Below are 41,653 nucleotides of genomic sequence, written 5' to 3'. Positions count from 1 at the left end.
GTGCCTAGAAATGGATTCGAACCATCGACCGTACGGGTATGAACCGTATGCTCTAGCCAACTGAGCTATCTAGGCATGGTGGAGATAAGCGGGATCGAACCGCTGACCTACGCAGTGCAAGTGCGTCGCTCTCCCAAACTGAGCTATATCCCCGAAATGATGGAGCGGGAAACGAGGTTCGAACTCGCGACATTCAGCTTGGAAGGCTGACGCTCTACCAACTGAGCTATTCCCGCGCTACTCATCACAAAAATTATGATATCATAATAGTGAAATATTGTCAAGAAAAAAATAAAATAGTTTATTTTTTAATTGAAACTCTCTTTTTTTCTCCAATTTTAATCATAATTAAAGAAAAAATAATCATAATAAAACTAACTAAGTGAGGAGCTCTTATTCCAAATATCATAAGATCTTCAGCTCTAAAAAAGCTTACAAATATTCTAATGATACTATAAATAATAACATAGTTCCACCAGAGATAACCAGGAGCCTTATTTGTTTTCTTTCTAAGATAGAAGAAAATAAATAAGAATCCAATAAAATTTAAAATTAATTCATAAAGCATAGCTGGATGAACTGGAATATTAGGAAATTCAGAACCAGCAGGAGAACTATTGGGAAAAACAACCCCCCAAGGTACTAGAGCTTTATATTTTAACTTTTCAAATACACTTGATACATTGTATGAATTATACCAAGTATAAAAATTTGGCTTTATTGAAAATATTACACTCCAAGGAGTAAAAGTAGGGACTCCATGTATCTCACCATTCATAAAATTTCCGAATCTTCCAAGAGCTTGTCCTAATAATAGAGGAGCAGCAGCGAGATCACCTAGAGTCAATGGATTGAGTTTTTTAATATACCCGTAGATAAATGTACCGATAATTCCTCCAATAATACCGCCATGAATAGCCATACCTCCATGCCAAGTAGCTAATATTTCAGAAGGATATTTAGAGTAGTAGTCCCAGTTGAAGAAAACATAGTAGAGACGACCACCGAGTAAACCGGATATCATAGCAATGAAAGCATAATTTTCTACAATTTTACTATCTATATTTTTCTCTTTTGCTAAATATTTAGCTATTTCAATTCCTAAAAAGAATGAGATAGCATACATAAGTCCATAGAACCTGATTTCAAAACCAGCTATGGAAAATAATACTGGATGCATAAGATTCCTCCTAATCAATAACATATGAATTTATTCAATTCACTTAAGATTATAGCATAAATATTTTTAATTAGTAGTAGTATTTAAAAATAAAAAAAATAATTGAAAAAATTTGATAATTCTATTATAATATTATAGAGTATATAATAATGTGAGTAGGTTATGAAGATTATAAACTAAATTGCTTAATAACATACTTAATGTAGGAATTATAAAAAGGGAATGTCAAAAAATATATATAGAATAAATTAGGAGGACAAAATGTATTTTTGTACAAAAATTACAGAAAATGTAACTTGGATTGGTGTAAACGATAGAAAGACTGAGAGATTTGAAAACTATATGCCATTACCATATGGTGTAACTTATAACTCATATTTTATTGATGATGAGAAGACTTGTGTAATTGATTCAGTAGAGATTGGGTGTGCTTCTACATTCTTAGATAAGATAGTAGAGTGTTTAGAGGGAAGAAAGTTAGACTATATAGTTGTTAATCACGTTGAGCCAGATCATTCAAGTGGATTAAAAGAGGTTATCAGAATATTTCCAGAGGTAAAAATAGTAGGAAATGTTAAAACTTTAGGAATGCTACAAGCATTTTCTCCAGATTTTCCAGCAGATAATTTCGTAACTATTAAGGAAGGAGATATTTTAGATTTAGGAACTCAGAAACTTACTTTCGCTATGATGCCAATGGTTCACTGGCCAGAATCAATGGTAACTTATAATATAACAGATAAAATACTTTTCTCAAATGATGCTTTTGGAAGTTTTGGAGCATTAGATGGTGGTATTTTTGACGATCAAGTAAACTTTGAGTTTTATCAAAGTGAAATGAGAAGATACTATTCTAACATAGTTGGAAAATATGGACCTCAAGTAGTAAATGCTATTAAAAAACTAGGAGGATTAGAGATTAAATTTATCTGTCCTTCACACGGATTAATTTGGAGAAAAGATATTGCAAAAGTTGTATCTCTATATGAGACTTGGGCAAAATTAGAGCCAGAAACAGAGGGTGTAGTAATAGTATATGGAAGTATGTATGGAAATACTGCAAAAATGGCTGAGGTAATTGGAAGAAAATTAAACTGTTGTGGAATAAAAGAGATCAAAATATATGATGCTTCTAAAACAGATTTAAGTTTCATAGTAAGTGAAATTTGGAAATATAAAGGATTAATTATAGGTTCTTGTGCACATAATAACTCTGTATATCCAAAAGTACAACCATTATTACATAAATTAGAAAACTATGGATTAAAAAATAGATATCTAGGAATTTTTGGAACTATGATGTGGAGTGGTGGAGGAGTAAGAGGAATACAAGCCTTTGCTGACTCTTTAAAAGGAATAGAAGTAGTTGGAGAACCAGTTGAAGTAAAAGGAACTCCAAAAGCTGAGGATATTGAGAAACTAGAAGCTATTGCTGAAGAGATGGCAGCAAAATTAATAGCTGAAAGAATGTAGTAATAGCTCCTATAGCTTAGCTGGATAGAGCATCTGACTTCGGATCAGAGGGTCGAGGGTTCGAATCCTTCTGGGAGCGCCAGAAAGAGTATAAAGAGGATAGTGATGTCCTCTTTTCTTTATTAAATTGATATTATTAAATGGTATACTATTTAATGTAGTAGAGTATCTATATTTTAGGAGGAAAAATGTTAAATAACGATATATTAAGAAGAGTGAGATATGCTTTAAATATTAAAGATAAAACAATGTTAGATATCTTTAAATATGGAGAGAATCCAATTACTCATGAAGATCTTATAAATCTTTTAAAAAGAGAGGGAGAAGAGGATTTCTTAAAATGTAATAATAAAGCTTTAGAGAGTTTTTTAGATGGGCTTATTATTTTAAAAAGAGGTAAACAGGAGCCAAAAGATGGGAAAGAGTATACACCTGTTAAGATGACTAAGAATAATATAAATAATATAATTCTAAAAAAATTAAAAATAGCTCTTTCATTAAAAAGTGAAGATATGTTACACATATTTAAATTAGCAGGTTTAGAACTATCATCTTCTGAATTAAGTGCTGTATTTAGAAAAGAGGATCATAAAAATTATAGAGAGTGTGGAGATAAGTACATCAGAAACTTTTTAAAAGGTTTAACAATTTATTACAGAGGGTAGAGAAATGGTGAAAACTTTGGTATTTAATATATTGTTAGTAATAACGTTTGAAGTTTTTATGTTTTTAAATGGGCAGAGAAAGTATAGAGGTTATGTAACACTAAAACACTATGTTTTAACATTAAAGATGCCAATTTATCAAAAAGTTTTAATGATGAAAATTTTAATTGTATCATTTATAACCATTGTATTTAAAAGTTTGTTATAAAATAAGATGACTCATTGTGAGATGGGTCATTTTTTTACATTTTAATGAAAAAACCTTGTCCAAAATGTTAAAATAGTAAAAAAATAACTTGAAATTTTATAGTTTATTGGTTAAAATAATATATAGTATAGAATAAAAGAGTAAAGGTGTATTTTACAAAGTTAAGTAAGTTTTAATATTTTATTAAATTAAGGAGGACAGATGTCAGATAAAGGATTTATTCTTCAAAGTTCATATGGTTCGGTTTTCTCAGTGGTAGAAGATTTAGAGGGAAAAGCAAGTGAACAAAACAATGAAAAATTAGTAACAGTAGCAGGAAGGGTAAATAATCCAGGAGCTATAGAGATTCCTGAAAATTCAACTTTAAGAGATGTTATTGGATTAGTTGGTGGAATAAAAAATAAAAAAGAGTTTAAAGCTGCCCAATTTGGACTTCCTTTTGGAGGATTTTTAACAGCAAAGAGTTTAGATAAAGTAATAGACTTTAGCTTGTTCCCAGAAGGAGTGGATAAAAATATAATTATACTTTCTGAAGAGGATTGTATTATAACTTTTGCAAAATTCTACATAGAATTTTTAATAGGAAAGATTAAAAATAGTGAGTATGAGCAATATCTTGCTGTTCAGGATGAGATTGAAAGAATCTGGAGAATTTTAGATAGAATCTCTAAAGGAAAAGCAACAATGAGAGACGTATACCTATTAAGATATCTTTCTGATAATATAAAAACAAAATTAAATCAAAAACACAATTTAATACTAGAAAGTATTGAGCAGTTTTATCATGAGATAGAAGAACATATAGAGGAGCATAAATGTCCAGCAGGAGAGTGTATCCACTTATTAAAATTTAGAATTACAGATAAATGTATTGGGTGTACAGCTTGTGCAAGAGTTTGTCCGGTAAAGTGTATAGATGGAAAATTAAAAGAGAAACATGAGATAGATAATGATAGATGTACTCACTGTGGACAGTGTGTTGCTGCATGTCCAGTAGGAGCTATATTTGAAGGAGATCATACTTTAAATCTATTAAGAGATTTAGCTACTCCTAATAAAAAAGTTGTAGTACAGATAGCACCAGCTGTAAGAGTAGCAATAGGAGAGGCTTTTGGATTTGAAGCTGGAACAAACGTAGAGAAAAAATTAGTAGGAGCTCTTAAAAAATTAGGAGTAGATTATGTATTTGATACTACTTGGGCTGCAGATATGACTATAATGGAGGAAGCTGCTGAGTTCCAAGAGAGATTAGAGAGATACTATAAAGGTGACGATACAGTAAAACTTCCAATACTTACTTCATGTTGTCCAGCTTGGGTAAAATTCATAGAGCAAAACTATCCTGATATGATGGATGTACCTTCAACAGCAAAATCACCTATGGAGATTTTCTCGACAATAGCTAAAGATATTTGGGCAAAAGAGCAAGGGTTTACAAGAGAAGAGATAGCTTCAGTAGCAATAATGCCTTGTCTTGCTAAAAAATATGAAGCAGCTAGACCAGAGTTCTCTAGAGGAGATAACTATGATACTGACTATGTAATATCTACTAGAGAGTTAATTAAAATATTTAAAGAGTCAGGAATAGATTTAAATGAAGTTGAGGATATGGAATTTGATAATCCATTAGGACAGTATTCAGGAGCAGGTATCATATTTGGTAGAACAGGTGGAGTTATAGAGGCTGCTACTAGAACAACTGTAGAGATGATAACTGGAACTCACTTAGATAATATAGAATTTACTGAACTAAGAGGTTGGGAAGGATTCAGAGTAGCTGAATTGACAATAGGTCATATTGAACTTAGAATAGGAGTTGCTCACGGTCTTGAAGAAGCTGCAAAAATGCTTGATAAGATAAGAGCAGGAGAGGAGTTCTTCCACGCTATAGAGATAATGGCATGTAAAGGTGGATGTATCGGTGGAGGTGGACAGCCAAAAGCCTTAAAGAAACAGATCACTTTAGAGAAGAGAGCAGAAGGATTAAATAATATAGATAGAGAATTAGAGATCAGAAGATCACATGAAAATCCATATGTAAAAGCTATGTATGAAAAATATTTAGATTATCCATTAAGTCATAAAGCTCATGAATTGCTACATACAAAGTATTTCCCAAAAATTAAATAAATAAAGGGTAGAAAAAAAATCTGAAATGTGTTATCCTACAATTATAGAGCAAAACTCATTAAAATATTCTTGAGGTGATATTTATGAAAAAAGTAGGAATAGTAATACTATTATGTAGTGTGTTAACTGTGTTAGGAGGTTGTACAAGGACTGAGAAACACGTAGCAACGGGAGCTGCAGTTGGTGCTGTTGCAGGACACATAATAGGTGGAGACACAGGAACAATAATAGGAGCAGGAGTTGGAGCTGCTTCAGGAGCAATAATTTCAGATAGAACTAAATAGATATAAAAATGGATACTACAACTCTTTTATAGGGTTGTAGTATTTTTTTTAGAAATAAAAACATTAAAAAAATATATGGTATTTTAATGAAAGATTAATTAAAAATATTGACATAACTTTAAAAATAGTTTATCATATAAAAAGTAATTATTTTAGGAGGAGTTGTGAATAATATATTTTATTTTTTAGGAGAATTAATTAATCTTTCAAGCTCATATATTTTAATAGCTATGTTAATAGTAATAGGAGTATATTTTACTATTAAAACAGGTTTTGTTCAGCTTAGAATGTTAAAAGAGATGTTTAGGTTACTTGGAGAGGGAGCTATAAAGGGTAAGGATGGTCATAGAGGAATATCATCTTTTCAGGCATTTTGCATATCTACAGCTTCAAGAGTAGGAACAGGGAATTTAGCAGGAGTAGCAATAGCAATAACTATTGGAGGACCAGGTTCAGTATTTTGGATGTGGATAATGGCAATTATAGGTGCAAGTTCAAGCTTTGTAGAGAGTACACTTGCTCAAATATATAAAGAGAAAGATGGAGATCATTTTAGAGGTGGACCAGCTTATTATATAGAAAAAGCCTTAGGCTTAAAGTGGCTGGGAGTACTTTTTTCAATTATAATAACTATTGTATTTGGATTGATATTTAATTCAGTACAGGCAAATACTATAACACTGGCTTTTGAAAAAGCATTCTTCATAGATAAAAAAACTTTAGGAATAATTTTATCTGTATTAACTGGGATTATAATATTTGGTGGAGTAAGAAGAATAGCTAAAGTTGTAGAGTATGTTGTACCAATAATGGCAGTGGCTTATGTGACTATAGCTGTATTTGTTATTGTAAAAAATATTGGGATGGTACCAGAGATATTTTTACAGATAGTTAAAGGTGCATTTGGAGTAAATCAAGCAGTTGCTGGGGGAATAGGAACTATTGTAATGCAAGGAGTAAAGAGAGGACTATTCTCAAATGAAGCGGGAATGGGAAGTGCTCCTAATGCAGCAGCAGCAGCTAATGTATCTCATCCAGCAAAACAAGGATTAATACAGACTCTGGGAGTATTTACTGATACTTTATTAATATGTTCAGCTACAGCTTTTATAATCCTTATCTCTGGAGAAAATACTAAAGGAGTATCTGATGGTATACAGTTGACTCAAGAGGCTTTAGTTTCACAGATAGGAAGCTGGGGAAGTATTTTTATAGCTATCTGTATACTAATGTTTGCTTTTTCTTCAATAATAGGAAATTACTACTATGGAGAAGCTAATATAGAGTTTTTAAATGGAAAAAAATTATGGCTAATTTTATATAGAGTTTCAGTTGTAGGAATGGTTATGTTTGGAAGTATAGCTAAGATACAGGTCGTTTGGAATTTAGCAGATTTTTTTATGGGAATAATGGCAATTATAAATTTAATTGCAATAAGTTTAATAGGAAATATAGCGATTAAGGCATTAAAGGATTATAGAGAACAAAAAGCTAGAGGGCTAGATCCTAAATTTAAGAAAAGTTCTATTCCAGAGTTGAAAAATATAGATTGTTGGGAAGAGTAATTTAAAGAAAAAACATTTTGAAATTAAAAAAAAATAATGTATAATATAAGGGAATATCTAACTATATAAAAAATTCAAGAAAGATTCGAAGTTTAGTTGAGAGAGGAAAGAGTATGATTGAAAAAGCTAATAGCAACATCAAAGTTAATGATTCTCTTGTTTTGAAAAAAAGAGATGAAATAATGGAATTAGCCGGTAAGAATTTTGAAAAAATATATCCAATTTTAGAAAAAATAAATGAGGATTTTATAGTAATTGGTGATATAAAAACAATGACTTTTAAATTTCCTAAAATTCTCCCAAAGAAAATTGGATTACCTTCAGAAATAGTTGAAAATCCTTACACATACTGGAAAAAAATTGTTCATGAAAAAGATTTATCTAAATTTAAAGAGGCAACTTTAGGTTTAATAAAGGGCGAGTATGACTATAATGATATTGAGTATCGTGTAAAAGATATTAGAGGGAAAAATATTTGGTTGAAACACAAGGGAAGTATTATAAGAGATGAAAATGGAGATCCTTGGTTACTTATAAGTGCAATATCAATTTTAGGAAAACAAACTAATATAGATAATATTACCAAACTAATGAAATTTACTGAATTTTTTCAGCACTTTTGTGAAAAATTAAAAAATACTCGAATAAATAATCTTGGAATGATGATTATAGGAGTTGATAACTTTAAAGAAATTAACCAGTTACATAGCCGTCAATATGGAGATCGAGTATTAAAGATGTTAGCAAATATAATTCAATACTCTCTTCCAGAAGATATATGTCTTTATAGATTAGATGGAGATAATTTTGGAATAATTTTAGAAGACTCTTCAAAAGAGAGAGCAGAGGAGATCTACTTAAATATAAAATCAGAGTTAAAAAAAGTTCAGATATTAAAAGATGAGAAAATAAATGTAACAATATCTGCTGGTTGTGCTATTTTTTCTAGGGATAAAATAACCTATCAGGAGATATATAAATTTACAATTTATTCATTGATGTATAGTAAAAAAACAGGGAAAAATAAGATTGTATTTTTTTCTAATGAGGTTATGGAGAATAAAATTCGACATTTTGAGATACTATATTATCTTAAACAGAGTATAGAGAATAATTTTAAAGATTTTGAGATCTATTACCAACCACAAGTTTCAGCTCAAACTGAAGAACTAATAGGATTTGAAGCTTTACTCAGATGGAGATGTGAAAAATTTGGTTCTGTATCACCAAATGAATTCATTCCTTTCCTAGAAGAGACAGGAATGATAAATATAGTTGGGAAGTGGGTTTTAGAGGAAACGATAAAATTCTTTAAAGATTGGTTAAAAATATATCCAAAATTAAAGATAAGTATAAATGTTTCATGTATACAATTAATGAATAAAAAATGTATTCCAGAGTTTAAAAAGATAATTGAGGAGAACAGTTTTCCAGTGAAAAATTTAATTCTGGAGATAACAGAGAGTAGTACAATAAAAAATGTTAAGACATTGAAAGAGATCTGCAAAAAAATTCAAGATTTAGGAATTGATATAGCCTTGGATGATTTTGGAATGGGTTACTCTTCTTTTGGAATATTAAAGGAAGTTCATGTAGATATGATAAAGATAGATCGTTCTTTTGTTAAAGATCTTTTAGAAAATCCTTTTGATGTTACATTTATAAAGTTTATAGTTGAAATATCAAAACAATACAATATAAAAGTATGTTTAGAAGGTGTTGAAAGAAAAGAGGAATTAGAAGTAGTTAAGAGTCTGGATGTAGATTATATTCAAGGATATTATTTTGGAAAACCAGAGTCTAAAGATGAGACTATAAGAAAGCATTATAAAAATTTAGCAAAGTAATGGAAACGTTATGACGCAAAGCTATAGGGCCTTTTAAAGTGGCAGCCAGTTGCACAATCACAAATTTATTTGTGGTTGTTTTTTTTGAATAAGGGAGGTTATATGAAAAAAAATACAATACTATTACTATTTTTATTGATTTCTATATTGACAATAGGAAGTAATAAAACAGCAATAGTGGAAGTAACTGTTGACATTTTAAGACCAATAACAATAACGAAGATTTCAGATGTTGATTTTGGCAGTATAAGTATAGGGAGTTCAAATGTTACTGTAAAGCAAGAAGGAAAAATTGCTATTACTGGTTATGGAAATATAAAGGTAGAATGGAAAGCTTTAGAAGGATCAGAATTCAAATCGATTAAGGAGAATTTAGAAGTACCAATTTATAATAGTGCTAGGAAGGCAATCACAACAAAATTAATGGTAAAAGATTTAAACTCTTTAAATGGAAATAATATAAAGATAACAAAATTAACTGGAGAAGAGTTTTCAATTGGTGGAGTAATAGAAAATGTACCAGTAGAAACAGAACCGGGAAAATATTCTGGTGGAATTGTAATAAGAGCTACATATGTAGATTAGAGGAAGATATTGGTTAGGAGGAGAGATGAGAAGGTTTATATTTTATTTTATATTGATATTACTTAATAGCTTATTATATTCTAAGGAGATTTTAAAAGTTAAAGTTCCATTTAATAGAGTGGATATGTATCTATATAGAGATATGGATAAGGGTAAATATGAGGGAGTCTATGTAGATATATTAGAGAAATTAGAGGAGAAAAAAAATTATAAATTTGAATATATATTTAATGAGAAAGATCCAGATGTAATTTTGAGGGCTGTGGAACCAGAAGAATTAGCTGGATATAAATTTATACAGATGCCAATTACCTATAGAATAGCTGTATTAGTAAAAAATAGTGGTAAATTGACAAAAATGAGTGACTTAAAAGGGTTAAAAATAGGATATGTAGAAAATTCAAGAGGAATTGATGAAATAGAAAAAAGATTTGATAAGATAAAATTTGATAAAATAGTAATGAAGAATAGAACAGATGCATTGGAAAGTTTAAAAAATGAGGATATAGATGCACTTATTTTGAGTAACTGGATTGAGAATAACTCTGTTGAAACTTCGGTGAGAGTTATAGAAAATATTCTTTATAGAGAGCAGATTGCAATTAAAGAGGAATATAACAGTTTATATAATAGCTTAAATGAGGAATTAAAAGATTATGATAATGAGAAATTGAAAAAAACTTTAGATAAAAATAGAATAAATTTTTATAGATATATTTTAAAGGATATTCCTAGTTATGAATATGTAAAAGAGAAATATAAAAATATAAAAGTAAAAATTCCTAGTGATGAATATCTACTACCAATTTATTATAAAAATAATGGAAGTATAAAGGGGATATTACCAGATATAGTAAAAGATATAGAAAAAATCCTAAATATTCCAATCACTATAACTAGATCAGATGATTGGGATATCAATGGAGTGATAATAGAGAAAAATGACTTGAAAAAAGATTATATGTTTACTAAGCCTTATTATCAAAATACAGTAGGGATAGCCAATAGAAAATTAGATTCTTTTACTGTAAAATTATCAGATTTAAGCCATGAAAAAATAGTAATGGTAAAAAATGTAGATATTGAAATTCCATTGCCAGAAACGATAGAAAAATCAAAAATAATATATGTTGAAACGTTAGAAGAGGGAATAAATAAATTATTAAATTATGAGGGAGATTATCTTATATTTTTTACAAGTATGCTAGAGGGAGCCATAACAAATAACTTTCTTGAGAATAAGATAAAAATAGCTGGAGTTTTAAATGAAGATTTCAGTATAAGTATGGGAATAAAGAAAAAAGATGTGGAATTAGGAAATGTTTTTCAAACTCTTGTAGAGAGTTTTAGCTTAGATAGAACAATGATTGATTCAAGAGCAAATAAAAATATTTTATTTGAGAAAAACTATAAACTGATTGCTCAAATAGTAATCCCATTAATTATTTTTATAATTATTTTAACAATATTAATTTTAAAAGCTGAAGCAAACAGAAAGAAAGCGGAAAAATTAAGTGAAATGTTAGTAGAAAGTTTTGAAGCTATCCACCAATTAGATCAAGAGGAAGCTGGAGATCATGGAAAAAGACTAGCAATGTATTCAGAGTTTCTAGCTAAAAAATACAATTGTAATAAAGCTTTTATAGCAGAGATAAAAAAACAAACACCATTTCATGATATTGGAAAGATAGCTATTTCTAAAGATATATTGACAAAGCCGGGAAAATTAACTGAAGAAGAGTTTAATGAAGTAAAGAAGCATACAGATATAGGAGCAAAGATAGCAAAAAAATTGCAATTGGGTGATATGGCTGAAAATATAGTAAGATTTCATCATGAAAAATGGAATGGTAAAGGTTATCCATTGGGATTAAAGACAAAAGATATACCACTAGAAAGTAGAATAGTAGCAATAGCTGATATGTATGACAATTTAAGACAGACAAAAATTTATAGAAAAGGATATAGTCACTTAGAAGCTGTTGAAATTATCAAAAATGAAAGAGGAGAAAGTTTCGAACCTGAAATTGTTGATATATTTGAAAAAAATCATAATTATTTTGAAAAGATATATCAAAGCTACAATAAATCAGTTTACTTAGTAAACGATATTTTCAATTTGAAAGAGGATTAGGAAAAGAGGTAGAGAGTTTGAAGAAATATATAATTTTATTCATATTTAAATTTATAATAAGTTTTGCAAATAAGTTACCTTTAGACCTAGAGGATAATTTTTTTGATGATATATATCAAGAAAACATTCAAGAAAAAGCTTTGAAGAATATTAAGATTAGCCAAGGAAGAAAAATTTCAAATTTAAATCCAATTTTAATCAATGATGACTATTCAAAAAGATTTGTTAATTTGGTATATAATAGATTATTTATAAAAGATAATAATGGAGAGATAAAACCTAGTTTGGTAAAAGAGTTTAAATGGTTAGATGAAAAAAATCTTTATATTGAATTAAAAAGTGATATTTATTTTCATAATGGAGATGAATTAGAAGCAAAAGATATAAAATTTTCATTGGAACAGTTAAAAAATAATAATTTAAAATACTTATTTTCAGAGATAATGGAGATAAAAATTTTAGATGATAAGAAATTAGTTATAAAGTTATCAGAAGAAGATAATACTTTTTTAGAAAAATTAACTTATGATGTTACATCTATTGTAAAAATAAAAGGGCAAAAAATATATGGGACAGGTAAATACTATGTAAAATCTCTGAAAAATAACTCAATAGTATTGAGGGAAAATAAAGATTATTTTGAAGAGGTAGCCTTAGTAGAGGAATTGCAATTTTATAGTGAGATAAAGGATCAAAAAAGATTGATTTCACTCTTTAATGAAAGAGTAGATGCAGTACTAGATATAGATGAAGAGACATTGGAGTATGGAGAGAAATTTAAGATAATTGATGAGAATAGCGTTATAATTGAAGATAAAACAGTTAGAATATCTGTCTTATCTTTTGGACAGAAATATAGATATTCTAGAGCTGAAAAAGAAGATTTAAGAAGAGTGTTAGGGAAGGAAAAAACTCCATTTTTTCCTAAAGAACTGATAAATATTGATGAGAGAGAGAAGAATACAAAAGCTAATTCTTCTAAAAATATAAGTTTAAAAAAGAGTATAGATTTGATGATTCTTAATACAGATAAAAATATTAAAGAAGCAGAAGAGATAAAGAGTTATTTTAAAAGAGCTAATATTGAATTAAATATATTGCCACATAATTTTGAATCATATAGTCAGAAAATGAAAAATAAAGATTATGACTTAGCTCTTTACGATATTTCCATAGTAGGAAATGATATTCTATTTAATATTGCTAAAATATTTTTAAAAGATTTAGAAGAGTATGAGGTATATAACTCATTAAAACCATTTTTTAAGCTTTTAAAACAGGAGAAAACAGCAAAAGGAAGAGAGATCATACTAAAAAAAATGTTAGGTTTAATACAAAAAGAGTTACCATATATACCTATAAAAAATCATAAAGATTATATGATTATTTCAGAAAAAGTTGAAAGATATTATAAAGAATGGGAGAAGAAACAGATATGAAAAAGCTAATTGTGATATTTTTAATGCAGATAAGTATTTTTATAAATGCTTTTAGTATGAGTGCTAGAAGTGACTATGCTTATTTTAGTGAAGATGTTATTGCCAATATTACAACACGAATAGATTTTACATTAGTTGGAGTAAGAATATCTGGGAAAAATATAGATAAGGACAGTTATTTTCAATTGGAAGGAAATAGTGGATTAAATAGCAATTTCTTATTGGGAGAAAACTTAATGATAACATCTTCAGAGAATAATATAAGAGGAAATAAAGCATATTTTAGAGATAAAAAAGGCGAGTTTACTTCAGAGATAAAATTGGATATAAAGGGAACTCTTTTATTAAATTGGAGAGGACAAGACAGAAGAAGCAATTTGGTAGTAGGAAGAGTTTATGATAGATTTGGAAATTGGGAAAAAGTTTCTCTTGAATTACAGCAGATCAACATAATAAAACCTTTAGAGATTAAGGTTGAAGATCATATGTATTTAGGAAGAGCAATAGCAGGTGAAAGATTAGATACAGAGAGTACAAATGGAGCTCATCCAGCAAGACTATCTTTTATAGGGGAAGTGGGTCATAATATAAAGATTGTTATTCCAGAAGATGTAAAGATCGTAAATGAGCTAGGTGATAGTTTAGATGTAAAATTAAGATTTAGAGATAATAGAGGTACTAAGATAGTAAAGAAAATCATAAAGATGGAAAATAATCAAGGAATAATAAGAGATTTTTATATAGATGGAAGTACTGAAACAAACTCAAATAATTTTGGAAAATATAAAGGGAAATTTACAGTGAGAGTAGAGTATGAAAGTTAAAAAAATATTTTTTATATTAATCTTTTTTTGCTTTATAAAAACTTATTCAAAAATTGAAGTAGAAAATTTAAATGATTCATATATTCAAATTAATATAAAAAATTTAACAGATAATTTTTTTATGGTAAAATATGATGAGACAACAGAAGATGTATATGTAGGTTTAAATAGTTTATTTTATTTTATGGAGCTATATGGTATTGAGATAGATTTGAAGAATAGGAGAATAGAAGGAAATATAGATGATAAAAAATTTAATATAGCTTTTTCAACTGAAGAGAGTTTTGAAATGGAAGGAGAGCTATATGTAAATATTAAAACACTAAAAGAGAGATTACCATTTAAAAAGATAGAGTTTGATTTCTCATCTCTTAAACTTAATTTGGAACCTGAATTTACTCTTCCATATGAGAAGAGAGAAAAAGGAAAATTAGAGAGATTAAGATTGGACAGTCGTAAGAAGAAGAGTAATAAAAAAGTAGATTTTGAGATGCCTAGAAAGTTGATAACCCCAGGATTATTTAAAATAGGATATTCAAAATATGATATAGAAGATTCAAATTATAGAATAAATTATGAATACTCATCTCAACTGCTGTATGGAGAGTTATATTTAGACGGTGAGTTTAAGCCAGAGCGGAAAATTAATTATGGAAATTTAACCTATTCAAATATCAGTGAAAACAATGATTTAGTTTTAGGAAATTTCTCTTTAAAAGCACCTAACTTTATAGATGTAAATTCAAAAATGTTAGGAGTAAATTTTGATAGTAGTGATGTATATTTAACAAATGATTCAGGTGTAACAATTATAAGAGGAGAAGCTAAGAATGTAGAGAGTGTTGAGCTATACAGAAACTCTTTTTTAATTGATTATATTAGACCATTTTCAGAATATTATGAGTTTAGAGTTGATGATGGGGTATTTAATTCAAATTATACATTAAAAATATACTATAAAGATGGTAGAATAGATGAGAAAAAAGTATATTCTCTTTCTGATATAAATCTTTTGAAAAAAGGTAAGAGTAGATTTGTATATCAAGGTGGAAAAAATGATGAAGAAAATCATTTTCAAACTATAGGAAAAGCCTATTACGGTATTAGTGATAATCTAACTTTAGGTTTAGGTGGAATGAGCCTTAAATCAAATAATGAAACTGAATATAAACTATTAGAAAATGATTTTTTATTAAGAGTAGGGAATAAAAATATTCCAATGTTGATCAATTACAAAAATTACTATGACCAAACTCATAAGAAAAACAACTACGAACTAGAGATTGAGCAAAAATTATTTTCATATAATATAAAATTAGTAGAGAATAGATATGCCAAGATAAAAGATGAAGATGTAGATGTAAAGCAGTATAACTCAGTTTCTCTAGGGAAAAGTTTTGATAGAAATTTTTTAGAGTTTGGAGTGGAGAGAATTTTAAAATATGATAATATTAGTGGAGAGAATAAAGAGAAAATTATTTATGGTATGTGGGATAGTTCTATATTTTCACCTATATATAATTCATTAAAAATAGAAAAGAGTATAAAAGGAAAGAATGAGGAGATAACTTATAAACCTTCACTTAGCTACTCTAATTATGATGATATAACAGTTATCTTAGAAAGTTCATTTTCAAAAAATAACTTAAAAAGAAGATATGAACAGGAACATCTTCTAAGGATTAACTTGAAGAAGAAGGAATTGATAAAAGATACTTTGTATGCTGATTTAGGTGTTAATATAGGTTATTCAAATGAGAAGGAAAAGTTTAGATATGGATTTATGTTCAATATTGAATTAGATGATTTTATATATTTAAGATCACCATTAAATACTACAATAGATGAAGCTGGTAAAGAAAAAACACAAGTTGGCTTAGAAGTAAGTAAAATAATTGATTTGAGTAATCCAAAAAGAAAGATAAAAAGAGATGTTTCACTTAACAGCTCGTGGATTCATGGAAAAGTTTTTTTAGATAGAAATGGAAATGGAATTTTTGATGAGGGAGAGTTACCATTAGAAAATGTAAAAGTAATGGTTAATAACAGATATTTTTATTCAGACAAAAATGGAAACTATGTGGCAGAAGGATTTTATAATAATGAGGAAGTTACATTGACTGTAGATAGAAAGAGTATAGATCCAATGATGAAGAATACAAAAGAGTCATTAAGAATAAAAACAAGAAGATCTTCAGGGGCAAAAATTGATATACCTGTTGAGGTAATTTCAATGGTTATGGGAAATATATTGTATACAGATGAATTTACAGAAAAAGAGTTTGTAAGAACCTTATCACTGGTAACTATAGTTTTAGAGAAAAATGGAGAGATAGTTAAAATAATAGATCCTGAATTTGATGGAATGTATTTTTTTGAAGATGTTACTCCAGGGGAGTATACAATAAAATTTGATTATATTGGAGATAGAAATATTGGATTTAGTAGAGAAGCGATTCCTATAAAAATTACATTAAAGAATCCAGAAGAGGGGGAATATTTTGAAGGATATGATACAAAATTAATAAAATTAGAAAATATGGATGAGGAGAAATCAGAGGATATATCAGAGTATTTTTAGGTGAAAGAGAGTTAAATTGAGATGAGAAAATTTAATAAGACAACTATAATCTTATATATGATAGTGGGAAGTCTTACTTTTTCAAGAGATAGTAATAGAGTTGAGACAGCAAATAAAAAGGTATTGAAGAATAATATTATTTATATTGAAAATGAAGAGACTCCCTTTACAGGAAAAATAATTGATAAAAATATACAGGAAGAGTATAAAGATGGAATTAGAAATGGCTTGTTTAAGGGAGTGTTTTTAGATGATGGTGAAGTATACCTATATGAAGGAAGATATTTAGAGGGAATTAAACATGGTGTTTGGAAAATAATGTATGCAGATGGAGAAATTAGAGGGAACTTAGAGTATTCATATGATAAACCTTGTGGACAATGGAAATATTTTTATAAAAATAAAATTTTAGAAGGATATGAAAATTTTGAAGATGGAGTTTTATCAGGAAGGATTGAGTATTTTGACAAGAGTGGAAATGTAAATATTGACACCTCATATTATAAAGGATTATTAAATGGAAAGTTTGTAAAGTATCATTCAAAAGATAGGGTAGATGTAATAGCTAATTTTCACTATGGAAAATTAAATGGCACCATAAAGTTTTTTTCAAAAGAGGGACCCTTATTACTAGAAGGAAAATATTTTCAGAATAAGAGAGTAGATTTTTGGAAATTATTTTATAATAGTGGAGATATAAAAACTACGATAAACTATAAAGATGGGAAGAAAGATGGAGAGATGATCATCTATGATAAGGCTGGGATGGAGATGGAAAGGGTTATCTACAAAGATGGAAAAGAGCTGGGGAATGAAAAAGATAGCAGTGAGCTACATCAAAATAAGAGGGATAAACTGATAAATAAATTTAAAACATTTAGTAGAGAATTATATTATGAGAAATATAACGAGATCTTATCCAAATTGTAATAATAAAAAGGAGAGTGTTTGATGAAAAAAATATGTATATTATTAATAATTTTATACAATACAGTTTTGGGACTAAATTTTTCAGTAGCTCCAACTAGTTTTCAATTAGATTTAGAAAAAAATCAAACAAATGAAGTTTATCTTATAAATAATACATCTGAACCTCTTAGAATAGAAGTTTTCACAGAAGCACCTGAAAGTTATGAAAATAATAATTTTAATGATAGGATTACAATATTTCCAAAAGTTTTTTCGATAAAGCCAGGAGCGAAGCAGACAGTAAGATTTAAGATAAAAATTGATAAAGATATGGATATAGGAGAATATAAAAGTTTATTAGTCTTTAGAGAGAAAAAAAGTGAGATAAAAGCTGAAAATGGAAAGAGCATAGGGTTTTCAACAAATCTCTCTTTTATAACTGAATTAGCAATAGGTATTACCGGGAATATAGGAGAGGAAACAATAGATGTTAAAGTAATTGAAAAAGAGGTAAGTTATAAAAAGGGAGTTATTACAATAAACACAGATGTAATATCGAATGGAAACAGCAGTGAAAAGTTAATATATTCTTTGGAAAATGAAAGTGGAGAGGAGATCTTATCAGGAAGATATGGAAACTCTCTGAGAAGAGGAAAAAAAGAGATAACATTATCTGTTAAGTTGAAAAATAAAGATTATAAAAAACTAAAACTGTATATAAAAGATAAAGATGGGAAAAATATTTATTTAGAAAAAAACTTGACATATAGTACACAACTTTGATATACTATACTAGTAATATAAATATTGGCAAAGTAGTAGAAATGCTATGACGCAAAGCTATAGGGCCTTTAAAATGGTAGCCAGTTGCAACTAAGATTAAATTATAAAGTTTAATCTCAGTTGCATTTTTTTTTGAAAAATATTAGGGAGGAATAAAAAATGAAAAAATTATTATTAGTGGGATTTTTATTAGTACAGGGATTAGCTTTTTCACAAAATACAGGAGCAGTAGAGGGAAAAGTTAATGTAACAGCAAAGGTAATTAAACCTTTAGAGATGAATGTAATCAATCATGTAGATTTTGGATTAATAACTCCAGGACAAGAGAATAAATATTCAGAAACTTTAGGATTATTTGAAATAAAGGGAACACCTGGAGAAAATATTAAAGTTTTTATAAAAACAGATGTTTCAGGAGGGTATACTCAATTAGGAACAACAGAAGCAGTACACCATGTAACTATGACTACTGGTGAAGGAAGTGCTAAAAATGAGAAAATGGAAGCAAGATTAGGAGTAGTAGCAGAGGGTGGAGAAAATTTAGCTGAGAATCTTGTTTTAAATGAAGGGAAAAAATTATTCTCTATTGGTGGATGGACTTCAGCAGCAGTAGATCAAAAAGAGGGAAGCTATAGAGGAGAAATGACAATAAAAGCTTTATATGATTAATTAAAAAAGTCTGTAAATTCAGACTTTTTAATATATTAAGAGGAGAAATTAATGAAGAAATTTTTATATATAATTTTATTTATTATCAATATAGCAATAGCCTACTCTTTAAATTTTTCAGTAGTTCCAACTAGATATGAAGTGGAATTGACAAAAGTAAGTACCAATGAGATATATATAACTAATAATACAACTGAACCAATGAGATTAGAAGCTTATATAGAAGGAGATAAGAGGTTTGGTGAAAACTATAATCTAAATGATGATATAGTTATATTCCCTAAAAAAATCTTTATAAAAGCAGGGGGAAGACAGACTGTACGTTTTAGAGTAAAACCAAATTCTAAGTATATAGATGGTGAATACAAAAGTTATGTTGTATTTAAAGAGGTACCTTATGAAATAAAAAATGAGGATAAAAGCAGTAGATTGACAAATGTTAACCTAATAACAGAGATAGGAGTTCCAATATATGGAACTAAGGGAGAGAGTCTTATCAAAAATAAGATAGATAAAATAGATATTAAGAGAGGACAGAAAAGTATTTTAGTAAAAATAAATTTGGAAAATATAGGTAATACCTCTTCAAAATTTTCCTATGAAATAGTTTCAAGGAGATCAATAGATGGATTAAAAGGAAAGTTAGGAATGTCTGCAAGAGAGGGAAAATCTCTTATAGAAACAGAAGTACCAATCCCTAAAGAACTATATAATCAAAAAATTAAATTTTTAATAAAAGATCAAAATGATAAAGTTTATTATAGTAATACAATTTAATCTAACGGACAAGGTGATAGTCAAAGGATAAAACTTTTAATTATCACTTTGTCCGTAAAATTTTATTGTATATAAAATTAAAAATCACTTGAATATATATGAGATGTTTGGTATAATTTAACATAATTAAAAGAATTTAGGGGCAAAAAGATGAAGGGGATTATAAGAAAAAATAGAAATTTTATCATTGTTATTTTATTAGCATTATTGGGGAATGTTTTATCTTTTTACTCATTTAGAGGAAAAATAAAAGAGGAAGAGATAAAGTATTTCAAACTAAATTTAAAAAATTATGCAAAACACAAGGTATTAGACACTAAATTAATAATTGATGATATGATTAATGATTTAGAAAATATAGGTAAATTAGTAAGCGAGTACGGGGAGTTTGATACTCCAGAGATAATAAAGATGCTTCAATTTTCTAAAGAGTTAACTTATTATGATTTTATAGGTGTAACAGATGAAAATGGAAATGCTTGTGATAATTTGGGAAATAAGGTTAATATAGCAGATAGAAGTTATTTTAAGAAATCAATTAAGGGAGAGGTCGGACTTTCAGGAGTTATTTCATCTAAAGTTGAAAATGGAAAATATGTTCAAATTATCTCCTATCCAATCTATTCTAAAAAAATAAAAAATAAGATAATTGGAGTGGTATATGGAGTTTTTCATTTTAAGACTATTGAAAAAATATCTAATATTAAATTAGAAAATGATGAAAATAATAAAACTTATATCTTAGATACTTCTGGAACATATATAAACAAATTTCAAAATAATGATACTGACATAAATTTTTGGCAATACTTAAAAGAAGCTAAAGTTAATGATAAAAAAATAGAGCGTATAAAAAATAAATTTTTAAGTAAAAAAGAGGGAGAATTTAGATATAAAAAAGATGGTATAACTTACTATGGGTACTATACACCATTGAGAGAGATGAAGGGATATCTTGTCTCTGAAAGTGGAGACTCTTTGATGAAAGAGAGAGTTACTTTAATAAATGAGTTAGCTTTGACAGATGAGATAGTGACAATAATCTGTTTTATAGTTATGTTGATCTGTGTTTATCTATATAATAGAAGAACTACCGAGGATATAAAAGAAGCACAAAAAAAAGCAGATGAAAATATAGATATTTTATGTACAGCAGCTGAGCACTCTAATCATATGGTATTTACATATGATAATTTCTATAAAGAGATTACATTAAAAACTAATTTTTTAACTCCTCTCTTTGATAAAAAAGTTATAAAAGCAGTACCTCAAAGCTTTATAGATAAAGGAATTGTAGCTAAAGAGAGTCAAGATAGTTTAAATGATCTATTTTTAAATAACTATAGAAGAAAAAATAGTGAAGCTGATATAAAAGTTGTTGTTGATGGAATAGAGAGTTGGTACAACATTCTTTTATTAAATACATATGATAATTACAACAGAATACTAACTACTATTGGAATAGTAGCTAATATTACTGAAGCTAAAAAGAAAGAGAAAGAGATTAAGAGAAAATTAGAAGTTTATGATAAATTAGTAGAAAACTCACTACTCTATGCAAAAGTAGATTTAAAAGATAACCAAGTGATAGAAATCAATGGTGAAGAGACTCAATTGAATTTAGATAGATTTTTACAAGATAATATTTTAAAAAATGTAAAGGATGAGCACCTTTTATTTGTTTTAGATAAGATTTCAGTAAAAAATCTGAATAAAGTATTTCTTGATCAAAAAGAGCTGTATGAGATAGAGTTTTTATATAAGACTAATGATATATATAAATGGGTATCTTGTATAATTTATAAGATAAATATTCAAGATAGTTTAAAAGTTTTATTTGTTATTAATGACATAGATAGTAAAAAACATCAAGAGATTGAACTAAAAAATAGAGCAGAAAAAGATGGATTAACAGGAATATACAATGCTACAACATTAAAAAATAAGATAAATAAAATACTTATTAGTAATAGAGAAAATGAGATAAAACAGGTATTTGTTTTATTAGATTTAGATAACTATAAGAGATTAAATGATACCCTAGGACACTGGTGTGGAGATCAGGTTTTAATAGAAGTTGCTACAATGTTGAGGAGTAAGTTCAGAGCTAGTGATATTATAGGAAGACTTGGTGGAGATGAGTTTGTACTTCTTTTGACAAATATAACTTCATATTTTGATGCAGAGAGATTGATAGAGGATTTAAGAAGTTCTTTAGAAAAAACTTATACCAATGAAACAAAAGAGGTTAAAATAACAGCTTCGATAGGAGTAGCTGTAGCACCAGATGATGGATTTACATTTGAAGAGTTATATAAGAAAGCTGATAAAGCTCTATATCAAGCTAAAAAAATGGGTAAAAATAGTTATTTTAGATATAGAGATGGGAATTAAAATAGGAGATTTTTATGCAGGAGCTAGAGGGATATCAAGAGAGACTGAAAAAACTAGAAAATAATTGTAGTTTATGTCATGCCAAACTTTGTAATATCTGTCCAAATAATAAGGCGAAAAAAGTATTGAGAGAGAAGCTTGGTTTAAAAAAGAAAAATTTTTTAAAAAAAATGTTAGAAATGATAAAGGGATGTTGAAATTTACAACATCCCTCTTCTGTTATTAAAAATATGGAATCATATTTATTAAAAAGCTTGAATGTGTTATAATAATGAAAGACCATTGTAGTGGGGGAAAAAATATGAAGAAGATTAGAGTGACTGTTCCAGAGGATATATGGCGTCTTATGAAGAATGATACTGAGGAGTTTGGTATAAATAATAACAAGTTGTGTAACTATATTCTGGAGAGATTTAAATATAGTAAGAAAATGGAAGTAGAAAAACTTTTAGAATCTCAAGGGCGTCCATTGAAAAAGATAATACAATTTGATTTAAATGTTTCAAATAGAGAGATATACTATGATGTTTTAAGGGCTAATGAAGTGGATGTAGAAGCTGAATACTTCAGAGAGCTGTTTGAATTATATACCTCAAAATTTAAGTATCAGAGAGAGATATTTATATTTGAAGATAGAGTAAAGAGCATTTTAGAAGCTATCAAAGAGAAAAAAAAGCTAAAAATTAAATATATGAAAAGTGTTGTTAGTGTAGAGCCTTATTTTATAAAACGGGAGGAGAGAGGGGATGAAAACTTTCTGTTCTGTTATAATGAAGAGAAGAAGGAGTATGCTAACTATAAATTGAAAGAGCTTGAGATCATATCTATACTTGATGAAAAAATTAAAGGTAAAGATAAAAAATATATAGAGAATATGAGAAAGAACTTTGACCCATTTTTAGGAAATGGGAATATAGTAAAAGTTAGACTGAGTGAAGAGGGGGAGAGTCTTTTAAAAAGCTTGACTAACTATAGACCAAAACTTGTAAAAAAAGATGGAGATATCTATTGGTTTGAGGTAGCTAATGAGAATGCAAAGCTTTACTTTAGACAGTTTTCTAAGGAAGCTGAGATATTAGAACCAAAGCAGTTACGTGAAGAGATAAGAAAAGAGTATTTAGAAATTTTAGCACTATATAATGAAAAATAAAAAAAATTTTAAGAAAAATTGCATCATTATATATAAATTATATTTGACACTAGAGGAAAAAATTTTTTAAGCCCCTCAGATTAAAAATATGAGAGATAATAGATCCTGCTACTATATAGTGGTAGGATTTTTAATTTTACCACTATATATTGTATATATTTTTAATTTTTATAAAAAGGTTGTATAATAACTTAGGTAAAAAATTAGTGAGGTTGATATAGATGAAAGAAGTTATAAAAAGAGACGGAACTGTTGTAGATTTTGATAAAAATAGAATTGTAAGAGCTATGACAATGGCTTTTAAACAGAGTTCTGGAACAGTTAATGAGGAACTTGTAGAGAAGATTGCAACACAGATTCAGAATTTGGATAATAAGAGAATGCATGTTGAGGATATACAAGATATAGTTGTAAAAAAATTAATGGCTTCTAGTGAGAAGGATATAGCTATAGCTTACCAAAGTTATAGAGCTATAAAGACAGAGATAAGAAATAAAGAAAAAGGAATATATAAAAATATTTCTGAATTAGTAGATGCCTCAAATGAAGATATTTTAAGTGAGAATGCAAATAAAGATGCAAAAACAATCTCTGTACAGAGAGATCTTTTAGCAGGGATATCATCAAAGGATTACTATTTAAATAAAGTTTTACCTAAACATTTAAAGAAAGCACATGAAACAGGTGAGATCCATATTCATGATTTGGATTATCTTTTGTTTAAAGAGACAAACTGTGAGCTTGTTCATATAGAGAGAATGTTAAAAGGTGGATGTAATATTGGAAATGCTAAGATGTTAGAGCCAAACTCTGTAGATGTAGCAGTAGGACACATAGTTCAAATTATAGCTTCTGTATCATCAAATACTTATGGAGGGTGTTCAATCCCATATTTAGATAGAGCCCTAGTTCCATATATTAAGAAAAGCTTTAAAAAGCATTTTACAAAAGGTTTAAAATATGTGGAGAGAGTTAGTGAAGAGATTTCTAAAGAGGTTTTAGAAAAGGGAAATATAGAGTATTCTAATATGGAGCTAAAGGAGAAATATCCACTAGCTTATGAGTATAGCTGTGATTTGACTAGAGAGTCTGTAAAGCAAGCTATGCAAGGATTAGAGTATGAGATCAACTCTCTATCAACTGTAAATGGTCAGACACCTTTTACAACAATAGGAATAGGAACAGAGACTTCTTGGGAGGGTAAACTTGTTCAAGAGTTTGTATTTAGAACTAGAATGGATGGGTTTGGAGCTAAAAAAGAGACAGCTATATTCCCAAAAATAGTTTTTGCAATGTGTGAAGGATTAAACTTAGATGAGGGAGATCCTAACTGGGATATTGCAAAACTTGGATTTGAATGTATGACAAAATCTGTATATCCAGATATTTTATTCATTACAAAGGAGCAATTAGAAAAGGGAACAGTAGTTTATCCTATGGGGTGTAGAGCCTTCTTATCACCTTGGTTTAATGAAAAAGGAGAGGAGATATATTCAGGAAGATTTAATATAGGAGCAACTACAATAAACCTACCTAGAATAGCTATAAAAAATAAGGGAGATGAAGCTGGATTCTATAAAGAGCTAGATAGAGTTATGGAGATGTGTAAAGAAAACTCAGTATTCAGAGCTCACTATTTAGAGAAAACTCAAGCAGAGATGGCACCTATTCTATGGTTATCAGGAGCTTTAGCAGAAAAACAACCTAAGGAAACAATCCAAGATCTTATTTGGGGAGGATATGCTACAGTTTCAATAGGTTATATAGGACTTAGTGAAGTTTCTCAATTACTTTATGGAGAGGATTTTGCATATAGTGATGAGATTTATGAAAAAACATTTAATATTTTAAAATATATTTCAGAAAAAGTGGATCAGTTCAAAAAAGAGACTAATTTAGGATTTGCTCTATATGGAACACCTTCTGAATCTCTTTGTGATAGATTTGCAAGAATAGATAAAGAGGAGTTTGGAGATATAGAGGGAATAACAGATAAGGGTTACTATGACAACTCTTTCCACGTATCTTCTCATATAAATATCAATCCATTTGAAAAATTGAGATTGGAAGCTCTAGGGCATAAATACTCAAGAGGTGGGCATATAAGTTATATAGAGACAGACTCTTTAAAAAATAACCTTGAAGCAATACATGGAATTTTAAAATATGCTAAAGAGGTGGGAATTCACTATATGGGAATCAACCAGCCTGTAGATAAATGCCATGTTTGTGGATTTAAAGGAGAGTTCTTAGCAACTGAAAGAGGATTTGAGTGTCCACAATGTGGGAATCATGAAAATGATAAGATGAGTGTAATTAGAAGAGTGTGTGGATATTTGAGTCAGCCAAACGCAAGACCTTTCAACAAAGGAAAACAGAAAGAGATAATAAGTAGAGTAAAACATAACTAGGAGATGGAAAATGAATTATTCTGGAATAAAATACTCAGATATGATAAATGGAAAAGGGATAAGAGTTAGTCTATTTGTGAGTGGCTGTACTCACAGATGCAAGGGATGCTTTAACAAAGATACTTGGGAACCAGACTATGGAAAACCATTTACTCAAAAAGAAGAGGATGAGATATTTTTATATTTTGAAAAATATGGAAAAACAGCAAGGGGATTATCACTTTTAGGTGGAGATCCAACTTATCATATGAATGTAGAGCCATTGACAGAGCTTTTGCAAAAATTTAAAAAGAGATTTCCAGATAAAGATGTCTGGATGTGGAGTGGTTTTACTTGGGAACAGTTACAAGAGGATCCTAAAAGATTAGCACTAATATCACTTTGTGATGTCCTTGTGGATGGAAGATTTATCCTTGAGCAAAAGGACTTAAATCAGAAGTGGAAGGGAAGTAGAAATCAGAGAGTAATAGATGTCCAGAAAAGCATTTTAGAGAAAAGAATAGTTGAGTATACATAAAAAATATTAGAATTTAGATAAAAAAAGGAAAAAAGTTATTGAAAATCATTGACGATTAGAAGTAACTTTTTTCCTTTTCTATTATATTTAATTTTTTTAAGAGTAGCTATATTCAAGTGCAGAGAATTTTAAACTAAGTTGTTTATAGTTATCTCTAAGATATTTCATCTCTTCAATTAAATTGTGTGATGCATTAGAAATTGAAATTAATTGTTTTAATTCTTTAGAATTTTTTTCACACTCTTTTGCTACATTACTGAAAACAATATATAAAAAAGATAGTGTAGTAGCTTGTATTCCTAAAAAATCTATATTTACATTTTTTCCATTCTTTATTCTTTCTACAATTATCTTATATAATTGTAATGCTTTCTTAGGAGAAACTAAGACAGAAGTATTTAAAATTTTACTTAATATGAGCTTCATTGAAGACCCCCTTATAAAAATTATATAAAACTTTCCCAAGTATTAGAATAGCTATTTATCAGGGTACACAGCTTTTCCAACCAACTTTCCTTTGTTGTTGTAGTATTTCCAAGTTCCCTTTGGAACACCGTTAGAAAAGGCACCTTGAATTTGTAAGACTCCATTTTTATGAAAAAGTAAGTATGCCCCATTATCTTTTCCATTTAAATAGGTTGTTTCAAAAACTTTAGTTCCATTCTCTTGATAAAGTACGAATCTACCAAAAAGTTTTCCATTTTTCCAATTCTCAATAGATTTTAGATTTCCATTGGGGTAAAATGTTAGCCATTTTCCATTGGCTTTTCCATTTAAGTAGTAGTTCCTATCTTTCTTTGAAATAACTCTTCCAGTAAAGGGAGTTTTACTATTTTTGTAGTATAATACCCCTTGTTTTTCTACTAATTGAGCTTCAAATGCTGTTTTTGTAGAAGAGAAACTGAGAACACTCAAACTAAAGAGTAATAAAATTAAAAAATTCTTTTTCACTGTATCACCTAAAATAAATGTTGATATTTTAATTTTAATCAAAAAAATATTCAACTAAAAAGATAACTATGTTATAATAAAATTATCCCATACTATTTTGACTTAAAAAAGTTGAAAATAGTTTAAAAAATAAAAAAAATTTTTAAGGAGGAGAGATGGAAAATTATTCACTAGAGATGTTACTTATTATTACTCTTATGGTAGTTTACAAGATCCTAATAATACAATAGACCCTAATATTAAAGATTTTTTACTTCATCTGAATTTTCAGAGATAACTTTTATATTGTTTTTTAATAATAAATCAGTTGTGGTACCATTTCCAGATATCAAATTTTTTGTAAAACTACCATCATAGATTTGTCCACAACCACAAGAGGGACTTTTTTCTTTTAGAATAGCTAGTGAACATTTATATAGTTTAGCTATTTTAAGAGCTTCTTCAGCTCCTTTTTCATATTCAAAAGTGACATCAACTCCATCTTTATTGATAACTTTATCATATTTTCTTTCAGAAGGAGTTCTCGGTGTTGCAAGACCTCCAAGCTGTTCAGGACAGACAGGTATCAAGGTGTGAGATTTTAAAAGCTCCACTATTTTTGCTACCTCTTTGGACTTCCCATCATATCTACAAGCTACTCCAAGTAAACAAGCACTGACAAGTATATTCATATTTACATCTCCTCAGAAAGTGAAAGAGTTTTCATTTTAAATGACTCAGGCACTCTTTTTATTTTATGACTTGAATAATCAAAACAAACTAAAAGAGTAGATCCACTTATAACAATGTCCCTATTTTCATTAAAAATATCATAAAAAATATTGAAACTTGTCTTAGAAAATTCAATATTCTTGATTGTTATAGAGATATTTTCATCTAAAAATAGCTGTTTGTTGTATTCTACAAAACTATTTTTTTGAATAACACCAGCTCCCTCTCCCAAATCCAACTCACTTAGACCTAAAGACTCGAAAAAAGCTATTCTAGCCATTTGGAAAAATAAAAGAGCTCTCTCATTTCCTACATGTCCACCATAATTGATATCCTCTTTCTGTATTTTATAATTAAAATTAAACATTAAAAACCTCCTAAAGATAATAGATTTTTTTCTCTAATTAAATTATAATATAATAAAAAGAAAAATAAAAGTAATATTTAAGAGGTAAACAATGATAAGATATGGAATAGATAGCGATTATAAAAGAGCGAGAGAGATCTGGGAGGAGTGTTTTAAAGATTCCCAAGAAGAGGTGGATTTTTATTTTACTAAACTATATGACAAAAATAAGTTTTTAGTTTTAGAGGAGACTGGAAGTATAAGAGCTTCTCTACATGAAAATCCATATAAGCTAAATATAAATGGGAAAATTTTTCCATCTAACTATATAGTAGGAGTGGCAGTCTCTCCTCAATATAGAGGTAGGGGATATATGAGAAAATTAATGGAGGAAAGTTTAAAAAAAAGTTATGAAAAGGGTTTGCCACTGGTTTTTTTATCTCCAATTAATCCAGAAATCTATAGAGGTTATGGTTTTGAATATATTACAAAGTTAAATAAACTCTCTTTAGAAACTAAAGAGATATGTTTTGATAAGATAGATAGAGAGTTTGAGATTGTAAAATTGGAAATAGAGAGTTCCCTTTATAGTGATTTGATAAGTGTATATGATTTTGTTATGAAAAATAGATCCTTATATGTAGAGAGAGATGAGAACTACTATAAAAATTGGGTAGCTGAGATAATAAGTGACGGTGGAGATATCTACATGCTTTACTCAAAGGGAATAGTAAGAGGATATGTAGCTCTATATAGGGGAGATATATTAACAGTAAGAGAGCTATTTGCAAAGGGAAAGAGAGAGTATGAGAACCTACTTAGCTTTATAAAAACTTTTAGAGAGTATTATCCTAAATTGGAGATAAAAACTCCTGAGGGAGAGAGAATTGAATATTATTTTAAAAATCAGAAAAGAGTCTATAAGAGTGAAAACCAATTTATAATGGGAAGAGTTTTAGATCCTAAAAAAATACTGGAGAATTTAAATATTAAAGGGATAACTTTTAAAATATCTATTGTAGATGATATTATATCTGATAATAATAGGGTTTTTTCTCTAAATGAGAGTGGACAGGTGAGTATAGTAGATACAGATTGGGATATAAGAGTAAAAATAGGAGATTTTTCACTATTGAGTTTAGGAGTGTTAAGCTTAGAAGAGTTAATATTCTTAGAGAGAATTGAGATAAAAAATACTCAAGTTGTAACTCAATTGATAGAAAAAAATATTTTTAAATTAAAGTTAAATTATATACAAGATTATCAATAAAAATTTTCCAAAAAATATAAAAGCTGTCAGATTTTTATATGCACTGACAGCTTTTATATTGTTGTTAATTAAGTAAATTAAAATACTTTAAAAGAAAGGATACTTGAATTATACATTAACCTAGTAAAAAAGTCAAGAATTATTTTTTACTTTTTTAGTAAAGAAATGTTTTCAAGGGATAATTTAGGTACAAAGTGCTGATTATTCTCATCTCTGTAGTAAGTTGTCTCATTATTAATTGCATCTACAATATGAATTTTATCTGTAGGTTTTCCTAAGGCAAGTAAGATATGTGAAGAGTATCTTTCAGGAAGTTGAACTAATTTATCTACCTCTGGTCTATTGTAAGCTCCAATAATACAACCACCATATCCTAACTCATTGGCCACAAGAAGAATGTTGTGTGAAGCAATTCCCATATCAAAGTATAGATTTTTTTCAGTTATACTTGTTAGGGGTGTTTCACTACACATTAAAATATATGCAGTTGGAGCTTCTTCAAGTGTTGGATTCCAAGATATAGCCCCAGCAAACTTCACAAAGGAAAATATCTGTTTACAAAGCTCTTCATCATTGATAAGGGCATATCTTATCTTTTGGCTATTTTTAGTGGAAGAAGCGTATCTTGTACTTTCAATCATTTTTTCAAGAGCTTCCATTGAGATTTTTTCTCTACAAAAACTTCTGTGAGAACGGATCTGTTTTAAAGTTTCAATTATCATATTAATTACCTCCATTCAAAATTAGTTCTCTATACTCTTTAGCAGATATCTTAGTTTTGGGAAGATTTTTTGTGCTGAGTTTATCATTTAAACCTCTACTGAAAAAACCAGAATTTATAGAGTTGATATGTGTGATAGCAATGGCTAAAGCATCAGCAGCATCATCTGGTTTTGGAATCTCACCAAGTGAGAGGATTTTTTGAACCATTAGCTGTACCTGTTTTTTTTCAGCCTTTCCATATCCTGTAATTCCTGTTTTTACTTGAAGAGGTGTATAGTGACTAATCTTAAGATTATTTTGATTTCCACAGAGAATAATAACACCTCTAGCTTGAGCAACAGAGATAACAGTTTTATTATTTTTAAAATAGAATAACTCCTCTATTGCCATATCAGTTGGTTGATATCTTTTTATTATCTCTGTAAGCTCAGAGTAGATCTTACAAAGACGCTCCTCCATAGGAAGATCCTTATCAGTATACACACACCCATAATCAATAACTTTAAACTTACTGTTTTCAAAATCGAGAATAGAAAAACCTACAATCGCAGTACCTGGATCTATTCCTAAAACTCTCATAATACTATTCTCCTATTTTTTAAAATTAAAATCAGTCTGTCTAAGTGCTTCATAAAGAATTATAGCAGCAGAGTTTGATAGATTTAGAGAACGTCCCATATCAATCATAGGGATAGTGATACAACTCTCTTTATTAGCATTTAAAATATCCTCTGGTATACCTCTAGATTCTGGTCCAAACATAATAAAGTCATTCTCTTTAAATTCGATATCACTATATCTTTGAGTTGTTTTAGTAGTAGCATAAAATATTCTAGCTCCAGCATTTGCTTCTACAAACTCCTCATAAGATTCCCAAATAACTAGATCAACTAGATGCCAATAATCTAACCCTGCTCTTCTTAATTGTTTCTCATCAAGTGAGAATCCTAAAGGCTTAATAAGATGAAGCTTAGTGTTAGTTAATACTGATGTTCTTCCAATATTTCCTGTATTGTATGGGATCTCTGGATTTAATAAAACTATATTCAAAATAATTCCTCCTATTGTATTAATTTTATAGTTTGAGAAAAGTACATAATAAAAATTAAGTACAGTTATTAAACTTTTATATTAATTATAGCATAAATTTTAAAATTTAGTAGTAATATTTTGACAAGATTTGTAAGGTAAAGTATAATATTAATGTAGACAAGAAAGGAATAGAATTGGAGGATAGAATGAAGATACAGACTTTTTACTTGGGAAGCTTAATGACAAACTGTTACTTGGTATGGAATGATAATAAAGAAGCATATCTATTTGATTGTGGTGGAGAAAATTTAGGTAGAGTAGAATCTTTTATAAAAAGTAATGGATTAACTTTGAAGTATATGATATTCACTCATGGACATGGGGATCATATAGCTGGATTGAATAGAATAAAGGAGATCTATCCAGATGTAGAGGTATATATTGGAAAAGAGGAAGAGAGATTTTTAGTTGATAATGAATTGAGTTTGATGAAGTATATAAATGGAACAAACTTTGAATACAATGGAGATTATACAACTATGAAAGATGGGGATATGATAGGAGAGTTTAGAGTTATTGATACTCCAGGTCATACAATAGGATCAAAATGTTTCTATAATGAAGAGAATAAAATATTGATCTCAGGAGATACAATGTTTAGAAGAAGTTTTGGAAGATATGATTTACCAACAAGTGATGGGGATATGCTTTTTAAAAGTTTGAAGAGACTTTGTACAGAATTACCTGAAGATACTAAGGTTTACAGTGCACACAGTGAACCAACAACAATAGGAGAAGAAAAAGTATTTTTAACAATGCAAGGAATGATATAGGAGGAGAGAGATGGTAGAAAAGATATATGATGTGATAATAATAGGAGGAGGACCTGCTGGTTTAACAGCTGGATTATATACAGGGAGATCAAAACTTTCAACTTTAATAATTGAGAGAAAAAATTTAGGAAGTCTATATATGGCTCATAAAGTTGATAACTATCCAGGATTTCCAGAGGGGATAACAGGAACAGAGTTAAACTTACTAATGAGACAACATGCTGAGAAATTTGGAGCAGAGTTTGTAGAGGGTACACTTTTAGGATTTGATCCATATGAAGAGGTAAAGATAGTAAAAACAGATGCTGGAAATTTTAAAGGAAAAAATATAATTGTTGCAACAGGAACAGGAAAAAACTTTGGGAAAAAAATCAAAGGAGAGAAGGAGTTTTTAGGTAAGGGAGTATCTTACTGTGCTACTTGTGATGGAGCTTTTACAAAGTTTATGACAGTTTCATTGGTAGGACAGGGAGAGGAATTAGCTGAAGAGGCACTATTTTTAACTAAATTCTCAAAGAAAATAAGAGTTATGGTAGTTGAAGATGAGTTCAAGTGTAGTAAAGAGAGTTATGAGGCATTGAAATCTTCTGAAAAGGTAGAGATAATAACAGGAGTAAAACTTCTTGAAATAAGAGGAAAAGAGTATGTAGAGGAGTTATTAGTTTCAGAAAAGGGAGAGGAAAAAACTTATAAATCTGATTTTGCTTTCTTATACTTAGGAACAAAAAATAATACAGAGATGTATGGAGAGTTTGCTAAATTGGATAAAGAGGGATATATAATAACAGACTCTGAATTAAAAACTAATATAGAGGGTATGTATGTAGCTGGAGACATAAAGAGTGGAGCAGTAAGACAGATAACTTGTGCTGTAGCTGACGGAACAGCAGCAGCTTTACAAGTAATAAAAAGAGTATTGAAAAAATAAAGGAAATAGCAGAAATTTTACGAACATATAATTAAAGGGGACACTTTGATATTATTACTCAAAGGAGCTGATTTATATGAGAAAAATTTTTGTATTAGATACTAATATTCTTATTCATGATCCTAAATGTATCTATAACTTTAGAGGGAATGATGTAATTTTACCTATCTATGTAGTAGAAGAGATCGATAAGTTAAAGAGAAATCAAAATACAGCAATTCAAGCTAGAATGGCCTCTAGAGTATTAGACGAGATAAGATCTAAGGGAAGTCTTTCAAAAGGTGTAAATCTACCTGAAGATATATTTTTTAAAGTGGAAATCAAAAATAATAGAGAGTTGTTACCAGAGAATTTGAGTAAAGATGTTATGGATAACAATATAATCTCTGTAACCTTAGGAATAAAGCAGGATAATCCAGATAGAAGAGTTATAATAGTTAGTAAAGATATAAATATGAGAATTAAGGCTGACTCATTGGGATTGGAAGTAGAGGATTATAATACAGATAGAGTGGAATATAACGAACTCTATGATGGATATTTTGAAGTAGAAGTGGATAAAAAACTTTATGATAAATTTGATAAAGATGGTAAGATAAGCTTTGTTGATCTAAATAGAGAGGATATATTAGCTACACCAAATTGTTTCTTCAAATTAAAATATAAAGATAATATCTTATGTGGAAGATATGTAGAAGGTAAGATAAAAAAATTTATATTGGGTGACGGACAAGCTTGGGGGCTAAGAGCTAGAAATGATGAACAGAGATTTGCTATGGAGCTCTTGATGGATGACAGTGTGAAAGTTGTTACATTGGTAGGAGGAGCTGGAACAGGAAAAACTCTGATGGCTATAGCTGCTGGATTGGAACTAGTGGTAGAGAAGAAAAGATATAGAAAGATACTAATAGCTAGACCGATTATCCCTATGGGAAAAGATTTGGGATATCTACCAGGTAGTGAAAAGGAAAAATTAAAACCTTGGATGCAACCGATATTTGACAATATAGATTTTTTAAGCGAAGCTAAAGAAGATAAGGCTGGAGAAAAGGTAGTAGAGGGCTTAGAATCAATGGGAATGATGAAGATAGAACCCCTTACTTATATAAGAGGTAGAAGTATTCCGAAAGGTTTGATAATAATAGATGAGGCTCAAAACTTGACTCCATTGGAGATTAAGACTATTGTAACAAGAGCTGGACAGGATACTAAGATCATTTTTACTGGAGACCCACAGCAGATAGATAATCCATATCTAGATGCAAATACTAATGGACTTACTTATATGGCAGACAAATTGAAATTTGAAAGCATTGTAGGACATATCACTTTGAAGAAAGGTGAAAGATCTGAGATAGCTGAGATAGCTGCTAAATTATTATAATAAAGAAGAAGGAAGGAATAGGAGTAAAACTCTTGATTTCTTCCTTTTTTTCTTCTGGAATACAATTAAAATATTCAAAAAATTTGAAATATATGGTATAAATTATATATTAATATTATATAGATTATTGTAAAATTAGAAGGGAAAATTAAATGAAAATTTCAATATTAGGAAGTGGAAGTGGAGGAAATTCAACATTTATAGAGAGTGGAAAGACAAAGATTCTAATTGATGCTGGATTTAGTTGTAAAAAGATAGAGGAGAGATTAAACTCAATAAATAGAGATATAAAAGAGATAAATGGAATTTTAATAACTCATGAACACATAGATCATATACAGGGAGCAGGGATAATTTCAAGGAAATACAATGTTCCTATCTACATAACTGAGGAGAGTTATAGAGCTGGAGAGAACAAATTAGGAAAGATAGCTACAGAAAATTTAAGATTGATAAAAGATAAATTTGTTTTAAGTGAGGATATTTTAATAAAACCATTTGATGTTATGCATGATGCACAAAGGACAGTAGGTTATAGAATAGAATCACAAAATGGTAAGATTGCTGCAATTTCAACGGATATTGGTTATGTAAATAATATAGTTAGAGAGAATTTTAAAGATGCAAATATTATGGTAATAGAGAGTAACTATGACTATAATATGTTGATGAATTGCTGTTATCCTTGGGATTTAAAAGCAAGAGTGAAGAGTAGAAATGGACATCTTTCAAATAATGATGCAGCAAAATTCATAAAAGAGATGTATGATGAGAAATTGAAGAAGGTATATCTTGCACATATAAGTAAGGATAGTAACAATCCATTACTTGTACAGAAAACCTTAGAAGAAGAGATGAATATGAGAAAAGCAGAGTTATCTTATGAGTTAGCAAAACAGGATTTAGCCACTGAGCTATTTGAATTTTAGGAGGTAAGGCGTGGAAGAGATTGATAACTTTTGGGAAGAGTTAAAATTTGAAATAGGTTCATTGGGGAAAACATATGGAGATAATAGCGAGAGAAAGACTCTGATTGGAAGTGGAAATAGAGAAGCTAATCTACTTTTTATAGGTGATGATCCAGATCTATATCAAAATGAAGATTTAAAAGTAGCTCCAAGTTCAAGTGGAGAGTTTTTAATAAAACTTTGTGATATAGAAGGGATTACTCCAGAAGATTATTACATAACTACACTTGCAAAAAAAGATTGTAAGTTCTTAGAGTTTATGCCAGAGGAGAGAGAGCAATTAAAAGAGTTACTATTGATGCAGATAGCTTTAATCAAGCCGAAGATAATAGTTAGTCTTGGTTCAGAAGTAGCAGAGCTGTTATTGGAAAGAGATATAAAATTGGGAGAAGAGAGAGGAAAGATCTATCCTTGGACAGGTGGAATAAAAGTATTTATAACTTATGATGTGAACTTTGTTAAAAGATCAAGAAATGAAGCAGGAAAAAAATCTAAAGCAGCTTTGGAGTTTTGGAATGATTTAAAACAGTTGAAACAAGAGTTAGGGAAAATAGATGGATAAGGATTTTTTTAGGAGTGAGGTAAAACTTAGGCGAGATCTTTTAGACAAGGAATTGAGAGAGCATGAAAGTAGAGAGATCTGTAAAAAGGTAAAAGAGCTACAGGTTTATAAGGATTCAAAAAAAATTCTTTCATTTATGAATTTTGGAAGTGAAATAGAGATAGAAATTTTAAATAGGGAGATTATTCGTGATAATAAAAGACTATTTTTACCAAGAGTAGAAAAAAATGGGATATTATCAGTAGTTGAGTATGGAAAAGGGTTTACAATTGGAAAATATGGAATAAGAGAACCGTTGGGAGAAGAGTATTTAGAGGATTTGGATTTAATAATTGTTCCTGGACTTGTTTTTGATAAGGAGGGGAATAGAATAGGATATGGTAAGGGGTATTATGATAGATTATTTCTGAAATACCCTGAGGTTATTAGAGTGGCTCCAATATTTGATTTTCAACTGTATGATAGAATTCCAACAGAGGAACATGATAAAAAAATTGATATTATAGTCAAAAAAAATAGAGTATTAAAAATTAAGAGGTATTGAAAAAACTTGGTTAATATGATAGAATCTTATAGAAACTAAGAAAAAATTAGGAGGTTTATTGTGGCAGGACATAGTAAATGGGCAAATATTCAACACAGAAAGGGAGCTCAAGATAAAAAGAGAGCTAAATTATTCACTAAATTTGGAAAAGAGTTAACAATAGCAGCTAAAGAGGCTGGTGGAGACCCTAACTTTAACCCAAGATTAAGACTTGCAATAGAGAAGGCAAAAGCTGGAAATATGCCTAAAGATATATTAGAAAGAGCTATAAAAAAGGGAACAGGAGAGTTAGAAGGAGTAGACTTCATAGAGATGAGATATGAAGGATATGGACCCGTTGGAACTGCTTTTATAGTTGATGTTGTAACTGATAATAAAAATAGATCAGCTTCTGAAGTAAGAATGACTTTCACTAGAAAAGGTGGAAACTTAGGAACTGATGGAGCAGTTGCTTGGATGTTCAAAAAGCAAGGAGTAATTACAGTAAAATCTGAAGGAATAGATGCTGATGAATTTATGATGGCAGCATTAGAAGCTGGAGCTGAAGATGTAACTGAAGAGGATGGAGAGTTTGAAGTTTTAACTGACTATACAGAGTTCCAATCTGTTTTAGAGAAGATAAAAGAAGCTGGATATACTTATGAAGAGGCTGAAATAGCTATGAATCCAGAAAATAAAGTAGAGATTACTGATTTAGATACAGCTAAAAAAGTAATGGCTCTTTACGAAGCTTTAGACGATCTTGATGACGTTCAAGAGGTTTATGCAAACTTTGATATAGCTGATGATATTCTAGCTCAATTAGACTAATATAAAGAGCTTAAAATAGTAGATAATATATAATTGGAAATAGCTTTCTATGGGATATACTCATAGAGAGCTATTTTTACATTGTAAGTTTGATTGATTTTTAAGATTTTTTGTGTTACTCTTAATTTAAGGAGAAGAAAAATAATAAAATTCATGTAGGTAGGTGAAGAGATGATTAAGTTGTTTGATAATTCTAAAGAGATGATGGAAGATGTGATGTTTATTGATAGTAAGTCTTTTAAGGACATTGATTGTGGGATTGAGGTTCTTTGTGATAGAATAAAAAATAATCCTCAATATGAATTATTTGTAAAATATGAAAATGATTTACCAGTAGCATACTTAGGAATTTTATATGTTGCAAACTTACACTATGATGGAGCTTGGATTGACTTGATAGGAGTAATTGAAGAAGCTAGAAATAAAGGAATAGGAAGTGAATTAGTAGAATTTGCAGAGAAGAGGGTTAAAGAAAAAGGGAAAAATATAATAACTGGATTAATCAAAAAGGAAAATATTTCCTCTATTAGTATGATAAAACACTCTAGTTTTAAATATGACAAGACAGGTTTTTTACTATTTATCAAAGATTTGTAAGTAAATATAGGAAAATTATTATTAAGAAGCTTTAAATCAAGGCTTCTTTTAATTCCAGTGATAATAAGTCCTTTACTAAGAAATTATTGTAGGTATAAAAAAAATCTTCCATTAGAAAAAAATATTTATGGAAGAATTATAAAAAGTTTAAAATTAAAATAAGGAGATATGGCACTATCCCCTTATTTCTACTACATCAAGTAGTTTTTTGTATGTTGTTAATTGAATTATAACAATTATTTATTAAAAAGTCAAGGAAGGAACTATGAATTTAAAAAGAGATATAAGGAAATTATAATTTGATTTTTCTAATAAAAAATAATGTATCAGAGTTAGAATCAGATTCTGAAAATTGATATCCTTCTTTAGTAAAAGTTTTAATACTTTCTAAATCAGAAATATTATTAATTGTCATAAAATCTAATAACATTCCTCTAGCTTTTTTTGCTTCAGTGCTAATATTTTTTAATTTATCATCTACTTTTTGTCTAAATTCAATATTTATAACTTTGAATTTTTTCTTATCAATTATTTTAGAAAACTCTTTTGAAGCTAAATTAATAAAGATTTCATCAATATATGCATTAAGAAAATCATTTATTTTATCATTCCAAAATTTGTAAAGAGATTCCTCTAAAAAGTTAATAGTCATATCAAGTCTATATGGTTTTATTTCAGTATTTGGAGATAAAACTCCATATAGAGCAGAGAAAATTAATAGATTTTCATTTAAGTAGTTTAAATCTTTAGCAGAGTAACTATTTAAGTTTAGTTGTCTAAAAGTGACACCGTCATAAAGGGATAAAGCTTCATATGAGTCTAGAGAGTCAAAGTTTTGAATGTTATTGTAAGTTTCCTCAAGTAGTTGTCCCTTTATTTTAAATAATTTTTCAATTTCTGATTTAGAAAGTTTTTTTAAAGAATTAACTAATGAATGAGTTTTATCAGGAAAGTTAATAGTTCTATTTTTAGAAAAATTAATATTTTTTAGTTTCATTGTCTTACTAGGCGAAAATAAAATCTTCATAATTACCTCCATTTTTTACAATATTTTATATTATAAATGAGAAAAATTCAACAAAATTTAAATGATATAAAGAGTAATGTTGAAGAAAATACAAATATTGTTCTTGAATATTTAAAAGATTTTATAAATCTATAGTAATTATGATTTTATTTTTGAATTTACTAAGGGAGTGAATAAGTAATATAAAATGGTGACTCCAGCAAATCCATGATGATTGAATATTAATTCCAAGTTCCAAGATTGTTATCTGTTATTAATTTATAATAATTATTTAAAGCTACGAGAATTGGAGAGATATTTTTAAAATTATATTCTCCTTTTTCCATAATCAAATTATTTGCAACTAATGTATTTCTTATTTTACAAATAAAGATAATACTTCCATTGAGTTCTATAGTTTTTTTCACTTCTAATTCATAAATTAGTGGACTATTTTTTAAAATTGGAACATTTAAAACCTTTCCTTGTTCTAATAAATTTTTTTCATAATTTAATATTTTATTTTTATTCTTTTCTTTGATCCATTTCTTAATATAAGGTAATATTTCTTCTGTAACCATATTTACAGAAAGGATTTTATTTTCTAGTATTCTTTCCTTTGTTAGTTTTTCTCCATCTAAACAAAGGCTAATTGATAATTCTTCATCCCAACAAAAATTTAACCAAGAGAAGATACCTAAATTTGGAGTAAGATCATTTTTGGTAGTTCCAATAATAAAAAGTTGCATAGGATGCGGAATAAAAACTTTGCTTATATCAATGCTAGTTTTGTTCATTATTATTCTCCTCCTCTATATACTTTTAAATTTAAAAAGTATATTTTTTTGGTAAATTTCCTGACATATCAGCAATAATTGCTTGAATATTTTCTAAATAAAACATTTGGAAAGAAGGATTTTCTATTGTTTTATATTGTTCTTTTACTATTGGATTTTCAAAACAACTTTTTTTTATTTCAATTTCATTTTTAAAAGTAGCTTTTCCACTCAATCTAAGCCAAGAATAACTAGCATTTGAAATACAGATTTCTATGAAAGGATTTTTACTCATTTCTTCATAAACTTTTTTCTTGTTACTTGTACAAAACCATAGTTTTTTATCTTTTTCAAAACAAAACATAAATGGTCTGCACTTTGCCTTGCCATCAACACCAACTGTAGCTAAATATTGTACTGGATTTTCAGTTAAAAATTTAATAATTTCTTCCATTAAAATTACCTCCATTTTTTATTAAGACTTGACTTTGTCTTTGTTATATATCTATAATACTCCTATAGAACATAAAGTAAAGTAGATACTAAAAAGTTATAAAGTTTCTAAAAGAAACTATTGGGGGTAATTATGAAAAATATTAATCTAATTAAAAATCTTCCAAGATGTCCAGTTGAAATTACACTTTCTCTTATTGATGATAGATGGAAAGTTTTAATTTTAAGAGAATTAATGTATGGAACAAAACGTTTTAGCGAACTCAAAAAGTCGTTAAAGACTATTTCATCAAAAGTTTTAACTTCTAATCTGCGTTCTATGGAGAGTAGCTCCCTTTTAATACGCCAAATTTATCCTGAAGTTCCACCTAGAGTAGAATATACTTTAACAGAGCTAGGGTATAGCTTAAAGCCAGTATTATTATCAATGGTTAAATGGGGAGCAGAATATAAACGTTTAGTTGAAGGTAAACTACCAATTAGAATTTCAAATGGGAAAATAATATTAATTGAAAAAGCGACAATAAATGATATTTCTATGATTTTTCAGCTTCAACAGCAGTTATTTTCAACTAAAGTCATCTATTTACAAGAATTATATAAAACACAAGATGAATTATATAATAATTTTGGAAAAGGAGTATATTTTAAAGCAGTAAATGAAAAAGAAGAAATTATTGGTAGTTTATGTGCTTCTTTTTTTTCTAAAAATCGCTTAGAAATTTTTTTACTATTTGTTAATCCAAACTTTAGAAATGAAGGAATTGCCCTTAACTTATTATCTGAATTGGAAAAGATTTGTTTATGTACTTCTTATGAAATACATATCAATTCAAGTAATACAATTGCAGTATCATTTTTTGAGAATAGAGGATATATTCAATGGAATTCTACCCAGAACCATATTTGTTTAAAAAAAGATGGGAAATTAAGTGATGAAATTTCTAATAATTAGTTATGAGTTATAATATAAAAAAATAGGAAGTTTGTTAAGTGATAATTTTATAAAATTGTATTGAATTAAAATAATAGAAAGTAATCGTTTAGAGTATTTTTAGTAAAAAATAAAAAGGGGCTGTTGCAAACTTAATAGCTATATGTTTTAAAATTAGCTAAAGAGATTTTTTAATCTCTTTGGCTTTTTTATTTTTAAAGTAAAAAAAGGTATAAAGTACTCGAAATTTTTTCAAATTTCTAATACAATATACCTATGCAAAAACTAATTAATAATAGC

42 protein-coding genes, 4 tRNA genes, 1 pseudogene and 2 riboswitches are annotated in these 41,653 nt (G+C 28.5%); of the genes and pseudogenes, 33 read left to right on the top strand and 14 right to left on the bottom strand.

The annotated features are described in order from the left end of the window. Position 1 precedes the first annotated feature (1 nt). The 4 genes from ABNK64_RS07990 to lgt form a co-directional block, all read right to left on the bottom strand. Positions 2-75, bottom strand: a tRNA-Met gene (locus ABNK64_RS07990). 1 nt (position 76) lies between these two features. Beyond that, positions 77-153, bottom strand: a tRNA-Ala gene (locus tag ABNK64_RS07985). 7 nt (positions 154-160) lie between these two features. Then, a tRNA-Gly gene (locus ABNK64_RS07980) sits at positions 161-236 on the bottom strand. Between the two features lie 65 nt (positions 237-301). Beyond that, entirely contained in the window at positions 302-1,180 is an 879-nt protein-coding gene (gene lgt, locus ABNK64_RS07975; protein ID WP_291255324.1) for a prolipoprotein diacylglyceryl transferase, read from the bottom strand. A gap of 261 nt (positions 1,181-1,441) precedes the next feature. Here lgt and ABNK64_RS07970 point away from each other — a divergent pair, with 261 nt between their 5' ends. The 22 genes from ABNK64_RS07970 to nrdG all read left to right on the top strand — a co-directional run bounded on the left by ABNK64_RS07970 (position 1,442) and on the right by nrdG (position 26,525). After that, positions 1,442-2,653, top strand: a complete 1,212-nt coding sequence (locus ABNK64_RS07970) for an FprA family A-type flavoprotein (RefSeq protein ID WP_291255323.1) — start codon at positions 1,442-1,444, stop codon at positions 2,651-2,653. A 5-nt stretch (positions 2,654-2,658) separates the two neighbouring features. Continuing rightward, a tRNA-Arg gene (locus ABNK64_RS07965) sits at positions 2,659-2,735 on the top strand. A gap of 106 nt (positions 2,736-2,841) precedes the next feature. Beyond that, positions 2,842-3,318, top strand: coding sequence for a YehS family protein (locus ABNK64_RS07960; RefSeq protein ID WP_291255322.1), 477 nt, complete (start codon positions 2,842-2,844; stop codon positions 3,316-3,318). 4 nt (positions 3,319-3,322) lie between these two features. Continuing rightward, positions 3,323-3,526, top strand: a complete 204-nt coding sequence (locus tag ABNK64_RS07955) for a hypothetical protein (RefSeq protein WP_300341791.1) — start codon at positions 3,323-3,325, stop codon at positions 3,524-3,526. A 201-nt stretch (positions 3,527-3,727) separates the two neighbouring features. Continuing rightward, the gene (locus tag ABNK64_RS07950; protein ID WP_291255320.1) at positions 3,728-5,656 is read left to right on the top strand and encodes a [FeFe] hydrogenase, group A; all 1,929 of its coding nucleotides are present in this window, start codon (positions 3,728-3,730) and stop codon (positions 5,654-5,656) included. An 83-nt stretch (positions 5,657-5,739) separates the two neighbouring features. Next, entirely contained in the window at positions 5,740-5,940 is a 201-nt protein-coding gene (locus tag ABNK64_RS07945; protein ID WP_291255319.1) for a YMGG-like glycine zipper-containing protein, read from the top strand. Positions 5,941-6,104: 164 nt separating this feature from the next. Then, complete coding sequence (locus ABNK64_RS07940) at positions 6,105-7,505, top strand: alanine/glycine:cation symporter family protein (RefSeq protein WP_349764056.1); 1,401 nt, start codon at positions 6,105-6,107, stop codon at positions 7,503-7,505. A gap of 113 nt (positions 7,506-7,618) precedes the next feature. Continuing rightward, positions 7,619-9,352, top strand: a complete 1,734-nt coding sequence (locus ABNK64_RS07935) for a bifunctional diguanylate cyclase/phosphodiesterase (RefSeq protein WP_349764055.1) — start codon at positions 7,619-7,621, stop codon at positions 9,350-9,352. Next, positions 9,333-9,409, top strand: a riboswitch (cyclic di-GMP riboswitch). Its footprint overlaps the gene before it by 20 nt. A 45-nt stretch (positions 9,410-9,454) precedes the next feature. Beyond that, on the top strand, positions 9,455-9,937 hold the full coding sequence (locus tag ABNK64_RS07930) for a DUF4402 domain-containing protein (protein WP_349764054.1): 483 nt from the start codon (positions 9,455-9,457) through the stop codon (positions 9,935-9,937). Between the two features lie 25 nt (positions 9,938-9,962). Further along, complete coding sequence (locus tag ABNK64_RS07925) at positions 9,963-12,071, top strand: HD domain-containing phosphohydrolase (protein WP_349764053.1); 2,109 nt, start codon at positions 9,963-9,965, stop codon at positions 12,069-12,071. Positions 12,072-12,088: 17 nt separating this feature from the next. Beyond that, a complete protein-coding gene (locus ABNK64_RS07920) occupies positions 12,089-13,510 on the top strand; it encodes an ABC transporter substrate-binding protein (RefSeq protein ID WP_349764052.1) in 1,422 nt (473 codons plus the stop codon). Beyond that, entirely contained in the window at positions 13,507-14,334 is an 828-nt protein-coding gene (locus ABNK64_RS07915; protein ID WP_349764051.1) for a hypothetical protein, read from the top strand. Before ABNK64_RS07920 ends, ABNK64_RS07915 begins: the two co-directional genes overlap by 4 nt. After that, complete coding sequence (locus ABNK64_RS07910; RefSeq protein ID WP_349764050.1) at positions 14,324-16,915, top strand: hypothetical protein; 2,592 nt, start codon at positions 14,324-14,326, stop codon at positions 16,913-16,915. Before ABNK64_RS07915 ends, ABNK64_RS07910 begins: the two co-directional genes overlap by 11 nt. A gap of 21 nt (positions 16,916-16,936) precedes the next feature. After that, positions 16,937-17,845, top strand: coding sequence for a toxin-antitoxin system YwqK family antitoxin (locus ABNK64_RS07905; protein ID WP_349764049.1), 909 nt, complete (start codon positions 16,937-16,939; stop codon positions 17,843-17,845). Positions 17,846-17,866: 21 nt separating this feature from the next. Then, positions 17,867-18,607, top strand: coding sequence for a fimbrial biogenesis chaperone (locus ABNK64_RS07900; protein ID WP_349764048.1), 741 nt, complete (start codon positions 17,867-17,869; stop codon positions 18,605-18,607). A gap of 16 nt (positions 18,608-18,623) precedes the next feature. Then, positions 18,624-18,699, top strand: a riboswitch (cyclic di-GMP riboswitch). A 67-nt stretch (positions 18,700-18,766) separates the two neighbouring features. Next, positions 18,767-19,276 (top strand): hypothetical protein, encoded by a 510-nt coding sequence (locus ABNK64_RS07895; RefSeq protein ID WP_349764047.1) that lies wholly within the window; start codon positions 18,767-18,769, stop codon positions 19,274-19,276. Between the two features lie 51 nt (positions 19,277-19,327). Continuing rightward, entirely contained in the window at positions 19,328-20,053 is a 726-nt protein-coding gene (locus ABNK64_RS07890; RefSeq protein ID WP_349764046.1) for a fimbria/pilus periplasmic chaperone, read from the top strand. Positions 20,054-20,203: 150 nt separating this feature from the next. Further along, positions 20,204-22,447 carry a sensor domain-containing diguanylate cyclase gene (locus ABNK64_RS07885; RefSeq protein WP_349764045.1) on the top strand — a complete coding sequence of 748 codons (2,244 nt, stop codon included), beginning with the start codon at positions 20,204-20,206 and terminating at the stop codon, positions 22,445-22,447. Between the two features lie 14 nt (positions 22,448-22,461). Further along, complete coding sequence (locus ABNK64_RS07880; protein ID WP_349764044.1) at positions 22,462-22,644, top strand: hypothetical protein; 183 nt, start codon at positions 22,462-22,464, stop codon at positions 22,642-22,644. Positions 22,645-22,748: 104 nt separating this feature from the next. Beyond that, on the top strand, positions 22,749-23,597 hold the full coding sequence (locus ABNK64_RS07875; RefSeq protein ID WP_349764043.1) for a WYL domain-containing protein: 849 nt from the start codon (positions 22,749-22,751) through the stop codon (positions 23,595-23,597). Between the two features lie 221 nt (positions 23,598-23,818). Beyond that, positions 23,819-26,008, top strand: coding sequence for an anaerobic ribonucleoside-triphosphate reductase (gene nrdD, locus ABNK64_RS07870; protein WP_349764042.1), 2,190 nt, complete (start codon positions 23,819-23,821; stop codon positions 26,006-26,008). A gap of 10 nt (positions 26,009-26,018) precedes the next feature. Beyond that, entirely contained in the window at positions 26,019-26,525 is a 507-nt protein-coding gene (gene nrdG, locus ABNK64_RS07865) for an anaerobic ribonucleoside-triphosphate reductase activating protein (protein ID WP_291255312.1), read from the top strand. 96 nt (positions 26,526-26,621) lie between these two features. Here nrdG and ABNK64_RS07860 read toward each other — a convergent pair whose 3' ends face one another. The 4 genes from ABNK64_RS07860 to ABNK64_RS07845 all read right to left on the bottom strand — a co-directional run bounded on the left by ABNK64_RS07860 (position 26,622) and on the right by ABNK64_RS07845 (position 28,554). Next, positions 26,622-26,951: an STAS-like domain-containing protein gene (locus ABNK64_RS07860; protein ID WP_291255311.1), complete on the bottom strand. Its 330-nt coding sequence runs from the start codon at positions 26,949-26,951 to the stop codon at positions 26,622-26,624. A gap of 51 nt (positions 26,952-27,002) precedes the next feature. Beyond that, positions 27,003-27,476, bottom strand: coding sequence for a toxin-antitoxin system YwqK family antitoxin (locus ABNK64_RS07855; RefSeq protein ID WP_300342099.1), 474 nt, complete (start codon positions 27,474-27,476; stop codon positions 27,003-27,005). A 239-nt stretch (positions 27,477-27,715) separates the two neighbouring features. Beyond that, positions 27,716-28,147, bottom strand: a complete 432-nt coding sequence (locus tag ABNK64_RS07850; RefSeq protein WP_291255309.1) for a 2-thiouracil desulfurase family protein — start codon at positions 28,145-28,147, stop codon at positions 27,716-27,718. Positions 28,148-28,149: 2 nt separating this feature from the next. Further along, a complete protein-coding gene (locus tag ABNK64_RS07845) occupies positions 28,150-28,554 on the bottom strand; it encodes an acyl-CoA thioesterase (RefSeq protein WP_300342101.1) in 405 nt (134 codons plus the stop codon). A 91-nt stretch (positions 28,555-28,645) separates the two neighbouring features. Between ABNK64_RS07845 and ABNK64_RS07840 the strand changes: the two genes are divergently transcribed. Then, on the top strand, positions 28,646-29,803 hold the full coding sequence (locus tag ABNK64_RS07840) for a GNAT family N-acetyltransferase (protein WP_349764041.1): 1,158 nt from the start codon (positions 28,646-28,648) through the stop codon (positions 29,801-29,803). A gap of 146 nt (positions 29,804-29,949) precedes the next feature. Here the strand turns inward: ABNK64_RS07840 and ABNK64_RS07835 are convergent, their stop codons facing one another. From ABNK64_RS07835 to ABNK64_RS07825, 3 genes are read right to left on the bottom strand one after another with little or no spacing between them, the layout of a single operon-like run. Next, a complete protein-coding gene (locus tag ABNK64_RS07835) occupies positions 29,950-30,525 on the bottom strand; it encodes a nitroreductase family protein (RefSeq protein WP_349764040.1) in 576 nt (191 codons plus the stop codon). 1 nt (position 30,526) lies between these two features. Next, positions 30,527-31,105, bottom strand: coding sequence for a crossover junction endodeoxyribonuclease RuvC (gene ruvC / locus ABNK64_RS07830; RefSeq protein ID WP_349764039.1), 579 nt, complete (start codon positions 31,103-31,105; stop codon positions 30,527-30,529). A 12-nt stretch (positions 31,106-31,117) separates the two neighbouring features. Next, positions 31,118-31,576, bottom strand: a complete 459-nt coding sequence (locus ABNK64_RS07825; protein ID WP_291259478.1) for a tRNA (cytidine(34)-2'-O)-methyltransferase — start codon at positions 31,574-31,576, stop codon at positions 31,118-31,120. A gap of 188 nt (positions 31,577-31,764) precedes the next feature. On the opposite strand from ABNK64_RS07825, the gene ABNK64_RS07820 reads away from it, so the two are divergent. The 8 genes from ABNK64_RS07820 (at position 31,765) to ABNK64_RS07785 (ending at position 38,184) form a co-directional block, all read left to right on the top strand. Then, positions 31,765-32,391, top strand: a complete 627-nt coding sequence (locus tag ABNK64_RS07820) for an MBL fold metallo-hydrolase (protein WP_349764038.1) — start codon at positions 31,765-31,767, stop codon at positions 32,389-32,391. 10 nt (positions 32,392-32,401) lie between these two features. Then, entirely contained in the window at positions 32,402-33,319 is a 918-nt protein-coding gene (locus ABNK64_RS07815; RefSeq protein ID WP_349764037.1) for an NAD(P)/FAD-dependent oxidoreductase, read from the top strand. Between the two features lie 76 nt (positions 33,320-33,395). Next, a complete protein-coding gene (locus ABNK64_RS07810; RefSeq protein WP_291255301.1) occupies positions 33,396-34,703 on the top strand; it encodes a PhoH family protein in 1,308 nt (435 codons plus the stop codon). A 152-nt stretch (positions 34,704-34,855) separates the two neighbouring features. Further along, on the top strand, positions 34,856-35,632 hold the full coding sequence (locus ABNK64_RS07805) for an MBL fold metallo-hydrolase (protein ID WP_291255300.1): 777 nt from the start codon (positions 34,856-34,858) through the stop codon (positions 35,630-35,632). Positions 35,633-35,642: 10 nt separating this feature from the next. Further along, positions 35,643-36,233, top strand: a complete 591-nt coding sequence (locus tag ABNK64_RS07800) for a uracil-DNA glycosylase family protein (protein WP_291255299.1) — start codon at positions 35,643-35,645, stop codon at positions 36,231-36,233. Then, positions 36,226-36,777 (top strand): 5-formyltetrahydrofolate cyclo-ligase, encoded by a 552-nt coding sequence (locus tag ABNK64_RS07795; RefSeq protein WP_349764036.1) that lies wholly within the window; start codon positions 36,226-36,228, stop codon positions 36,775-36,777. The genes ABNK64_RS07800 and ABNK64_RS07795 overlap by 8 nt, the downstream gene beginning before the upstream one ends. 60 nt (positions 36,778-36,837) lie before the next feature. Continuing rightward, on the top strand, positions 36,838-37,587 hold the full coding sequence (locus tag ABNK64_RS07790) for a YebC/PmpR family DNA-binding transcriptional regulator (RefSeq protein ID WP_291255297.1): 750 nt from the start codon (positions 36,838-36,840) through the stop codon (positions 37,585-37,587). 171 nt (positions 37,588-37,758) lie between these two features. Beyond that, entirely contained in the window at positions 37,759-38,184 is a 426-nt protein-coding gene (locus ABNK64_RS07785) for a GNAT family N-acetyltransferase (RefSeq protein ID WP_291255296.1), read from the top strand. Positions 38,185-38,476: 292 nt separating this feature from the next. Here ABNK64_RS07785 and ABNK64_RS07780 read toward each other — a convergent pair whose 3' ends face one another. From ABNK64_RS07780 to ABNK64_RS07770, 3 genes are all read right to left on the bottom strand, one after another. Continuing rightward, complete coding sequence (locus ABNK64_RS07780) at positions 38,477-39,211, bottom strand: YaaA family protein (RefSeq protein ID WP_349764035.1); 735 nt, start codon at positions 39,209-39,211, stop codon at positions 38,477-38,479. A gap of 221 nt (positions 39,212-39,432) precedes the next feature. Continuing rightward, entirely contained in the window at positions 39,433-39,987 is a 555-nt protein-coding gene (locus ABNK64_RS07775) for a flavin reductase (RefSeq protein WP_349764034.1), read from the bottom strand. Positions 39,988-40,018: 31 nt separating this feature from the next. Further along, positions 40,019-40,420, bottom strand: a complete 402-nt coding sequence (locus tag ABNK64_RS07770; RefSeq protein ID WP_349764033.1) for a pyridoxamine 5'-phosphate oxidase family protein — start codon at positions 40,418-40,420, stop codon at positions 40,019-40,021. 132 nt (positions 40,421-40,552) lie between these two features. Between ABNK64_RS07770 and ABNK64_RS07765 the strand changes: the two are divergent. Further along, positions 40,553-40,882, top strand: a pseudogene (locus ABNK64_RS07765) (winged helix-turn-helix transcriptional regulator); the annotation flags it as partial. A gap of 75 nt (positions 40,883-40,957) precedes the next feature. Beyond that, entirely contained in the window at positions 40,958-41,374 is a 417-nt protein-coding gene (locus ABNK64_RS07760) for a GNAT family N-acetyltransferase (protein WP_502878729.1), read from the top strand. The last annotated feature ends 279 nt before the right edge of the window (positions 41,375-41,653 follow it).

The organism is Fusobacterium sp. SYSU M8D902 (assembly GCF_040199715.1).
In the GTDB taxonomy this organism is placed as follows: Bacteria; Fusobacteriota; Fusobacteriia; order Fusobacteriales; family Fusobacteriaceae; genus Fusobacterium_A.
Note: the sequence above shows the minus strand (reverse complement) of the source record. Positions and strands in the feature narration are given on the sequence as shown.

Excerpts from the sequence above, each read along its gene's own strand:
- ABNK64_RS07970 (WP_291255323.1), top strand. The coding sequence starts at position 1,442 with ATGTATTTTTGTACAAAAATTACAGAAAATGTAACTTGGATTGGTGTA.
- ABNK64_RS07770 (WP_349764033.1), bottom strand. The coding sequence starts at position 40,420 with ATGGAAGAAATTATTAAATTTTTAACTGAAAATCCAGTACAATATTTA.
- ABNK64_RS07955 (WP_300341791.1), top strand. The coding sequence starts at position 3,323 with ATGGTGAAAACTTTGGTATTTAATATATTGTTAGTAATAACGTTTGAA.
- ABNK64_RS07795 (WP_349764036.1), top strand. The coding sequence starts at position 36,226 with ATGGATAAGGATTTTTTTAGGAGTGAGGTAAAACTTAGGCGAGATCTT.
- ABNK64_RS07845 (WP_300342101.1), bottom strand. The coding sequence starts at position 28,554 with ATGTTTAATTTTAATTATAAAATACAGAAAGAGGATATCAATTATGGT.
- ABNK64_RS07915 (WP_349764051.1), top strand. The coding sequence starts at position 13,507 with ATGAAAAAGCTAATTGTGATATTTTTAATGCAGATAAGTATTTTTATA.
- ABNK64_RS07925 (WP_349764053.1), top strand. The coding sequence starts at position 9,963 with ATGAGAAGGTTTATATTTTATTTTATATTGATATTACTTAATAGCTTA.
- lgt (WP_291255324.1), bottom strand. The coding sequence starts at position 1,180 with ATGCATCCAGTATTATTTTCCATAGCTGGTTTTGAAATCAGGTTCTAT.
- ABNK64_RS07815 (WP_349764037.1), top strand. The coding sequence starts at position 32,402 with ATGGTAGAAAAGATATATGATGTGATAATAATAGGAGGAGGACCTGCT.
- ABNK64_RS07880 (WP_349764044.1), top strand. The coding sequence starts at position 22,462 with ATGCAGGAGCTAGAGGGATATCAAGAGAGACTGAAAAAACTAGAAAAT.
- nrdD (WP_349764042.1), top strand. The coding sequence starts at position 23,819 with ATGAAAGAAGTTATAAAAAGAGACGGAACTGTTGTAGATTTTGATAAA.
- ABNK64_RS07805 (WP_291255300.1), top strand. The coding sequence starts at position 34,856 with ATGAAAATTTCAATATTAGGAAGTGGAAGTGGAGGAAATTCAACATTT.
- ABNK64_RS07895 (WP_349764047.1), top strand. The coding sequence starts at position 18,767 with ATGAAAAAATTATTATTAGTGGGATTTTTATTAGTACAGGGATTAGCT.
- ABNK64_RS07785 (WP_291255296.1), top strand. The coding sequence starts at position 37,759 with ATGATTAAGTTGTTTGATAATTCTAAAGAGATGATGGAAGATGTGATG.
- nrdG (WP_291255312.1), top strand. The coding sequence starts at position 26,019 with ATGAATTATTCTGGAATAAAATACTCAGATATGATAAATGGAAAAGGG.
- ABNK64_RS07930 (WP_349764054.1), top strand. The coding sequence starts at position 9,455 with ATGAAAAAAAATACAATACTATTACTATTTTTATTGATTTCTATATTG.
- ABNK64_RS07840 (WP_349764041.1), top strand. The coding sequence starts at position 28,646 with ATGATAAGATATGGAATAGATAGCGATTATAAAAGAGCGAGAGAGATC.
- ABNK64_RS07960 (WP_291255322.1), top strand. The coding sequence starts at position 2,842 with ATGTTAAATAACGATATATTAAGAAGAGTGAGATATGCTTTAAATATT.
- ABNK64_RS07885 (WP_349764045.1), top strand. The coding sequence starts at position 20,204 with ATGAAGGGGATTATAAGAAAAAATAGAAATTTTATCATTGTTATTTTA.
- ABNK64_RS07950 (WP_291255320.1), top strand. The coding sequence starts at position 3,728 with ATGTCAGATAAAGGATTTATTCTTCAAAGTTCATATGGTTCGGTTTTC.
- ABNK64_RS07780 (WP_349764035.1), bottom strand. The coding sequence starts at position 39,211 with ATGAAGATTTTATTTTCGCCTAGTAAGACAATGAAACTAAAAAATATT.
- ruvC (WP_349764039.1), bottom strand. The coding sequence starts at position 31,105 with ATGAGAGTTTTAGGAATAGATCCAGGTACTGCGATTGTAGGTTTTTCT.
- ABNK64_RS07850 (WP_291255309.1), bottom strand. The coding sequence starts at position 28,147 with ATGAATATACTTGTCAGTGCTTGTTTACTTGGAGTAGCTTGTAGATAT.
- ABNK64_RS07875 (WP_349764043.1), top strand. The coding sequence starts at position 22,749 with ATGAAGAAGATTAGAGTGACTGTTCCAGAGGATATATGGCGTCTTATG.
- ABNK64_RS07890 (WP_349764046.1), top strand. The coding sequence starts at position 19,328 with ATGAAGAAATTTTTATATATAATTTTATTTATTATCAATATAGCAATA.
- ABNK64_RS07910 (WP_349764050.1), top strand. The coding sequence starts at position 14,324 with ATGAAAGTTAAAAAAATATTTTTTATATTAATCTTTTTTTGCTTTATA.
- ABNK64_RS07860 (WP_291255311.1), bottom strand. The coding sequence starts at position 26,951 with ATGAAGCTCATATTAAGTAAAATTTTAAATACTTCTGTCTTAGTTTCT.
- ABNK64_RS07820 (WP_349764038.1), top strand. The coding sequence starts at position 31,765 with ATGAAGATACAGACTTTTTACTTGGGAAGCTTAATGACAAACTGTTAC.
- ABNK64_RS07945 (WP_291255319.1), top strand. The coding sequence starts at position 5,740 with ATGAAAAAAGTAGGAATAGTAATACTATTATGTAGTGTGTTAACTGTG.
- ABNK64_RS07835 (WP_349764040.1), bottom strand. The coding sequence starts at position 30,525 with ATGATAATTGAAACTTTAAAACAGATCCGTTCTCACAGAAGTTTTTGT.
- ABNK64_RS07760 (WP_502878729.1), top strand. The coding sequence starts at position 40,958 with ATGATTTTTCAGCTTCAACAGCAGTTATTTTCAACTAAAGTCATCTAT.
- ABNK64_RS07935 (WP_349764055.1), top strand. The coding sequence starts at position 7,619 with ATGATTGAAAAAGCTAATAGCAACATCAAAGTTAATGATTCTCTTGTT.
- ABNK64_RS07810 (WP_291255301.1), top strand. The coding sequence starts at position 33,396 with ATGAGAAAAATTTTTGTATTAGATACTAATATTCTTATTCATGATCCT.
- ABNK64_RS07905 (WP_349764049.1), top strand. The coding sequence starts at position 16,937 with ATGAGAAAATTTAATAAGACAACTATAATCTTATATATGATAGTGGGA.
- ABNK64_RS07900 (WP_349764048.1), top strand. The coding sequence starts at position 17,867 with ATGAAAAAAATATGTATATTATTAATAATTTTATACAATACAGTTTTG.
- ABNK64_RS07775 (WP_349764034.1), bottom strand. The coding sequence starts at position 39,987 with ATGAACAAAACTAGCATTGATATAAGCAAAGTTTTTATTCCGCATCCT.